The sequence below is a fragment of the Streptomyces zaehneri genome (assembly GCF_032248645.1).
Classification (GTDB): Bacteria; Actinomycetota; Actinomycetes; order Streptomycetales; family Streptomycetaceae; genus Streptomyces; species Streptomyces coriariae.
The window spans coordinates 56,691-110,755 of record NZ_JASTTJ010000028.1 but is presented as its reverse complement, the minus strand read 5'-3'; the positions used below and the strand labels follow the sequence as shown (position 1 = coordinate 110,755).

Annotated in this window: 48 protein-coding genes, 3 tRNA genes and 1 pseudogene (1 of these 52 only partly in view); 23 read left to right on the top strand and 29 right to left on the bottom strand. The window is 69.7% G+C overall.

From position 1 onward, the window contains the following. Window positions 1-293 precede the first annotated feature (293 nt). Genes QQM72_RS35025 through QQM72_RS35015 form a run of 3 tightly spaced genes read right to left on the bottom strand, consistent with a single transcriptional unit; the run spans window position 294 to window position 3,345 of the window. On the bottom strand, window positions 294-1,070 hold the full coding sequence (locus tag QQM72_RS35025) for a TrmH family RNA methyltransferase (RefSeq protein WP_314224822.1): 777 nt from the start codon (window positions 1,068-1,070) through the stop codon (window positions 294-296). Further along, the gene (locus QQM72_RS35020; protein WP_314224821.1) at window positions 1,067-2,287 is read right to left on the bottom strand and encodes an HTTM domain-containing protein; all 1,221 of its coding nucleotides are present in this window, start codon (window positions 2,285-2,287) and stop codon (window positions 1,067-1,069) included. Before QQM72_RS35020 ends, QQM72_RS35025 begins: the two co-directional genes overlap by 4 nt. After that, window positions 2,284-3,345 carry a DUF5819 family protein gene (locus QQM72_RS35015; protein ID WP_314224820.1) on the bottom strand — a complete coding sequence of 354 codons (1,062 nt, stop codon included), beginning with the start codon at window positions 3,343-3,345 and terminating at the stop codon, window positions 2,284-2,286. Before QQM72_RS35015 ends, QQM72_RS35020 begins: the two co-directional genes overlap by 4 nt. 283 nt (window positions 3,346-3,628) lie before the next feature. On the opposite strand from QQM72_RS35015, the gene paaA reads away from it, so the two are divergent. The 6 genes from paaA to QQM72_RS34985 all read left to right on the top strand — a co-directional run bounded on the left by paaA (window position 3,629) and on the right by QQM72_RS34985 (window position 8,613). Beyond that, on the top strand, window positions 3,629-4,642 hold the full coding sequence (paaA, locus tag QQM72_RS35010; protein WP_314224819.1) for a 1,2-phenylacetyl-CoA epoxidase subunit PaaA: 1,014 nt from the start codon (window positions 3,629-3,631) through the stop codon (window positions 4,640-4,642). Further along, window positions 4,639-4,926 carry a 1,2-phenylacetyl-CoA epoxidase subunit PaaB gene (gene paaB / locus QQM72_RS35005; protein ID WP_314224818.1) on the top strand — a complete coding sequence of 96 codons (288 nt, stop codon included), beginning with the start codon at window positions 4,639-4,641 and terminating at the stop codon, window positions 4,924-4,926. Before paaA ends, paaB begins: the two co-directional genes overlap by 4 nt. Continuing rightward, a complete protein-coding gene (gene paaC, locus QQM72_RS35000; protein WP_314224817.1) occupies window positions 4,923-5,645 on the top strand; it encodes a 1,2-phenylacetyl-CoA epoxidase subunit PaaC in 723 nt (240 codons plus the stop codon). The genes paaB and paaC overlap by 4 nt, the downstream gene beginning before the upstream one ends. Next, a complete protein-coding gene (paaD, locus tag QQM72_RS34995) occupies window positions 5,639-6,187 on the top strand; it encodes a 1,2-phenylacetyl-CoA epoxidase subunit PaaD (RefSeq protein ID WP_314224816.1) in 549 nt (182 codons plus the stop codon). Before paaC ends, paaD begins: the two co-directional genes overlap by 7 nt. Continuing rightward, complete coding sequence (locus QQM72_RS34990; RefSeq protein WP_314224815.1) at window positions 6,187-7,248, top strand: 2Fe-2S iron-sulfur cluster-binding protein; 1,062 nt, start codon at window positions 6,187-6,189, stop codon at window positions 7,246-7,248. The genes paaD and QQM72_RS34990 overlap by 1 nt, the downstream gene beginning before the upstream one ends. A 141-nt stretch (window positions 7,249-7,389) precedes the next feature. Then, entirely contained in the window at window positions 7,390-8,613 is a 1,224-nt protein-coding gene (locus QQM72_RS34985) for an acyl-CoA dehydrogenase family protein (RefSeq protein WP_314224814.1), read from the top strand. Window positions 8,614-8,861: 248 nt separating this feature from the next. On the opposite strand, the gene QQM72_RS34980 is transcribed toward QQM72_RS34985, so the two are convergent. The 5 genes from QQM72_RS34980 to QQM72_RS34960 all read right to left on the bottom strand — a co-directional run bounded on the left by QQM72_RS34980 (window position 8,862) and on the right by QQM72_RS34960 (window position 14,089). Continuing rightward, window positions 8,862-9,191 (bottom strand): rhodanese-like domain-containing protein, encoded by a 330-nt coding sequence (locus QQM72_RS34980; protein WP_314224826.1) that lies wholly within the window; start codon window positions 9,189-9,191, stop codon window positions 8,862-8,864. Between the two features lie 361 nt (window positions 9,192-9,552). Further along, window positions 9,553-10,350 carry a J domain-containing protein gene (locus QQM72_RS34975; RefSeq protein WP_314224813.1) on the bottom strand — a complete coding sequence of 266 codons (798 nt, stop codon included), beginning with the start codon at window positions 10,348-10,350 and terminating at the stop codon, window positions 9,553-9,555. Window positions 10,351-10,537: 187 nt separating this feature from the next. Further along, window positions 10,538-12,016 (bottom strand): DUF2252 domain-containing protein, encoded by a 1,479-nt coding sequence (locus tag QQM72_RS34970; RefSeq protein ID WP_314224812.1) that lies wholly within the window; start codon window positions 12,014-12,016, stop codon window positions 10,538-10,540. Between the two features lie 445 nt (window positions 12,017-12,461). After that, window positions 12,462-13,757, bottom strand: coding sequence for a sensor histidine kinase (locus tag QQM72_RS34965; protein ID WP_314224825.1), 1,296 nt, complete (start codon window positions 13,755-13,757; stop codon window positions 12,462-12,464). 248 nt (window positions 13,758-14,005) lie between these two features. Next, a tRNA-Leu gene (locus tag QQM72_RS34960) sits at window positions 14,006-14,089 on the bottom strand. Between the two features lie 411 nt (window positions 14,090-14,500). On the opposite strand from QQM72_RS34960, the gene QQM72_RS34955 reads away from it, so the two are divergent. The 7 genes from QQM72_RS34955 to QQM72_RS34925 all read left to right on the top strand — a co-directional run bounded on the left by QQM72_RS34955 (window position 14,501) and on the right by QQM72_RS34925 (window position 23,924). Then, window positions 14,501-15,373, top strand: a complete 873-nt coding sequence (locus QQM72_RS34955; protein WP_314224811.1) for a DUF3662 and FHA domain-containing protein — start codon at window positions 14,501-14,503, stop codon at window positions 15,371-15,373. Between the two features lie 10 nt (window positions 15,374-15,383). After that, complete coding sequence (locus tag QQM72_RS34950) at window positions 15,384-15,899, top strand: FHA domain-containing protein FhaB/FipA (RefSeq protein WP_020130618.1); 516 nt, start codon at window positions 15,384-15,386, stop codon at window positions 15,897-15,899. 140 nt (window positions 15,900-16,039) lie between these two features. Then, the gene (locus QQM72_RS34945) at window positions 16,040-17,563 is read left to right on the top strand and encodes a Stp1/IreP family PP2C-type Ser/Thr phosphatase (protein WP_314224810.1); all 1,524 of its coding nucleotides are present in this window, start codon (window positions 16,040-16,042) and stop codon (window positions 17,561-17,563) included. 27 nt (window positions 17,564-17,590) lie between these two features. After that, window positions 17,591-19,030 (top strand): FtsW/RodA/SpoVE family cell cycle protein, encoded by a 1,440-nt coding sequence (locus QQM72_RS34940; protein ID WP_020130620.1) that lies wholly within the window; start codon window positions 17,591-17,593, stop codon window positions 19,028-19,030. After that, window positions 19,027-20,496: a peptidoglycan D,D-transpeptidase FtsI family protein gene (locus QQM72_RS34935; protein WP_314224809.1), complete on the top strand. Its 1,470-nt coding sequence runs from the start codon at window positions 19,027-19,029 to the stop codon at window positions 20,494-20,496. Before QQM72_RS34940 ends, QQM72_RS34935 begins: the two co-directional genes overlap by 4 nt. A gap of 169 nt (window positions 20,497-20,665) precedes the next feature. Continuing rightward, a complete protein-coding gene (gene pknB / locus QQM72_RS34930) occupies window positions 20,666-22,648 on the top strand; it encodes a Stk1 family PASTA domain-containing Ser/Thr kinase (RefSeq protein WP_314224808.1) in 1,983 nt (660 codons plus the stop codon). A gap of 226 nt (window positions 22,649-22,874) precedes the next feature. Next, a complete protein-coding gene (locus QQM72_RS34925; RefSeq protein WP_314224807.1) occupies window positions 22,875-23,924 on the top strand; it encodes a restriction endonuclease in 1,050 nt (349 codons plus the stop codon). 101 nt (window positions 23,925-24,025) lie between these two features. Here QQM72_RS34925 and QQM72_RS34920 read toward each other — a convergent pair whose 3' ends face one another. The 6 genes from QQM72_RS34920 to QQM72_RS34895 are packed head-to-tail and all read right to left on the bottom strand — an operon-like array spanning window position 24,026 to window position 28,237. Then, complete coding sequence (locus tag QQM72_RS34920; protein ID WP_314224806.1) at window positions 24,026-24,787, bottom strand: class E sortase; 762 nt, start codon at window positions 24,785-24,787, stop codon at window positions 24,026-24,028. Between the two features lie 22 nt (window positions 24,788-24,809). Then, window positions 24,810-25,865, bottom strand: coding sequence for a class E sortase (locus QQM72_RS34915; RefSeq protein WP_314224805.1), 1,056 nt, complete (start codon window positions 25,863-25,865; stop codon window positions 24,810-24,812). Beyond that, window positions 25,862-26,500, bottom strand: coding sequence for an aminodeoxychorismate/anthranilate synthase component II (locus QQM72_RS34910; RefSeq protein WP_020130625.1), 639 nt, complete (start codon window positions 26,498-26,500; stop codon window positions 25,862-25,864). The genes QQM72_RS34915 and QQM72_RS34910 overlap by 4 nt, the downstream gene beginning before the upstream one ends. Then, a complete protein-coding gene (locus QQM72_RS34905; protein ID WP_020130626.1) occupies window positions 26,497-26,658 on the bottom strand; it encodes a hypothetical protein in 162 nt (53 codons plus the stop codon). The genes QQM72_RS34910 and QQM72_RS34905 overlap by 4 nt, the downstream gene beginning before the upstream one ends. 52 nt (window positions 26,659-26,710) lie before the next feature. Then, window positions 26,711-27,388: a class E sortase gene (locus tag QQM72_RS34900; RefSeq protein ID WP_314224824.1), complete on the bottom strand. Its 678-nt coding sequence runs from the start codon at window positions 27,386-27,388 to the stop codon at window positions 26,711-26,713. A 33-nt stretch (window positions 27,389-27,421) separates the two neighbouring features. Beyond that, window positions 27,422-28,237, bottom strand: coding sequence for a DUF881 domain-containing protein (locus QQM72_RS34895; RefSeq protein ID WP_314224804.1), 816 nt, complete (start codon window positions 28,235-28,237; stop codon window positions 27,422-27,424). Window positions 28,238-28,377: 140 nt separating this feature from the next. On the opposite strand from QQM72_RS34895, the gene crgA reads away from it, so the two are divergent. Continuing rightward, window positions 28,378-28,632, top strand: coding sequence for a cell division protein CrgA (crgA, locus tag QQM72_RS34890; RefSeq protein ID WP_314224803.1), 255 nt, complete (start codon window positions 28,378-28,380; stop codon window positions 28,630-28,632). A gap of 280 nt (window positions 28,633-28,912) precedes the next feature. Here the strand turns inward: crgA and QQM72_RS34885 are convergent, their stop codons facing one another. Further along, complete coding sequence (locus QQM72_RS34885) at window positions 28,913-29,803, bottom strand: rhomboid family intramembrane serine protease (RefSeq protein ID WP_314224802.1); 891 nt, start codon at window positions 29,801-29,803, stop codon at window positions 28,913-28,915. A gap of 204 nt (window positions 29,804-30,007) precedes the next feature. Next, a complete protein-coding gene (locus QQM72_RS34880) occupies window positions 30,008-30,541 on the bottom strand; it encodes a peptidylprolyl isomerase (protein ID WP_314224801.1) in 534 nt (177 codons plus the stop codon). 332 nt (window positions 30,542-30,873) lie between these two features. On the opposite strand from QQM72_RS34880, the gene QQM72_RS34875 reads away from it, so the two are divergent. Further along, window positions 30,874-31,578, top strand: coding sequence for a DUF5324 family protein (locus QQM72_RS34875; RefSeq protein ID WP_314224800.1), 705 nt, complete (start codon window positions 30,874-30,876; stop codon window positions 31,576-31,578). Window positions 31,579-31,660: 82 nt separating this feature from the next. On the opposite strand, the gene QQM72_RS34870 is transcribed toward QQM72_RS34875, so the two are convergent. Then, window positions 31,661-31,733: transfer RNA gene (locus tag QQM72_RS34870), tRNA-Ala, on the bottom strand. A 180-nt stretch (window positions 31,734-31,913) separates the two neighbouring features. Between QQM72_RS34870 and QQM72_RS34865 the strand changes: the two genes are divergently transcribed. Together QQM72_RS34865 and QQM72_RS34860 are read left to right on the top strand one after the other, a co-directional pair. Then, a complete protein-coding gene (locus QQM72_RS34865) occupies window positions 31,914-32,462 on the top strand; it encodes a helix-turn-helix domain-containing protein (protein WP_020130633.1) in 549 nt (182 codons plus the stop codon). A gap of 166 nt (window positions 32,463-32,628) precedes the next feature. Continuing rightward, window positions 32,629-33,513: pseudogene (locus tag QQM72_RS34860) on the top strand (serine/threonine-protein kinase); the annotation flags it as partial. Window positions 33,514-34,994: 1,481 nt separating this feature from the next. Here QQM72_RS34860 and QQM72_RS34855 read toward each other — a convergent pair. Continuing rightward, window positions 34,995-36,365, bottom strand: coding sequence for a hypothetical protein (locus QQM72_RS34855; protein ID WP_314224799.1), 1,371 nt, complete (start codon window positions 36,363-36,365; stop codon window positions 34,995-34,997). A 212-nt stretch (window positions 36,366-36,577) separates the two neighbouring features. Then, complete coding sequence (locus QQM72_RS34850) at window positions 36,578-36,706, bottom strand: DLW-39 family protein (protein WP_003999697.1); 129 nt, start codon at window positions 36,704-36,706, stop codon at window positions 36,578-36,580. Window positions 36,707-37,055: 349 nt separating this feature from the next. Between QQM72_RS34850 and QQM72_RS34845 the strand changes: the two genes are divergently transcribed. Further along, window positions 37,056-37,421, top strand: a complete 366-nt coding sequence (locus QQM72_RS34845; protein ID WP_314224798.1) for a DUF6344 domain-containing protein — start codon at window positions 37,056-37,058, stop codon at window positions 37,419-37,421. A 133-nt stretch (window positions 37,422-37,554) separates the two neighbouring features. Here the strand turns inward: QQM72_RS34845 and QQM72_RS34840 are convergent, their stop codons facing one another. The 10 genes from QQM72_RS34840 to dnaA form a co-directional block, all read right to left on the bottom strand. Continuing rightward, window positions 37,555-37,917 (bottom strand): VOC family protein, encoded by a 363-nt coding sequence (locus QQM72_RS34840; RefSeq protein ID WP_314224797.1) that lies wholly within the window; start codon window positions 37,915-37,917, stop codon window positions 37,555-37,557. Between the two features lie 129 nt (window positions 37,918-38,046). Next, window positions 38,047-38,123, bottom strand: a tRNA-Ile gene (locus QQM72_RS34835). 123 nt (window positions 38,124-38,246) lie between these two features. Then, window positions 38,247-39,038: a DUF3566 domain-containing protein gene (locus QQM72_RS34830; protein WP_314224796.1), complete on the bottom strand. Its 792-nt coding sequence runs from the start codon at window positions 39,036-39,038 to the stop codon at window positions 38,247-38,249. An 18-nt stretch (window positions 39,039-39,056) separates the two neighbouring features. Then, window positions 39,057-41,651 (bottom strand): DNA gyrase subunit A, encoded by a 2,595-nt coding sequence (gene gyrA, locus QQM72_RS34825; protein WP_314224795.1) that lies wholly within the window; start codon window positions 41,649-41,651, stop codon window positions 39,057-39,059. 42 nt (window positions 41,652-41,693) lie between these two features. Beyond that, window positions 41,694-43,778 (bottom strand): DNA topoisomerase (ATP-hydrolyzing) subunit B, encoded by a 2,085-nt coding sequence (gene gyrB, locus QQM72_RS34820; RefSeq protein ID WP_314224794.1) that lies wholly within the window; start codon window positions 43,776-43,778, stop codon window positions 41,694-41,696. Between the two features lie 375 nt (window positions 43,779-44,153). Further along, the gene (locus tag QQM72_RS34815) at window positions 44,154-44,687 is read right to left on the bottom strand and encodes a DUF721 domain-containing protein (RefSeq protein WP_314224793.1); all 534 of its coding nucleotides are present in this window, start codon (window positions 44,685-44,687) and stop codon (window positions 44,154-44,156) included. Further along, window positions 44,684-45,805 carry a DNA replication/repair protein RecF gene (gene recF, locus QQM72_RS34810; RefSeq protein ID WP_314224792.1) on the bottom strand — a complete coding sequence of 374 codons (1,122 nt, stop codon included), beginning with the start codon at window positions 45,803-45,805 and terminating at the stop codon, window positions 44,684-44,686. Before recF ends, QQM72_RS34815 begins: the two co-directional genes overlap by 4 nt. A 52-nt stretch (window positions 45,806-45,857) precedes the next feature. Then, window positions 45,858-46,733, bottom strand: a complete 876-nt coding sequence (gene gnd / locus QQM72_RS34805; protein WP_054242112.1) for a phosphogluconate dehydrogenase (NAD(+)-dependent, decarboxylating) — start codon at window positions 46,731-46,733, stop codon at window positions 45,858-45,860. Between the two features lie 200 nt (window positions 46,734-46,933). Beyond that, window positions 46,934-48,064 (bottom strand): DNA polymerase III subunit beta, encoded by a 1,131-nt coding sequence (dnaN, locus tag QQM72_RS34800; RefSeq protein WP_314224791.1) that lies wholly within the window; start codon window positions 48,062-48,064, stop codon window positions 46,934-46,936. A gap of 1,257 nt (window positions 48,065-49,321) precedes the next feature. Then, window positions 49,322-51,343, bottom strand: coding sequence for a chromosomal replication initiator protein DnaA (gene dnaA / locus QQM72_RS34795; protein WP_314224790.1), 2,022 nt, complete (start codon window positions 51,341-51,343; stop codon window positions 49,322-49,324). 377 nt (window positions 51,344-51,720) lie between these two features. Between dnaA and rpmH the strand changes: the two genes are divergently transcribed. The 5 genes in view from rpmH to QQM72_RS34770 are tightly spaced (at most 21 nt apart) and all read left to right on the top strand, a layout consistent with a single transcriptional unit that may run on beyond the window. Further along, entirely contained in the window at window positions 51,721-51,858 is a 138-nt protein-coding gene (gene rpmH / locus QQM72_RS34790; protein WP_020130646.1) for a 50S ribosomal protein L34, read from the top strand. A 21-nt stretch (window positions 51,859-51,879) separates the two neighbouring features. Next, window positions 51,880-52,251 (top strand): ribonuclease P protein component, encoded by a 372-nt coding sequence (gene rnpA / locus QQM72_RS34785; protein WP_078615780.1) that lies wholly within the window; start codon window positions 51,880-51,882, stop codon window positions 52,249-52,251. Continuing rightward, entirely contained in the window at window positions 52,248-52,607 is a 360-nt protein-coding gene (yidD, locus tag QQM72_RS34780) for a membrane protein insertion efficiency factor YidD (RefSeq protein WP_078615782.1), read from the top strand. The genes rnpA and yidD overlap by 4 nt, the downstream gene beginning before the upstream one ends. A gap of 3 nt (window positions 52,608-52,610) precedes the next feature. Continuing rightward, window positions 52,611-53,897: a membrane protein insertase YidC gene (gene yidC / locus QQM72_RS34775; protein WP_314224789.1), complete on the top strand. Its 1,287-nt coding sequence runs from the start codon at window positions 52,611-52,613 to the stop codon at window positions 53,895-53,897. 15 nt (window positions 53,898-53,912) lie between these two features. Continuing rightward, window positions 53,913-54,065: the beginning of a Jag family protein gene (locus tag QQM72_RS34770; RefSeq protein WP_314224788.1), read on the top strand. It continues 360 nt past the right edge of the window; only the first 153 of its 513 coding nucleotides appear in the window; the start codon lies at window positions 53,913-53,915; its stop codon lies beyond the right edge, outside the window.

The following is a 54,065-nucleotide window of genomic DNA, read 5'->3' as shown; positions in this document are numbered from 1 at the left end:
GCCACCTGGAGGCGGCAGATGCGGCTCCAGCAGTAACCACTCGCGATTCGTCAGATCCCCCCGACCCATGACCCAACCAACGAGCGACCAGTCAAAAAGTCACATGATCCGCCGGACAGAACCTAGGCGCTCAGGGCGTGTCCGGCCATGCCCGTCGGATCGGCGCGCGGCGTCCGGTGCGGTGCGTCGCGAGGCGGCGGACGCCCGCGTACCGGATGTACTCGGGTGATCCGCCACCGCGGCGAGGGGCCGTGCCAGGCGTCGCGCGCCCGGCGGGAAGGGTCGGACGCGTGTCAGGGGACGTGCGGTGCGCCCCCGGTGGCGCTCCAGTGGTACAGCGTCATGGCCACACTGGTCGCGAGGTTGTAGCTGGAGACCTGGGGGCGCATCGGCAGGGCGAGAAGGTGGTCGGCACGCGCACGCAGTTCGGCGGAGAGCCCGCTGCGCTCCGAGCCGAAGGCCAGGAGGGCGTCGTCCGGCAGCTTGACGCCTCGCAGGTCGTCACCCTCCGGGTCGAGGGCGAACACCGGGCCGGCCGGCAGCTCGGCGACGGTCAGCCGCTCCACGGCGGTCGCGAAGTGCAGCCCCGCCCCGCCGCGCACCACGGTCGGGTGCCAGGGGTCGAGGGTTCCGGTGGTGACCACCCCGGTGGCCCCGAAACCGGCGGCCAGCCGGATCACCGCGCCCGCGTTGCCGAGGTTGCGCGGGTTGTCCAGGACCACGATGGGAGTGGCGCGCGGCGCGCGCCCCAGCCGCTCCAGGCCGGTCTCGCGGGAGGGCCGTACGGCCAGGGCGGCGACGGCGGTGGGATGCGGGCGCTGCACCAGGGAGGTGTACGTCGCCTCGGGGACCTCCGTCAGCAGCGTGTCCAGCGCGTCGCGCACGTCCGGGGCGAGCTCCTCGGCAAGAGCGAGCGTCGCCCGCCGGTCCGCGGTGACCGCCACCGGGACCTCGGCTCCGAAGCGCACGGCGTGCTTGAGGGCGTGGAAGCCGTCGAGCAGCACGGAGGCGTCGGCGAGCCGCCGCCACCGGCCGAGCGGATCGGAGCCGGCGGTCACGGGGTCGGTCATGCCGTGAACCCTACGCGCGCGTGCTCGGGGTTCTCCCGTTCCTGCGGCCCCGGTGACTCCGGCGCAGGCGTACCACCGAAGTCGGGGAACAGCCGTCCACGCGCGCGTGACGCCCATCCGCCCACCCGGTGCAGGAAGGTCGTCGGCAGGAAGACGGCGTCCGTCGCGATCATCGCCAGCGAGAAGAACGGCAGCCCGAGCACCACGGCGATCACCGCGTGCTCCGTCATCATCAGGACCAGCAGGACGTTCTTCAGCCGACGGTTGGCGAGCGTGAACGGGAAGGCGACCTGCACGATGACGGTCCCGTAGGTGGCCAGCAGGACCATCGTGCCGCTGCCGGCCAGCAGGTCGGCGAGCGCGGGCCAGGGCGAGAAGTAGTCCAGGTGAAGGGGGTAGTAAGCGGCGGTGCCGTCCTGCCAGCGCGAGCCCTGGATCTTGTACCAGCCGGCGGTCGCGTAGATCAGACAGGCCTCGGCCATGATCACGACCAGGGCGCCGTTGTGCAGGATGTTGCCGATCACGTCGAGCAGGATCCGGGGCTCCGGCGACTTCGTGCGGCGGCCGACGGCCCACCACAGGCCCTGTACGGCCCACACCGCCCACAGCAGCGCCGGAATGGTCCAGGCGCTGTGGAAACGCCCCGCCACGGTCACCGTGACCAGGACCAACCCGGCCACGGCCCACAGGACGGGACCCACCCGGTCCGTGACCCGCTCCCCACGCGCGCGTGCCTCCTGCGCGCGCCCCTCCCGCCGCGCGTCCAGAGACCACACCCGGCCGCACCGTATGAACACGAGATAGATCGACATCAGGTGCAGGACGTTGTCCCCGCCGTCGCCCACGAAGACGCTGCGGTTCTGGAGCGACAGCACGCCGACCATGAACAGCACCGACATCGCGCGGGTGCGCCAGCCGAGGAGCAGCAGCGCGGCGGAGAGCAGTGCGAGCAGGTACACCGCCTCGAACCAGCCCCGCCCGTCCGACCACATCAGCGCCGTGAACGCGCCGTTGGTGTCGATCAGCTGCCGGGCCAGCTCCCAGTCCCAGGGACCGTCGGGGCCGTAGAGCTCATGCCGGTGGGGAAACTCGCGCAGCAGGAACAGCAGCCAGGTGGCGCTGAAGCCGATCCGGACCACGGCGCTCTGGTACGGCGCGAGCGCCGACTCGGTGACGCGCGCGATGGCGGCGGACACCTTCAGGGAGAACCGGTTCACCTCGCGCCTCCCTCGGTCTCGCCGTCCGGCACCGACCACCAGGACAACTCGCGGTACACCGGACTCGTCGACACCTTCTCGGTGCTCCACTTCGGCGGGGTCACGTTGGTGGTCTGCGAACGGACCTGGATCCGCTCGACGACACCACCGTCACCGGCCGCGTCGCCACGCTCCAGACGCAGCAGCACGATGTGGCGCAGGTACGTCTCGGAGAGGGCACCGCGCAGGCCGACGGGGCGGTTGTCGTTGTCGTGCGTGGCGGTGAAGAAGTCCCAGGCGCGGCGCAGCTCGTTCTGCTGGGTGTGGCTCGGCATCGGATTGCCGTCGATGGCCCTGCCGTCCTGCGCCGACAGGTCGTACCAGCCGGTGGTGCGCGAGCCGCCGTCCAGGGTCCGGATCTGGGCCCGGACCTGAACGGCGATGTTCTGCTGGAGCGGGTTCGGCGCGAAGAGCTTCCAGTTCTGCTCGAACTCCGGGTATATCCAGTCGTCGATCGCCTTGCCGTGTGTCTTGGTGACGGTGTTCGACGGGGCGACGTGCAGGAACACCATGCCGACATGCACGCAGACGGTCACCGCGACGACGGCCAGCGCCAGCGCGGCGCCGACCTGATAGCGGGGAGAGAGGGCGGCCACACCGGAACGGGACTCCGGCCGCCGGGGCCCGCTCACGAGCCCGGCGGCGGGGTCACTCGCCCGGTCACCGACCGGCTCGCTGACCGGGCCACCGACGGCCTCGCTGACCGGGCCGCCGGCAGGGTCACTGACGGAGTCACCGGCAGGACTGCCGACGGGACCACCGACGGGGTTGGCGGGCTCGGCCTGGAAAGCACCGTGCGAGTCAGCGCGCTCGGCCCGAGGAGCAGGCTCGCGGTCAGCGTCCGCCGCCCGGCAGGCAGGCTCCGAGTCCGTGTCTTCGGCCCGGGAGGCTGGTTCGGGGCTCGGGAGTTCGGCTCGGGGGCGGGGAACGGTGTCCCGGGCGGGTGGCGTCCCCGCCTCCGCCTCCCTCGACGTGTTCGGCCCCTGTGGAGAGCCGGCCCCTCCGTCGTGCACGTCCATTCCGCCCCGTTCCCCGATGCCGGTCGTCTTCGCTCTGCGTCGCGCAATCGCGAACGGTACTCAGCCTCACCCGTTCGGCGCAGCCCCCTCCCCGCGACACCCGGGCCGGGAAGGGCCGGGGCAGGTTGTCCACAGGGGATGCCCGCAGGTTATCCACAGCGGTTGACACCTTACGACGGCCGTCCCACCATGGAATCGCACGGACCGAACGATCGGTCGGGAGAAGGCTCGGCAGAGCCGAGGCCAAGGCACCGCGCCGAGGCCCGAGGTCAAGGGGGACCGCATGGCGACAGCAGCCGCGCACCAGACGGCCCGCACACAGCCGCACACCGGGCAGGACGGCGGAGCCGACGCCGACGAGGCGTACGCGCGCGTCTTCGACGCCACCGTGGCCGCCGACGAACGCATCGAGCCACGCGACTGGATGCCCGACGCCTACCGCGCGACGCTGGTACGCCAGATCGCCCAGCATGCCCACTCCGAGATCATCGGCATGCAGCCGGAAGCCAACTGGATCACCCGCGCGCCCTCCCTGCGCCGCAAGGCCATCCTCATGGCGAAGGTCCAGGACGAGGCGGGCCACGGGCTCTATCTGTACAGCGCCGCCGAAACCCTCGGCGCCAGCCGTGAGGAACTGCTCGACAAGCTCCACTCCGGCCGCCAGAAGTACTCCTCGATCTTCAACTACCCCACGCTGACCTGGGCCGACGTCGGCGCGATCGGCTGGCTGGTGGACGGCGCCGCGATCACCAACCAGGTGCCCCTGTGCCGCTGCTCCTACGGCCCGTACGCCCGCGCGATGGTCCGCGTCTGCAAGGAGGAGTCCTTCCACCAGCGCCAGGGGTACGAGCTGCTGCTGGCCCTCAGCCGAGGCACCCCGGAGCAGCACGCGATGGCGCAGGACGCGGTGGACCGCTGGTGGTGGCCGTCACTGATGATGTTCGGCCCGCCCGACGACGAGTCCGCGCACTCCGCGCAGTCGATGGCCTGGAAGATCAAGCGCCACTCGAACGACGAACTGCGCCGGCGCTTCGTCGACATCTGCGTCCCCCAGGCGGCCTCGCTCGGCCTCACGCTCCCCGACCCGGACCTCAAGTGGAACGAGGAGCGGGGCCACCACGACTTCGGAGCCATCGACTGGACCGAGTTCAAGGAGGTCCTCAAGGGCAACGGCCCCTGCAACGAACAGCGGATGACACAACGCAGGCGCGCACACGAAGAGGGCGCGTGGGTACGAGAGGCGGCCGCCGCCTACGCGGCCAAACACAGCTCTGGGACGGAAGTGGAGCAGGCATGACGAACACCGACTGGCCCCTGTGGGAGGTCTTCGTGCGCTCCCGGCGCGGCCTCTCCCACACCCACGCCGGCAGCCTGCACGCGCCGGACGCCGAGTTCGCCCTGCGCAACGCGCGCGACCTGTACACCCGGCGCGGCGAGGGCGTCTCGATCTGGGTCGTGCCGTCCTCCGTGATCACGGCCTCCTCTCCGGACGAGAAGGACCCGTTCTTCGAACCGGCCGCCGACAAGCCGTACCGGCACCCGACGTTCTACGAGATCCCGGAAGGGGTGAAGCACCTGTGACCACGACGACGCACACCCACACCGCCGCCCTCGCCCTCGGCGACGACGCCCTGGTGCTCTCCCACCGCCTGGGGGAGTGGATGGGCCACGCGCCCGTGCTCGAGGAGGAGGTCGCCCTCGGCAACATCGCCCTCGACCTGCTGGGCCAGGCCCGGATCCTGCTGTCGATGGTCGGCGACGAGGACGAGTTGGCGTACCTGCGTGAGGAACGCGCCTTCCGCAACCTGCAGTTGGTCGAGCAGCCAGGCGGCGACTTCGCCCACACCATCGCCCGCCAGCTGTACTTCTCCACCTACCAGCACCTGCTGTACGCGCGGCTGGCGGCCGTGGAGGGCCCGTTCGCGGGACTGGCGGCGAAGGCCGTCAAGGAGGTCGCCTACCACCGCGACCACGCCGAACAGTGGACGCTGCGGCTCGGCGACGGCACCGAGGAGAGCCACGCGCGGATGCAGCGGGCCTGCACGGCGCTGTGGCGGTTCACCGGGGAGATGTTCGCCCCCCTGGACGGCCTCGACCTCGACCTGTCGGCCCTGGACTCGGCCTGGCTGGAGTCGGTGCGGAGCGTGCTGGAGCGGGCCGGCCTGGCCGTGCCCGAGGGATCGCGCACCGGAGCCTGGCGCGCCGGCGCGGGCCGCGAGGGCCTGCACACCGAGTCCTTCGGCCGGATGCTCGCCGAGATGCAGCACCTGCACCGCAGCCACCCGGGTGCGTCATGGTGACGCTCACCCCGCTGGAGGCGGAACTCCTCGAGGTCGCCGGCTCGGTGCTCGACCCCGAACTGCCCGTGGTCACCCTCCGGGAACTCGGCGTGCTGCGCGCGGTGCACGTACGCGACGCGGACACCGTCGACGTCGAGCTGACCCCCACCTACACCGGATGTCCGGCGGTGGAGGCGATGTCCCTGGACATCGAACGGGCGCTGCACGCACACGGGGTCCGCGAGGTCACCGTGCGCACGGTGCTGTCCCCCGCCTGGTCGACCGACGACATCTCCGCCGAAGGACGGCGCAAACTCAGGGAGTTCGGCATCGCACCGCCACGCGTGCGCACGGCGGCCGAACCGGTCGGCATCACCCTGGGCCCCACCCGGACCCGGGACGCGGGCGACACGGACACGGACGCGGCCCTGGAGCCGATCCTCTGCCCGCACTGCGGCTCCGCCGACACCGAGCTGCTCAGCCGCTTCTCCTCCACCGCCTGCAAGGCGCTGCGGCGCTGCCTCGCCTGTCGTGAACCCTTCGACCACTTCAAGGAGTTGTGATGGCCCGCTTCCACCCGCTCCAGGTGGCCGCGGTGGACCACCTGACCGACGACTCCGTCACCCTCACCCTCACGGTCCCCGACGCGCTGCGCGAGGAGTACCGGCACGCGCCCGGCCAGCATCTCGCCCTGCGCCGCGTGGTCGACGGGACCGAGGTCAGGCGGACGTACTCGATCTGCTCGCCCGCACCCGGGCCCGACAGTGCGGGGCCCGGCACGCTGCAGGTGGGCGTGCGGCTGGTCGAGGGCGGGGCCTTCTCGACGTACGCGTTGAAGGAGATCGCCGTCGGCGACGAGCTGGACGTGATGACGCCGGCCGGCCGCTTCACCCTCACCCCCGCGCCCGGCCGGTACGCGGCGATCGTCGGCGGCAGCGGGATCACGCCGGTGCTGTCGATCGTCTCGACGCTGCTGGCCCGCGAGCCCGCGGCCCGGTTCTGCCTCATCCGCAGCGACCGGACGGCCGCCTCGACGATGTTCCTTGAGGAGGTCGCCGACCTCAAGGACAGGTACCCCGAGCGGTTCCAGCTGGTCACCGTGCTCTCCCGGGAGGAGCAGCAGGCCGGGCTGCCGTCCGGGCGGCTGGACCGGGAGCGGCTGACCGGGCTGCTGCCGTCGCTGCTGCCGGTGGCGGAGGTGGCGGGGTGGTTCCTGTGCGGGCCGTTCGGCCTCGTCCAGGGCGCGGAGCAGGCGCTGCGGGAGATCGGGGTCGCGCGTTCCCGGATCCACGAGGAGATCTTCCACGTGGAGGTCACAGCGCCCCCGGTGCGCGTGGCGGCTCCCACCCACAGCACCGTGACCGCCCGGCTCGACGGCCGGGGCGGCAGCTGGCCCGTGCGGGACGGGGAGTCGGTCCTGGAGACGGTGCTGCGCAACCGGCCGGACGCACCCTACGCCTGCAAGGGCGGGGTGTGCGGGACCTGCCGGGCCTTCCTGGTCTCCGGCGAGGTGCGCATGGACCGCAACTTCGCGCTGGAACCGGAGGAGACGGACTCCGGATATGTGCTGGCCTGCCAGTCGCATCCGCTGACGGAGGCGGTGGAGGTGGACTTCGACCGGTGAGGGACAAGCGATGAGGAGGCGGACGAGAGGGGCGACGAGGGGGCGACCGACCGTTCTCCTCGGACCGGCCGTTCCCTTCTTCTAGAACCTGTTCTATCTTGACGCTCCGTCAGATCAGCTGACCCGTCGGGAGGACAGGCCGTGGACTTCACCTTCACCGAGGAGCAGCAGGCAGCGGCGGAGGCGGCGCGGGGGGTGTTCGCCGGGGTCGCCCCCGACGCGGTGCCGAGCCCCGCGCTCACCCGGGGCGCCGTGGCCGACGACTTCGACCGCTCGCTGTGGGCCAGGCTCGCCTCGGCGGACCTGCTGAGCCTGCTGCTGGACGAGGAGTTCGGCGGGGCCGGCCTAGACGCGATCGCGCTCTGTCTGGTGCTGCGCGAGGCGTCGAAGGTGCTGGCACGGGTACCGCTGCTGGAGAGCAGCGCGGCCGCGGCCGCCCTACAGGCCTACGGCGGAACGGAGTTGAAGTCGTCCCTGCTCGCACAGGCCGGCCGGGGCGAGATCGTCCTGAGCGTCGCCGCGAACGGCCGCACCGGCCACGATCCGGCCGAACTCGCGGTGACCGCACGACAGAACGACACGGCAGGCGCGACCGACACGGCGGGCGCGACCGGCGCGACCGGCGCGGGTGACGGACACACGGCGGGCGGCCCGGGGGAGCCGGGCGTCGGCGAGTGGGTGCTGGACGGGGTGCAGACGATGGTGCCGTGGGCGTACGACGCCGACTTCGTCGTCGTACCGGCGCGCACCGGGGACGACCGGAGCGTCCTCGCCGTCGTCGCCCGTGGGCACGAAGGAGTCGTGCTCTCCGAGCAGATCTCCACCACCGGCGAGCGGCTCGGCGAACTACGCCTCGAATCGGCGAGGATCGCCGACCGGGACGTCATCACCGCCGACGGCGCCTGGGAGTGGCTGCGCTCCCTGCTGACCACGGGGACCTGCGCGCAGGCGCTCGGCCTGGGCGAGCGCGTCCTGGCGATGACCGGCGAGTACGCGGGCAAACGTGAGCAGTTCGGACACCCCATAGCGACGTTCCAGGCCGTCGCCGTGCAGGCCGCCGACCGCTACATCGACCTGCGCGCGATGGAGGTCACGCTGTGGCAGGCCGCATGGCGGATCGCCTCCGGGGCGCCCGGCGCGCTGCCGGCCTCCGGGGACGTCGCCGTGGCCAAGATCTGGGCCTCGGAGGGCGTACGGCGGGTCGTGCAGACCGCACAGCATCTGCACGGGGGCTTCGGCGCAGACGTCGACTACCCGCTGCACCGCTACCACGCCTGGGCCAAGCACCTGGAACTGTCGCTCGGACCGGCCGCGGCTCACGAGGAGGCCCTGGGCGACCTACTGGCCGCCCACCCCCTCGGCTGACGCCCCCCGACACGACACAACGGCCGACCCGGCACCACGCACCGGCCGACCCGGCGAGACGTGACGGCTGACCGGCAAGACGAACCCGCCGATCCGACGAGGCGACGCCGGTCCAAGAATCCGCAGCTCCCCGGGTCCGCAGCTCCCCCGACCTACCGGTCGCACGACCTACCGTCCCGACGACCGGCCGTTCCGACGACCGGCCGTTCCGACGACCGGCCGTTCCGACGACCGGCCGTTCCGGGCGCTTACAGGACGGAGCCCGGGTTGCCCTCGTCCGTGACGACCGGGCGGCCCGCGGCGGCCCAGATCTGCATGCCGCCGTCGACGTTCACGGCGTCGATGCCCTGCTGGACGAGGTACATGGTGACCTGGGCCGAGCGACCACCGGAGCGGCAGATCACATGGACCCGACCGTCCTGCGGGGCCGCCTCGGTCAGCTCGCCGTAGCGGGCGACGAACTCGCTGATGGGGATGTGCAGTGCCCCTTGGGCGTGACCCGCCTGCCACTCGTCGTCCTCGCGGACGTCCAGCAGGAAGTCGTCGTCCTTGAGGTCGCCGACCTCGACCGTGGGCACACCAGCTCCGAAACTCATGCGCCCGACGCTACCCGACCGGGCATACGACACGACCGGTCCGCCGGCTCCTGTCGTTTGGATCAGGCCGCAGGATGCCGGCGATGCCCTGTCGACGCGGTGAGCGGGGTTGGGTGCATGCGCCCGCAAGGCGGAGGAGGCAGTCGACGCGATGGGGGTCCCTCGCGCGAGCGCAGTCGGGCGTTGGGGGGAAGCGTGGGGGGAGTCGGCGAGTGACGACAACGTCGCAGACGGGTGTGCGGAACCGCGTCTGCGACGTGATCCGAACGGCAGGCCCTCACCTGTTCAAGATCTCTCAGCCGAGACCTGGCTCACCCGTCCACAACCTCCCGGGACAGAACACCTAGCCCACCAGCTCGGCCAGCTCCTCCTCGCGGGCGGCGACGTCCGCGAGGAGCTTGTCGGCGATCTCGTCCAGGAGCCGGTCGGGGTCCTCCGGAGCCATGCGGAGCATCGAGCCGATCGCGCTGTCCTCCAGTTCCCGGGCGACCAGCGCGAGCATCTCCTTGCGCTGGGCGAGCCACTCGAGTCGGGCGTAGAGCTCCTCGCTGGGGCTCGGGCTCCGCTCCGCGGGTGCCGGACCGGCCGCCCACTCCTCGGCCAGCTCGCGCAGCAGGGCTTCCTCGCCACGGGCGTAGGCCGCGTTGACGCGGGTGATGAACTCCTCGCGCCGGGCCCGCTCGGCGTCCTCCTGGGCCAGGTCCGGGTGCGCCTTGCGGGCCAGCTCGCGGTACAGCTTGCGGGCCTCCTCGCTTGGCCTTACCCGCTGCGGGGGCCGGACCGACTGGTCCGTGAGCATCGCCTCGGCCTCGGGGAAGAGACCTTCGCCGTCCATCCAGCCGTGGAACAGTTCCTCGACCCCGGGCATGGGCATCACCCTGGCCCGCGCCTCGGCGGCCTTGCGCTTGTCCTCGGGATCACCGGTGCGGGCGGCCCTGGCCTCGGCGATCTGGGCGTCCAGTTCGTCGAGGCGGGCGTACATCGGGCCGAGTTTCTGATGGTGGAGCCGCGAGAAGTTCTCGACCTCGACGCGGAAGGTCTCCACCGCGATCTCGAACTCGATCAACGCCTGCTCGGCAGCCCGCACGGCCTGCTCCAGCCGTGCCTCGGGCCGGGGCTGCTCAGCTTCGGGGGTCGTCACCCGACCAGCCTAGGCCAACGCTCCGCCGAACCCACCCGGCCGACGATCCCGCAGGGGTCGCCCTGCCCGGTCTCGCGTTGCCCGGTCTCGCCTTGCCCGGTCTGCCCCTGCCCCTGCCCCTGCCCCTGCCCCTGCACGGTCTGCCCCTGCCGGGTCTCCCCCAGCTCCGACTCTGTCCGGCCGCGCCTCACACGCCCGTCTCCGCCGGGATCCGCCCCGCCCGTACCGCCGCCATCAGGTCCGAGTGGTCCGCCTCGGTGCGGTCGGCGTAGGCGACGGCGAAGGTGGCGATCGCCTCGTCGAGTTCCTCGTTCTTGCCGCAGTAGCCGGCGATGAGGCGGGGGTCTGCGCTGTGGGAGTGGGCGCGGGCGAGGAGCGCGCCGGTCATCCGTCCGTAGTCGTCGACCTGGTCGGCGGCGAGCGCGGCGGGGTCCACGCTGCCCTTGCGGTTGCGGAACTGCCTTACCTGGAAGGGGAGTCCGTCGACCGTCGTCCAGCCCAGCAGAATGTCGCTGACCACCTGCATGCGCTTCTGGCCGATGACCACCCGGCGTCCCTCGTGCTCCACCTCCGGCACCTCGAAGCCGGCGCTCAGCAGATGCGGGACCAGGGCCGAGGCGCGGGCCTCCTTCACCTGGAGGATCAGCGGCTCGCCCCGGTGATCGAGCAGCAGCACCACATACGACCTCGTCCCCACGCTGCCCGTGCCGACGATCCGGAAGGCGACGTCGTGGACCGCGTGACGGGCCAGCAGCGGGTGGCGGTCCTCGGACAGGGTGGTCAGGTAGTGCTCCAGGGATGCGGCCACCGCGTGGGCCTCCGCGTCCGGGACGCGGCGCAGCACCGGCGCCGCGTCGACGAAGCGGCGGCCGCCGTCCTCCGTCGGCTCGGTCGACTTCGCCGCGAACCGCCCACTGGTGTTGGCCCGCGCCTTCTCCGAGACCCGCTCCAGGGTGCCCAGCAGGTCGTGCGCGTCGGTGTGGGAGACCAGTTCCTCGTCGGCGATGGCGTTCCACGCGTCCAGCACGGGAAGCTTCGCCAGAAGCCGCATGGTGCGGCGGTAGGAGCCGGCCGCGCCGTGCGCCGCCCGGCGGCAGGTGTCCTCGTCCGCGCCGGCCTCGCGGCCCGCGAGCACCAGAGAGGCGGCGAGACGCTTGAGGTCCCATTCCCAGGGACCGTCGACGGTCTCGTCGAAGTCGTTCAGGTCGATGACCAGGCCGCCCCGCGCGTCGCCGTACAGACCGAAGTTCGCGGCGTGGGCGTCACCGCAGATCTGGGCGCGGATCCCGGTCATGGCGGTCCGGGCCAGGTCGTACGCCATGAGTCCGGCCGAGCCCCGCAGGAACGCGAACGGCGTCGCCGCCATCCGGCCGACCCGGATCGGGGCCAGCTCCGGAATGCGGCCCCGGCTGGACTCCTCGACCGCCGCCACCGCGTCCGGCCGGGAGGGGTCCAGGTCGAACACGGCGTGTGCCGACCGGGACACCCGGCCACGCAGAGCCTTGCCCGCCTCCTTGGGAGAACCCGGCCGGGACGCCCCCGAGGCCGCACCCGCTTCCGGTCCCGCGGCGGGGCGCCCGGTGGGCCACTCGGCGAAGCCCCGCACGCGGGGAAGCCTGTGTGCCCCGCCCATCTCTGTCCCCGCACCACCGGCCTCGGTCACCATGACCGCCTCCCCCGCACACGTACGTCCGTCGGCTCGACGAGCCGAACATCAACTCGTGCCGACCGTACAGCCCGACGACGGGACGGCGGCAGCCCCTGTGGACAACCTCCCGCCTGTGGAAAACCCCTCGTCCACCCCTGCGAGACAGCCCGCCCGGCGCAAGCCCTCGCCGAAGACAACAGCTTCACGACAGCGGCTCCATGAGACCGACTCCATGAGACCGGCTCCACAAGGCCGGCTCCACTAAAGCGGGAATGTTTCACGTGAAACACGACCCGCCGGCCCAAAACGCCCAGGCCCCACACCCCACACCCCACACCCCACACCCACACCCCACACCCACGCCCCACGCCCCAGGTCCCAGGCCCCAGGCCCCAGGCTTCAGGCTTCAGGCCCCAGGCACCGCTCCCCGTGCACCGATCTCATCCGACACGTCACGCAGGTCTCACCACACACAGGGCAGCTCCACAGCGATCGTGGTCGGTCCCCCGGCCGGGCTGTCCACGTTCATCACGCCGTCCAGCGCGGCGACCCGGCGCCGGATCCCCAGCAAGCCGGACCCCGCACTCTCGTCCGCGCCGCCGAGACCCTCGTCCCGCACGACCGCCCGCAGCCCGTTCCGCAGCCGCACCAGTTCGACGGCCACCCGCGGCGACCCGCTGTGCTTGACGGCGTTCGTGAGCGCCTCCGCCACCGCGAAGTAGGCAGCCGCCTCCACGGCGGCGGGCGCCCGGTATCCGCGGGAACCGGCAGCGCCACCCGGCCCCCCGCTCGGCCCCGCCGTCTCACCAACACCGATGTCGCCATCGCCACCACCGTTGCCACCACCACCGTTGCCGCCACCGCCACCGCCACCGCCTCCTCTGCCTCCTCTGCCTCCTCTGTCAAGGAGTCCCTCCACCCGCACCGTCACCTCCAGCCCGCTGCCGGCGGCCAGCGCCCGTACGGCTCCCGTGAGGCCGCGGTCGGTGAGGATCGGCGGATGGATGCCGCGGACGACGTGCCGCAGTTCCGTGAGCGCCTGTTCGGCCTGGTCCTGCGCGTCTTCCATGAGCTTGCGCGCGGAGTCCGGATCACGGTCGAAGGCCCGCTGGGCGAGCCCGATCCGCATGGACAGGGCGACCAGCCGGGCCTGGGCGCCGTCGTGCAGGTCACGTTCGATGCGACGCAGTTCGGCGCCGTGCGCGGCGATCGCGTCGGCGCGGGTCTCGGTCAGCGCCCGGACGCGGGCGGCGAGACGCGCCTTGGGTGACGGCGCGAGCAGGGCCGCCGACCAGCGCGCCTCGACGTCGGCGAGGCGGACGACCCACGGCAGGACGACCGCGTCCCGGCGCAGCAGTCCGCACCACACCCCGTCGACGACCAGACCCACCGGCCACAGCGGCAGCGCGAGCAGCACCAGCCAGCCATAGACATAGTGGGCGGCCATCCAGCGCAGGTCGGCGAGGGTACCCGGATCGCGGACGGCCGTGCGCAGCCGCTCGCGCAGGGTGCCGGTGAGCGGCTCGTACGCCTCGGGGATCTCGCGGCCCGTCCAGCCGGCGACCTGACGGCGTTCGGCCCCGGCGATCCGGCGGATCAGCAGCACCGCCTCGGGCAGCAGCCACGCGCCGACGACCAAGAGCGTGCCGATGGCGGCGATGAGCAGCACGGTGACGAAGAGATACGTGCCGAAGGCCATCAGCGCGGAGGCGAACAGCCGGCCCGTGGCTTGTCCCGCCCGCCGGACCGTCGTCGCCATCGGGCTCGTTTGCGCCATACATCCAACGCTAGGCCGCACCCGGGATGAACGCGGTGTAGCCCGCTACACCCTCATGACGCCCCCGCCGGCGACCGGCTGCCCGCCCGGGTCGCCACTGCCCACAGGCCTGAGATGTTCCTCACACACGGTGAGCGGTCATGGCCTGGCCGCGCACGCCTGGGCCGGAGAGCACACCTTCGGGATACGCGAAAGCCCCGCAGGTCTGAGACCTGCGGGGCTTTCAGCTGTGCGCGAGGGGGGAGTTGAACCCCCACGCCCTTGCGGGCACTGGAACCTGAATCCAGCGCGTCTGCCTATTCCGCCACCCGCGCATTGGGTGTGTCTTCGGGCTTGTGGGCCTTTCGGCCTGGCGCCTTCCGACACGCAGAACATTAGCACGCGGTCCAGGGTGCGTTCACATCCCTTCTGCGGGGGCAGGGAGCAGGTGGGAGGCCGTCGGCGGCCCCCGTACGTCTCGGCGGTGACTGGTTCGCGTATCAACCTCGTACCTAAGGCGGCCGTCTCCCCAGGAGCCGGACGAGGACCACAGTCAGGTGCGGGACACTGGTCCTCGGCCACCTCTACGATCCTGGGCAGAAGCGGGTGCGCAAGAGGGCGTCGACACCCGTCGACGGGGCCGACAGGGGGAACCAGCCGATTCACCGGCGCGTGGATACGATCAGTAAGCAGTACCAGGTAAGCAGCACGGCACGGGACAGCAGCCACTACGGAGGAGGTGCCCCATGGGAGTCCTGAAGAAGTTCGAGCAGCGTCTCGAGGGTCTGGTCAACGGCACCTTCGCGAAAGTGTTCAAGTCCGAGGTCCAGCCCGTGGAGATCGCCGGCGCGCTCCAGCGCGAGTGCGACAACAACGCGACCATCTGGAACCGGGACCGGACCGTCGTCCCCAACGACTTCATCGTGGAACTGAGCACGCCGGACTACGAGCGGCTCAGCCCCTACTCCGGCCAGCTCGGCGACGAGCTCGCCGGAATGGTGCGCGACTACGCCAAGCAGCAGCGCTACACCTTCATGGGCCCGATCAAGGTCAACCTGGAGAAGGCGGACGACCTCGACACGGGCCTGTACCGGGTGCGCAGCCGTACGCTCGCCTCCTCCAGCAGCCAGACGCCGGAGCAGCCGCCCGCGGGCGGCCGACAGCGTCCCGGCGGGCCCGGTTATCCCGGAGCCGGAGCCGGCGCCGCCGCTCCGCCCATGCCTTCCGCTCCGCCGCCCGGCGCCCGTGCCGGCGGCTACGGCTATCCGCCCGCCGCGAGCGCCCAGCGCCCCGGTGCGGCGGCCGGCGGCCTGGCCGGGGCCCCGCAGCCCGGGTCACGTGCCCGACACTGGATCGAGATCAACGGCACCCGCCACCAGATCTCCCGCGGGACGCTGGTGATGGGCCGCAGCACCGAGGCCGACGTACGGATCGACGACCCCGGCGTATCGCGCCGGCACTGTGAGATCCGGACCGGCTCGCCCTCGACGATCCAGGATCTCGGCTCCACCAACGGCATCGTGGTGGACGGGCAGCACACCACCCGCGCTACGCTCCGCGACGGCTCGCGGATCGTCGTGGGCAGCACCACCATCATTTACCGGCAAGCCGAAGGGTGAAGCGGGGGCAATGTCAGAGCTGACCCTCACGGTCATGCGGCTGGGTTTTCTGGCCGTACTGTGGCTGTTCGTCATCGTGGCCGTGCAGGTCATCCGCAGCGACCTCTTCGGTACGCGTGTCACCCAGCGCGGGTCGCGCCGGGAGGCAGGCCGCGCGCAGCAGGCACAGCGCCAGCAGGCGCCCCCGCAGCAGCGCCAGCAGCCCGCCGCAGCCGGCCGCACGCGTCGTAACGCACCTACCAAGCTGGTCGTGTCCGAGGGCACCCTCACCGGCACGACCGTCGCGCTCCAGGGCCAGACCATCACTCTGGGCCGGGCGCACGACAGCACGATCGTGCTGGACGACGACTACGCCTCCAGCCGTCATGCCAGGATCTACCCGGACCGCGACGGCCAGTGGATCGTCGAGGACCTGGGCTCCACCAACGGCACCTACCTCGACCGATCGCGGCTGACGACTCCCACACCGATCCCGCTGGGCGCGCCGATCCGTATCGGCAAGACCGTCATCGAGCTGCGGAAGTAGTGCTACATCATGAGTGAGTGCGAGCGGAGCGAGCACGCGGCGGCGGCCGGCACCCATGGCCCCGGCGTGCTCCCGACCGGAGGGTGGGCAGTGTGGCTCGACACGACCGGCTGTACCCGGGGCCGACGGGCGAGGTGCGCATGAGTCTGTCTCTGCGTTTCGCCGCCGGATCGCACAAGGGCATGATCCGGGAGGGCAACGAGGACTCCGGTTACGCCGGACCCCGACTGCTCGCCATCGCCGACGGCATGGGCGGCGCCGCCGCCGGTGAGGTCGCCTCCTCCGAGGCCATCTCCACCATCGTCGCCCTGGACGACGACGTCCCCGGCTCCGACGTCCTCACCTCGCTCGGCACCGCCGTCCAGCGTGCCAACGACCAGCTGCGCTCGCTGGTCGAGGAGGACCCCCAGCTCGAGGGCATGGGGACCACCCTGACCGCCCTGCTGTGGACCGGCCAGCGCCTCGGGCTCGTGCACGTCGGCGACTCGCGCGCGTACCTGCTGCGGGACGGCGTGCTGACCCAGATCACGCAGGACCACACCTGGGTACAGCGCCTCGTCGACGAGGGCCGCATCACCGAGGAAGAGGCCACCACCCACCCCCAGCGGTCGCTGCTGATGCGGGCGTTGGGCAGCGGTGAACATGTCGAGCCGGACCTGTCGATCCGCGAGGTCCGGGCCGGCGACCGCTACCTGATCTGCTCCGACGGCCTGTCCGGCGTCGTCTCGCACCAGACGCTCGAGGACACCCTCGCCAGCTACCAGGGCCCCCAGGAGACCGTGCAGGAGCTGATCCAGCTCGCGCTGCGCGGCGGCGGCCCCGACAACATCACGGTCATCGTCGCCGACGTCCTCGACCTGGACACCGGCGACACCCTCGCCGGGCAGCTCTCCGACGTCCCGGTCGTGGTCGGCGCGGTTGCCGAGAACCAGCTCCAACTGCACGACAACGGCATCATGCAGACCCCGGCAGGGCGCGCCTCCGGCCTCGGCCGCAGGCAGCAAGGGCGCGGCGGAGGCGGCGAGTTCGGCCCGCCCGGCTCCGGCGGCGACATCACCGGTTTCATCCCCACCGACGGCTTCGGCGACTACACCGACGAGGACTTCGTCAAGCCCCGCAAGGGCCGCAGGTGGCTGAAGAGATCCTTCTACAGCGTGCTCGCGCTCGCCGTGATCGGCGGCGGCCTGTACGGCGGCTGGCGCTGGACGCAGACGCAGTACTACGTCGGCACCAAAGACGAGCACGTCGCGCTGTACCGGGGCATCAGCCAGGACCTGGCATGGGTGTCGCTGTCGAAGGTGGAGAAGGACCACCCCGAGATCGAACTCAAGTACCTCCCGGACTACCAGCAGAAGCTGGTCGAGGCGACGATCGCCGAGGGCAACCTGTCCACCGCCCAGAAGAAGATCGACGAGCTGGCCGTCCAGGCCTCCGCATGCAAGAAGCACGCCGAGACCCCCACGGCGAGCAAGACCGGTTCGAAGACCGGCGAGGGCCAGACCGGCGGCACCACGGGAACCACGCCCGCCTCCGTCACGTCCAAGGCATCGCCGAGCCCCTCGGCAACCGCGTCCCCGTCCGCACCCGCGACCACTACTCCCACCCCCGGCCCCAGCCTTTCGGAGGAAGAGCAGAAGGTCGTCTCGCGGTGCGGTGAGCAGTAGGCAAGCCGTGAGAGGCCCCGTCACACGATGAGCAGTACTACCAACTCGCCGACGCACCACACGTCCACGATCGGCTCGATCGGTACACCGAGCCGGCGCAACACCGAGCTCGCGCTGCTGGTGTTCGCCGTCGCCATCCCGGTCTTCGCCTACGCCAACGTGGGCCTCGCCATCAACGAGGAGGTGCCGTCCGGCCTCCTGAGCTACGGCCTCGGCCTCGGCCTGCTGGCCGGCGTCGCACACCTCGTCGTGCGCAAGTTCGCGCCGTACGCGGACCCGCTGCTGCTGCCGGTGGCCACACTGCTGAACGGGCTCGGGCTCGTCGCCATCTGGCGGCTCGACCAGTCCAAGCTGTTGCAACGGATCGAACAGGCCGGTACCGCCGCGCCACGGCAACTGCTGTACACGGCGATGGGCATCGCACTGTTCGTCGTCGTGCTGGTCTTCCTCAAGGACCACCGCGTCCTGCAGCGCTACACCTACATCTCCATGGTCGGCGCGATCTTCCTGCTGCTGCTCCCGCTCGTGCCGGGCCTCGGGCAGAACATCTACGGCGCCAAGATCTGGATCTCGGTGGCCGGTTTCTCCATCCAGCCCGGTGAGTTCGCCAAGATCGTGCTGGCGATCTTCTTCGCCGGCTACCTGATGGTGAAGCGCGACGCGCTCGCCCTGGCCAGCCGCCGCGTCCTCGGCCTGTACCTGCCGCGCGGCCGCGACCTCGGCCCGATCATCGTCGTCTGGATCATCTCGATCCTGATCCTGGTCTTCGAGACGGACCTCGGCACCTCGCTGCTGTTCTTCGGAATGTTCGTCATCATGCTGTACGTCGCCACCGAGCGGACCAGCTGGATCGTCTTCGGCATGCTGATGTCCGCGGCCGGCGCGGTCGGCGTGGCCCAGTTCGAGAGCCACGTCCAGCAGCGCGTCCAGGCCTGGCTCGACCCGATGAAGGAGTACACGCTCTCCCAGGACGGCGTCGCCGGCCACTCCGAGCAGGCCATGCAGGCCCTGTGGGCGTTCGGCTCCGGCGGCACCCTCGGCACCGGCTGGGGCCAGGGCCACTCCGAGCTGATCAAGTTCGCCGCCAACTCCGACTTCATCCTCGCCACCTTCGGCGAGGAACTCGGCCTGGCCGGCATCATGGCGCTGCTGCTGCTGTACGGCCTGATCGTCGAGCGCGGCGTGCGCACCGCGCTGGCCGCCCGCGACCCGTTCGGCAAGCTGCTGGCCATCGGCCTCTCCGGCGCCTTCGCCCTCCAGGTGTTCGTCGTCGCCGGCGGTGTGATGGGCCTCATCCCGCTCACCGGTATGACGATGCCCTTCCTCGCCTACGGCGGTTCCTCCGTCATCGCCAACTGGGCACTGATCGGCATCCTGATCCGCATCAGCGACACCGCGCGCCGCCCCGCGCCCGCCCCCGCCTCGAACCCCGACGCCGAGATGACCCAGGTGGTCCGCCCGTCATGAACAAGCCCCTGCGCCGGATCGCGATCTTCTGCGGCCTCCTGGTCCTCACCCTGCTGCTGCGCGACAACTACCTGCAGTACGTCAAGGCGGACACCCTCGCCAGCGACACCAAGAACCGCCGCGTCAACATCACGCGCTACTCCACCCCGCGCGGCGACATCATCGTCGAAGGCAAAGCCATCACCGGCTCGGTCGAGACCACCGGCGACTACAAGTACAAGCGCACCTGGTCCAACGGCGCGATGTGGGCGCCGGTCACCGGCTACTCCTCGCAGGCCTTCGGCGCCAACCAGCTGGAGAAGCTCGAGGACGGCATCCTCAGCGGCAACGACGACCGGCTCTTCTTCCGCAACACCCTGGACATGATCACGGGCAAGGAGAAGGAGGGCGGCAGCGTCGTCACCACCCTCAACGCCGCCGCGCAGAAGGCCGCCTACAAGGGCCTGGGCGACAAGAAGGGCGCGGTCGCCGCGATCGAACCGTCCACCGGCAAGATCCTCGCGCTGGTCTCCACCCCGTCGTACGACCCGTCGAAGTTCGCCGGGTCCTCCGACACGGACCAGGAGGCGTGGAACGCCGTCCAGAAGAAGAACGACGCCGACGACCCGATGCTCAACCGCGCGCTGCGCGAGACCTACCCGCCCGGCTCCACGTTCAAGGTGGTCACGGCCGCCGCCGCGCTGGAGAACGGCGAGGTCTCCGGCGTCGACGACAAGACCGACACCCCGGACCCGTTCCCGCTGCCGCAGTCCACGAACAAGCTCACCAACGAGCACGGAGACTGCAAGAACGCCACGCTGCGCTACGCGCTCATGGTGTCCTGCAACACCGTCTTCGCGAAGATGGCCGACAACGTCGGCAACGAGAAGATGATCGAGCAGGCGGAGAAGTTCGGCTTCAACGAAACCGAGCTGGACACCCCGGTACGGGCCGCCAAGTCCACCTACCCCGAGGACAACCCGCCGCAGAACGCCCTCGACGGCATCGGCCAGGGTTCCAACGCGGCCACCCCGCTCCAGATGGCCATGGTCGCCTCGGCGGTCGCCAACGACGGCAAGCTGATGAAGCCGTACATGGTCGACCAGCTCAAGGCCCCCAACCTGGACACCCTGGAGACGACCGAGCCCCAGCAGCTGTCCCAGGCCGTCTCGTCCAAGACGGCGCAGGCCCTCCAGGAAATGATGGAGACGGTCGTCAACGACCCGCAGGGCACCGGCGGCAAGGCCAAGATCGACGGCGTCACCGTCGGCGGCAAGACCGGTACCGCCCAGCACGGCCTCAACAACAGCGAGAAGCCGTACGCCTGGTTCATCTCCTACGCGAAGCTGTCCGACGGCAGCGCGCCGGTGGCCGTCGCCGTCGTCGTCGAGGACGGCGCCGCCGACCGCGGCGACATCACCGGCGGCGGTCTCGCCGGCCCGATCGCAAGGGACGTGATGAAGGCAGTCATCGACAGCAAGAAGTGACCCCCATCACGTCGCCTACACATCGGTGCACGTTGCGATACCGGTCCTGTATCGGGTGACGGGCTTGGCCAGGTCACACAGCGCCGTCCGGGTACGGTATGCCCGGACGGTAGCCTCCGGCCGCACACGTGTGCCGGTCGGGACCGACGGAGAGGGCTGGTAGGTAGCTATGGAAGAGCCGCGTCGCCTCGGCGGCCGGTACGAGCTGGGCCATGTGCTCGGCCGTGGTGGCATGGCCGAGGTCTATCTCGCGCATGACACCCGCCTCGGCCGCACCGTGGCGGTGAAGACGCTGCGCGCGGACCTCGCGCGCGACCCTTCCTTCCAGGCCCGGTTCCGCCGGGAAGCCCAGTCTGCCGCCTCGCTCAACCACCCCGCGATCGTCGCGGTCTACGACACGGGCGAGGACTACATCGACGGGGTCTCGATCCCGTACATCGTCATGGAGTACGTCGACGGCTCCACACTCCGAGAGCTGCTCCACTCCGGCCGCAAGCTGCTGCCGGAGCGGACGCTGGAGATGACCATCGGCATCCTCCAGGCCCTGGAGTACTCGCACAGAGCCGGCATCGTCCACCGCGACATCAAGCCCGCGAACGTCATGCTGACGCGCAACGGCCAGGTCAAGGTCATGGACTTCGGCATCGCCCGCGCCATGGGCGACTCCGGGATGACGATGACCCAGACGTCCGCGGTCATCGGCACCGCCCAGTACCTCTCGCCGGAGCAGGCCAAGGGCGAGCAGGTCGACGCGCGCTCCGACCTGTACTCGTCGGGCTGTCTGCTCTACGAGCTGCTGACGGTCCGCCCGCCGTTCGTCGGGGACTCCCCGGTGGCCGTGGCCTACCAGCACGTCCGCGAGGAGCCGCAGCCCCCGAGCGTCTTCGACCCCGAGATCACCCCCGAGATGGACGCCATCGTCCTGAAGGCGCTGGTCAAGGACCCCAACTACCGCTACCAGTCCGCCGACGAGATGCGCCTGGACATCGAGGCCTGTCTCGACGGCCAGCCGGTCGGCGCGACGGCGGCCATGGGCTCGGTCGGCTACGGCGGCTACGGCGACGACCAGGCGACCACCGCCATGCGCTCCGCGGACGCCGGCGCCACGTCGATGCTGCCGCCCATGAACCCGGACGACGGCGGCTACGGCTACGACGACCGCCCCGACCGGCGCCGCCAGAAGAAGTCCAACGCCTCGACGATCCTGCTGGTCGTCGCCGCGGTGCTGGTGCTCGTCGGCGCGGTACTGATCGGCAAGTGGGTGTTCAGCGGCGGCGTGAACAACGAGTCGGTGGCGGTGCCCAACCTGCTCGGCCAGGCCCAGGCAGACGCGCAGAAACAGCTGACCAACAGCGACCTCAAGCTGGGCACCGTCACCCAGAAGGCCTGCGAGGACCAGCCCAAGGGCAAGATCTGCGACCAGGACCCCGACGCCGGGACCAAGGTCGACAAGGACTCCACCGTCAACCTCGTCGTGTCGACCGGGGCGCCGAAGGTGGCCGTGCCGAGCGTTCTCGGCAAGAGCCTGGAAGACGCCAAGGCGCTTCTGGAGGGTGACCAGTACGGGCTCGTCGTCGAGACCAAGGAGCAGGTGTCCACCGAGCAGGAGGGCACCGTCCTGGAGCAGAGCCTGAAGCTCGGCAAGGAGGTGGAGAAGGGCACCACCATCACCCTCACCATCGCCAAGGCCGAGGAGAAGTCCACGGTCCCGGACGTCTCCAACAAGAGCTGTGACGACGCCAAGGCCCAGATGGAGCAGAACGACCTCAAGGGCAACTGCGTCGAGGTCGACACCCAGGACCAGAACCAGGTCGGCAAGGTCATCCAGACCGTCCCGGCGATCGGCTCCCAGGCCGACAAGGGTTCCACGGTCCAGATCCAGATCGGCAAGAGCACCCAGACCCAGGTCCCGTCCAACCTCCAGGGCATGAGCGTCAAGGACGCCAAGAAAGCGCTCCAGGACGCGGGTCTGAACGTCGGCAACATCACCGGCAACTCGGACGACGACGCCCAGGTCATCAGCTCGGACCCGGCCCCCGGCAGCACCGTCAACAAGGGGCAGACGGTCAACCTGGTCGCCTTCAAGAACGGCGACAACAACAACGGCGGCAACAACGGCGGCGTCAACTTCTTCGGCGGCACCAGCGGTTGACCGCACTGCGGCCGACTGCACGCGGTCGACCCTGACCGCACAGGACAAGAGCGTGGGCCCCACCGGATGCGTCCGGTGGGGCCCACGCCTTTGCTGCGCTCGACCGAACCCACGCTCGCAGAACGATCGTGTCTTCATATCGGCTGACTTGTTGATCGATTGGGGTGGGGTGTCATGTCACAGCTCTGCCCCGGCCACACGGCCCGACCAGAACAGAGGGGCAGACGTGATCAACGAATCGGCACTGCTGGAATCCAAAAGCCTGCGCGACGGCGTGCTCGAACGCACCGACGTACTCGACAGGGTGAAGGCACTGTCCCTGCTGCCGGACGGGATGCATGTGACCACGGCGATGGTGGCGGCGTACTTCGGCGTCACCGCCGAGGCCATCCGCCAGCTCAAAGCACGACACCACGACGAGCTGTCGGACAACGGGATGCTGACCCTGCGAGGCCCTGACCTCGCAGAATTTAAGCGTGACGTCCTGTCACGCTATCCGGGAGGTCATCCACAGCCTCGGTCCAGCCTCACTCTCTACTCCCGTCGCTCGGTCCTCAACGTCGCGATGCTCCTGCGTGACAGTGAAGTCGCCCGTCAGGTGCGCACCTACCTCCTCGACATGGAGTACCGGGCACGGACGCAACCCGGGGACAACCCGGTCCCCTCGCACTCCGGGTCCCTCGACGACCGCATCGACCACCGCATCACCCACATCCTCGGCCAGACCGTCGTACCCATGTTCAACACCCTGATCGAAACAGCCGGCGAGCATCAGCGGGAGCTGATCGCCCTCCGAGCAGGCGTCCAGCGGGTCGAGAAGCGGCTCCGGCAGCACCACGCCCGGCTGCAGAGGCTGGAAGGCCCCCGTGCGGATCGGCCCCTCGCCGGAGTCATGGCTGCCATGGACGCCATGAACGGACGCGAGTTCGAGGAGCACATCGCCACCCTGCTGCGCCGCGACGGCTGCACAAACGTCGTCGTGCAGGGCGGCGGAAGGGACCGCAGGATCGACATCACCGCCCTCACGGCTCACGGGCGACGCCTCGTCGTCCAGTGCAAGAGGTTCGCGCCGCACCTCTCCATCACCAGCCCCGAGCTCCAGAAGTTCCTCGGGGCAGCGAGGGTCCTGCACGACTGCGAGGTCGCCCTGTTCGTGGCGACCTGCCCCTTCACCCGTGATGCCCTCAACATCGCCGCCGAGACCGGCATCACCGCCGTCCACCGTGGTCTTCTGGAGGAGTGGAGCGCCGGGGCGGCCCTGACGGTTCTCGAATAGCCAGGAGCGGGCAGAAGACCCGAAGCCGCAAAGACAAGTTGCGGCTTCGGGCCATCGTCATGCTAGGTGACAGAGCCCTTGAAGAAGGGCTCTGTGTCACTTCAGCCCAGTTCCCTCGGCGGCGTCCGGTCCGCGTCCACCTTCTCCACGCGCACCAACTCCCCCCACACCACGTACCGGTACCGGCTCGTGTACACCGGCGTACAGGTCGTCAGGGTGATGTAGTGGCCGGCCTTCTTCTTGCCGGACTCCTTGGGGATCCGGCCGAGGACCTCCACGTTGTACTTCGAGGTCTCGGGGAGGACCGCGTACACCTTGTAGACGTACCAGTCGTCCTTCGTCTCGAAGACGATCGGGTCGCCCTCCTCCAGCTTGTCGATGTTGTGGAACTTCGCGCCGTGGCCGTCACGATGGGCGGCGAGCGTGAAGTTGCCCTCCTTGCCGCTCGTCGGAAGAGCGGCCTTGAAGGGATCGGTGTAGTAGCCGGCGACGCCGTCGTTGAGGATCTTCGACGAGGTGCCCTTCTCGACCAGCACCTCGCCGTTCCTCATCGCGGGCACGTGCAGGAAGCCGATGCCGTCCTTGGTGTCGAGCGCCCCGGGACCGGTGTCCTGCCGGGCCCAGTTGTCGCGCACCTTGTCGCCCTGCCGGTCCGCGTGCCGGTCGGCCACCACGTTCGTCCACCACAGGGAGTAGACGACGAAGAGGCCGAGCACCAGGCCGGCCGTGATGAGGAGTTCGCCGAAGACGCTGACCGCGAACGCGATCCGGCCGCCACCGCGGCGCCGCGGCGCGGGATCGGACGCGTCCACGCGCGCGTGCTCTTCGTGCTCGGTGTCGCCGGTGGTCGCTGCCACGTTCATCTGCCCCTACTCGACTGCACGCCTACTCGACGAGCGCATCCGGCTTTCCCTTGCTGCGCGGCCGTTCCTCGACCATCTTGCCCCAGACGATCAGGCGGTACTTGCTGGTGAACTCCGGGGTGCAGGTGGTGAGGGTGATGTACCGGCCAGGCCCGGTGAATCCGGACTCCGCCGGCACGGGGTCGAGGACGCCCGTGTTGCTGGGCGCGGTCACCGGCAGCGAGGACGCCATCTTGTAGACGAAGTACTCGTCCTGCGTCTCGACGACGATGTCGTCGCCCGCCTGCAGCCTGTTGATGTAGCGGAACGGCTCGCCGTGCGTGTTGCGGTGACCCGCGAGCCCGAAGTTGCCGGTCTTCGCGTCGGGCATCGCCGTCTCCAGCGGGCTCTCGCCGTAGTGCCCGACCATGCCCTTGTCGAGCACCTTCTTGTTGCTGACGCCCTCCGCGATCGGCACCACCACGTCCAGCTTCGGGATGTGCAGGATGGCGAAGCCCTGACCCGGCGAGAACACCCCGGGGGCACCCTTGCCGTTCGCCCAGTCGTCCTGAAGGCTGCTGGCCTCCTTGTCCGCCTGCGCGTGCGCCCGCACGTTCGTCCACCACAGCTGGTAGGTGACGAAGAGCAGCATCAGCACGCCCGTGGTGATGAACACCTCGCCGACCGCCCGGCTGGCGACCACGGCGGCACTCGGCTTACGGGCCCGCTGCCGCCGACGCGCCTCGACGCGTGACAGCGACCGCTCGTCCTGCGCGGGCGCGTCCGCCCCGTTGTACGACTCGGAGACCTCACCCGAGCCCCCATGACGGCCGTGACGGCCCTTGGCGGCCTTTCTGCGGGCCGCACGACCGCCCGCCGGGGTTCCAGGGGCGGGAGAGGCCGCCGAGGCGCCAGAAGCGGATACGGGGTCGCCGCCGAACAGGGACGCCGGCGGGATCCGCAGCGCCACCGTCTCCTCGTCGATCGGCGGCTGGTACGGCTCCCCGGCGTAGGAACCGGCTCCGTAGGCATCACCGCCGAACGACTCGTACGGCGCGGTGCCGTAGGAGTCCTCGCGCTCGGGGCGCAGCGCGGTCACGCCGAGGCCCTGCCCACCACCGGGGCGAGCCCCGCCGACCTCGCCACCGCGCCCTGGTCGCCGCACTCCACCAGCCAGTTGGCCAGCATCCGGTGCCCGTGCTCGGTCAGCACCGACTCGGGGTGGAACTGGACGCCCTCGACAGGCAGTTCACGGTGGCGCAGGCCCATGATGATTCCGTCGTGCGTACGGGCCGTGACCTCGAGTGCGGCCGGAACCGTGGCCGGCTCGGCGGCCAGCGAGTGGTAGCGGGTCGCCGTGAAGGGGGTCGGCAGGCCGGCGAACACGCCCCGGCCCTCGTGCTCCACCAGCGAGGTCTTGCCGTGCAGCAGCTCCGGCGCCCGGTCCACGACACCGCCGTACGCCACCTGCATCGACTGCATGCCCAGGCAGACCCCGAAGACGGGGACACCGGTGGCCGCGCAGTGCCGGACCATCTCGATGCAGACGCCGGCCTCCTCGGGCGTACCCGGCCCGGGGGAGAGCAGCACACCGTCGAAGCCGTCCTGGGCATGGGCCGTGGAGACCTCGTCGTTGCGCAGGACCTCGCACTCGGCGCCCAGCTGGTACAGGTACTGGACCAGGTTGAAGACGAAGCTGTCGTAGTTGTCGACGACGAGAATGCGCGCGCTCACTGGTTGTCCACCGTCACATCGTTGAAGGGAAGCAGCGGTTCGGCCCACGGGAAGACGTACTGGAACAGCGCGTACACCACGGCCACGACCAGCATGATCGAGATCAGCGCCTTGACCCACGCGTTTCCCGGCAGATGCCGCCAGATCCAGCCGTACATGCCGTCCCTTCCGTCGCATCACGGCACCTGACTCACGCCGTACGCCACCAGACTAACGGCGCAGGGCCTTCGGTTCGCCTGCCTCCACGGGCTGTGTGGAGTCAAGGTGCGCCCAGACGATCAGCCGGTGACTGTGCCCCCATTCCGGATCACACGTGGTCAACGTCAGGTACCGGCCCGGACGCGTATACCCCGACTTACGTGGCACAGCGTCGATCACCTCGACGTCCGAGGGCACGGTTTTGTAAGGCCCTTTGTCGATCCGATAGGTGAACCAGGTCGTCCCGTCCGTCAGGACCACCGCGTCCCCACGCCTGAGCTCGGGAAAATCCTTGAAAGGGTCGCCATAAGTACGGCGGTGACCCGCGACGGAGAAATTACCGGTCTGCCCGAGCCGCGCGCCGCCCGCGTAGTGCCCCAGCCCCTTCTTCAGGGTGCCGGTCGCCGTGCCTTCCAGCACCGGCTTGTTCCACGTGAAACCAAGACGCGGGATGTACATCACCGCGAAGGGCCTGCCGACGCGGTACGGCGCCGGCCGCGCGGTGGCGCTCGCGCCTGGGGTGGGGGCCACGGTCCCCTGTGCCCACTGGTCGTGGAGCTCGTCGATCTGGTCGCCCATGACACGGTCGGCCTGTACGCCGGTCCAGAACAGTACGTAGACGACGAAGAGGACGATGACGGTGCCGGCGGTGATGCACAGCTCGCTGAACGTCCTGACGATCACCCGCACCGACACAGGCGCCCCCCGGCGGCCGCTGCTCCACTACTCCACAGGCTTGGCGTAGTGCAGATCCACTGTGCCGGAGTAGCCGGGCAGAGTCACCGCCCCGTCCTCGGTGACTTTCCAGCCGAGGCCGTAGACGTTCACGTAGACCATGTAGTTCTGGATCGCCGGGGCCTCGGCGAGCGCCTGCTGAAGCTTCTCCGGGTCGCCGACCGCCTGGATCTTGTACGGCGGTGAGTAGACGCGGCCCTGGAGGATCAGGGTGTTGCCGACACAGCGCACGGCGCTGGTGGAGATCAGCCGCTGGTCCATGACCTTGATGCCCTGGGCGCCGCCCTGCCAGAGCGCGTTCACGACGGCCTGCAGGTCCTGCTGGTGGATGACCAGGTAGTCGGGCTGCGGCTCCGGGTAGCCGGGGAGCTTGGCGGTGGCGTTCGGCGGGGCGTCGTTGAGGGTGACCGTGATGGCCTCGCCCTTGACCTTCTGGGTCCCGGCGTCCTTCTCCAGGCCCGCGAGCTTGTCGTCCTGGGCCTGGGTGCTGCCGTCGTCGGCTTCGGCCAGCGACTCCACGTCGTCGCGCAGGACGCCGTTCGTCTCGTCCAGCTCGCCGTTCTTCTGGCTGCGCTCCTGGATGAGGTCGGACAGCTTCAGCAGGGAGGCGTCCGTGCGGATGTTGGTGCCCTTGGCCGTGTTGAAACTGGTGAAGAAGAGGAGGCCGGCGAGGGCGAAGACCCCCACGGTGAGCACCCGTACGGGCCGGAAGCCGCCCCGCCGGTCGGAGGCGGAGGAGTCGCCGGCGGACTCGGGGTCGGAACCCGTTGTACCCGTCCCGGGGGAGTCGGCAGAATTGCTCAACGTACCCTTATCTCCTTCGGCGCCGTAGAAGCACTACGCTAACGGACGCCCGGGGGAGCCCTTCAGTCCCCTGGCACGCAGCCCCCGAGCCCGATCCAGCACCTGCGCGGCCACGCAGCGCATCGACAGGAGAGACCCTCGTGCCGAAGTCACGTATCCGCAAGAAGGCCGACTACACGCCGCCCCCGGCGAAGCAGGCGACCGCCATCAAGCTGAACAGCCGTGCCTGGGTCGCGCCGGTGATGCTGGCCATGTTCCTCGTCGGACTCGCCTGGATCGTCGTCTTCTACGTCACGGACGGCTCGCTGCCCATCGACAAGCTGGACAACTGGAACATCGTCGTCGGCTTCGGGTTCATCGCGGCCGGATTCGGCGTCTCCACGCAGTGGAAGTAGCGGTCGCGGCAGCGGGGCCGGGGCGGGGCGAGTAGCTCTGCCCAGGGCAATCCCCTGAGTTATCCACAGCGGTTTTCCACATGATGGGGAAAAGAAAGACGATCTGTGGATAACTCATCGGAGGTTGACGCCGGTGTGACGTAATTACCGGCCGCCACCCTCACTCGAATGAGTGTTCGCCCCCTGTCTGACCTGTGCAAACGCAGGTCGAAGGCAGGGGGCACAGCTGTTCCCGCACGTTGTGCACAAGATTCGACACAGACTGTGGACAACAGCACGCTCAGGTGAGCTGGGCGGTCCTCAGAAGCGTTACCACCACGACGACGGCCAGCATCAACGCGCAGGTCCCGAACTGGACGAGGGCCCGGCGCTCGCGGGGGGCGTGGACCATGCCGATCCCCATCACGACACCGGCGACCAGACCGCCGATGTGCGCCTGCCAGGAGATACCGCTCCACCCGAAGGTGATGACCAGGTTGATCACCAGCAGGGCGATGATCGGCCGCATGTCCTGCCGCAGCCGGCGCATGAGGACGGCCGTCGCACCGAACAGACCGAAGATCGCGCCGGAGGCGCCCAGCATCGCGGTACCCGGCGAGGCGAGCAGATAGCTCAGAGCGCTGCCCGCGAGACCGGACACCAGGTAGAGCGACAGATAGCGGGCCCGGCCGAGCGCCTGTTCCAACGGGCCGCCGAGCCACCACAGGCTCAGCATGTTGAAGGCGAGGTGCCAGGGAGCCTCGTGCGTGAACATCGAGGTGACCATGCGGTACCACTCGCCCTCGGCCACGCCCTCCGTCGGGTTGAAGGGGGCAGGCGGCCACTGGCCGATCAGCATCAGGCTGTCCAGCAGCGAGGACCGCACCTGTACGGCGAGGAAGACCGCCACGTTGATCCCGATGAGGATCTTGGTGAGCAGACGGGGATCGGCGGTGACGACGCCTCCCGCGAGCGTGCGGGGCCGCGAGGCACTGGGCGCGTGGCCCGTACCGGAACCCTCACGGACGCAGCTGGGGCACTGGAAACCGACGGAGGCGCTGACCATGCACTCCGGGCAGATCGGGCGCTCGCAGCGGGTGCAGCGAATGCCGGTCTCCCGGTCGGGGTGCCGGTAGCAGACGGGCAGGCCGCTCTGCGCGTCGTCCTGCCGGCTGCCAGGCGCCTGGTCCATGGGCTCCCCCAGGTAAGTCGTCCGAGTTGTCGTGGGCGAGGGTCAATCAGTTGAGTAATCGAGTAATCGAGTAAACGAGTAAACGAGTATCGGAGCAGTCGGCGGAGTCGGAAAGGAACCGCCCTGCTCATCCTTACGGACGAGCAGGGCGTTTGGTTCCCGACGGGGCGCCGGTGGTTCCCGAGGGTGCGCCGGGGCGTCGCCTCAGCTCTTGCGGCTCTCGACGACGACCGACTCGATGACGACGTCCTTCAGCGGGCGGTCGGTGCGCGGGTTGGTCTGGGCGGCCGCGATGACGTCCACCACCTTCTGGCCGGCCGGGTCGACGACCTCGCCGAAGATGGTGTGCTTGCGGGTCAGCCAGGCCGTCGGGGAGACGGTGATGAAGAACTGCGAGCCGTTGGTCGCCGGGCCGGCGTTGGCCATGGCCAGCAGGTAGGGCCTGTCGAAGCGCAGGTCCGGGTGGAACTCGTCCTCGAACTGGTAGCCGGGGCCGCCGGTCCCGTTGCCCAGCGGGTCGCCGCCCTGGATCATGAACCCGCTGATCACGCGGTGGAAGACCGTGCCGTCGTACAGCTTGTCCTTGGACCGCACGCCGGTCTCCGGGTTGACCCACTCACGCTCGCCGGTCGCGAGGTCGACGAAGTTCTTGACCGTCTTCGGGGCGTGGTCCGGGTAGAGCCGGATCTCGATGTCGCCGTGGTTGGTCTTCAGGGTGGCGTACAGGTGCTCGGCCACGGTCTGCCTTCCGTTGTCTCTCTGTGACCCACAGATCCTCGCACGGTCCGGGTCAGGCATCGTCCGACAGTCCGCCCCGGCATCAGAACCGCCGGTTCGGGTACACAAAAGCATCCGACCCTTCCGGGACGGGAGCGGGCGGCGCCGATCCGTGGCATCGTCGGCTTTGTCGCCCTGTCGACCCTCTATTGCCCTTGTCCCCGATCCGTCCCCTATCGCATGTGATCAGCACCCGTATGCCCGTCCGCGCGTGCCGGGACGGCCATTGACAGGCATGATCCGTAAAAGGGTGGAAAGTCGAAATACCGTACGCCACCGAGGAGGAGGAACCCGTGACCCGCATCGACAGCGTGCGCGCCGCGACCGGCTCGGCGAAGGACAGCGTGCTGCACGCCGCGGAAGTGGTGGCGCCCTACGCCGACACGGCCAAGGAACGGGCCGCGCTCTACGCGCATGAGGCCCGTGTACGGCTCGCGCCCAAGGTGTCGCTCGCCGCAGAACAGGCCCGCGTGCAGTACGACGCCCACGTCGCCCCGCGTCTGGAGCAGGCGAAGACCCATGTCCCGCCGAAGGTGGACCTGGCCGCGCAGGAAGCGGCCGCCCGCACTCGGCTGGTCGCACGACAGGCCGCCGACTACTCCCGGCCGAGGATCGAACAGGCGGTGGCCGCGGCCGGGCCCGTGAAGGACGAGGCCGCCGCCCGAGGTGTCGCGGCGCTGGCCGCTCTGCGCGGCCAGGTGACGCCGAAGGAGATCGAGAAGCTGACGCGCAGGCACCGGCGTCGGGCCAAGGCGGGCAAGCTGGCCAAGGCGCTGATCGTCCTCGGTGCCGTGGCCGGCGGTGCCTACGCGGCCTGGAAGTGGTGGGACAAGCAGGCCAACCCGGACTGGCTGGTCGAGCCGCCGGCGGCCACGGAGGTACCCGCCTCGGGCGGCCTGACCTCTGTGGACGGCAGCGGTGACCCGTCGGTCCTCGACGCCGAGGTGCAGGCCAAGGAAGCCGAGGAGGAGGCCGCGAACCGCGACGACCGCAGCTGAGCGGCCGACGGCCCACCTGCGCCCCCTTATGGAAAAAGACCCCACCCACCTGCGTTTCCGCAGGTGGGCGGGGTCTTTCACGTGGAGCCTAGGGGAGTCGAACCCCTGACATCTGCCATGCAAAGACAGCGCTCTACCAACTGAGCTAAGGCCCCGCAAGAGACGTCCGGCCGGAAAACCTCGTACCGGCGGGCGCCGCAGACCAGAGTACCGGGTCACCCGGGGTATCTCGCAAAAAGATTGGGGGTCCCCGCGGATGACCACTCTCCGTAAGATGCTCGGACGCGGTTCGCTACAGCGAACCGCGGTTTCTGGGGAAGCGATGGGGAGACGCAATGGACGCCGCACAGCAGGAAGCGACCGCGAGAGCGCGGGAACTTCAGCGGAACTGGTACGGGGAGCCGCTGGGGGCGCTCTTCCGTAAGCTCATCGACGATCTCGGCCTCAACCAGGCTCGTCTCGCTGGGGTACTGGGACTCTCGGCGCCGATGCTGTCGCAGCTGATGAGCGGTCAGCGGGCGAAGATCGGCAACCCGGCCGTGGTGCAGCGGGTGCAGCTGCTACAGGAGTTGGCGGCACAGGTCGCGGACGGCAGCGTCAGCGCCGCCGAGGCGACCGAGCGCATGGACGAGATCAAGCGGTCCCAGGGGGGCTCGGTGCTCAGCAACACCACACAGACGACGAGTGGTTCGGGTGCGCCCACGGTCAAGCGGGTCGTCCGCGAGATCCAGTCCCTGCTGCGCTCGGTGGCCGCCGCCGGAGACATCATCGACGCCGCCGACACTCTCGCCCCGACCCACCCGGAACTGGCAGAGTTCCTCCGGGTGTACGGCGCGGGCCGTACGTCCGACGCGGTCACGCACTACCAGTCCCACCAGAACTGAGCCCTCGGCCCGGTCGCCGAAGGGGGTTCGGCAGCCGGGCAGTCGGCAGCTCGGGGGGCGTCAGGACACAGCGGGGCACACGGGGGTCGTATCGCTCATCGCGGGGGAAGCAGAGGGGCAGAGGGGGAGACCCGAGCGGGACCAGGGGGAGGAGCGACGCACAGCCATGGGTGAGGTCTTCGCCGGACGGTACGAACTGGCCGACCCGATCGGTCGCGGAGGGGTGGGTGCGGTCTGGCGTGCCTGGGACCACCGCCGCCGCCGCTATGTGGCGGCCAAGGTGCTCCAGCAGAGCGACGCGCACGCGCTGCTGCGCTTCGTCCGCGAGCAGGCGCTGCGGATCGACCATCCCCATGTGCTCGCGCCCGCCAGCTGGGCCGCCGACGACGACAAGGTCCTGTTCACCATGGATCTGGTGGCCGGCGGTTCGCTGGTCCATCTCGTCGGCGACTACGGCCCGCTGCCCCCGGTCTTCGTGTGCACGCTGCTCGACCAGTTGCTCTCCGGGCTCACCGCGGTCCACGCGGAAGGTGTCGTGCACCGCGACATCAAACCGGCCAACATCCTGCTGGAGGCCACCGGTACGGCCCGGCCGCGCCTCAGGCTCTCCGACTTCGGCATCGCGATGCGGCTCGGCGAGCCCCGGCTGACCGAGACCAACCTCGTGGTGGGAACGCCCGGTTACCTCGCGCCCGAGCAGATGATGGGCGCCGAACCGGACTTCCCCGCCGACCTGTTCGCCGTCGGCCTGGTCGCGCTGTATCTGCTGGAAGGCGCCAAGCCGGACGCCAAGGCGCTCGTCCAGTACTTCGCGGAGCACGGGACTCCGGGCGCCCCCAAGAGTGTGCCGGAGCCGCTGTGGCAGGTGGTCGCCACCCTGCTCCAGCCGGACCCGCAGGCCCGCTTCCGCACGGCCACGGGGGCGCGCAAGGCACTCGCCGCGGCCGTCGAGCTGCTGCCCGAGCCCGGCCCGGACGACGAGCTGATCGAGATCTTCGACCAGCTCGGACCGCTGCCACCGGGTTTCGGCCCCGACGGCCCGCCAAGACGACCAAGGCCCCCCAACTCCCGGGCTCCCCACCCGAACACCACCCCAGAACAGAGCAGCCCGCACACCACCCCAGAACAGATCCGGCCACACACCGCACCCGACCCCGGCCGCCCACACAGCACAACCGACCCAGGCCGCCGGCACACCACCTCCGATACGGGCCATCTGAGCACCGCGCCTGAGCGGGGCGACCTGGGCGCCGCTCCCGATCGGGCAGGCCTGGGAGACGCTCCCGGTGCGGGCAGATTGGGCGCCGCTCCCGACCGGGCAGGCCTGGGAGACGCTCCCGGTGCGGGCAGATTGGGCGCCGCTCCCGACCGGGCAGGCCTGGGAGACGCTCTCGGTGCGGGCGGCCTGGGCCACCACGCTCCCGACCTGGGAGGCCTGGGCCACGCTCCCGATCCAGGCGGCCCGGGCGCCGCTCTCGGCCCCGGTGGCTCGGGCGCCGCTCCCGGTCCGAGCCGCCCGCACACCGCACCCGGTCCCGGTGGCTCGGGCGCCGCAGCTGACCCAGGACGCCCGCACACCCCACCCGAGTCCGGCGGTCTCGGCGCCGCACCCGGTTCGGTTCTGCCGGACGGCGCGCCCCAGTCGGCCGGCCGGGACATCGGGTCGCTGCCCGCCCGTCCGGGAGTGGCCCCCGTTGGAGCCCCTCCGGGCACCGGTTCACTCCCCTCCGATCCAGCGTCGCCCGCCGCTCCTGCCCATCCGGGCACAGGCAGGCTGCCCTCCCGGCCGGACGGAGCGCCTGATCCGGCCCGCCCAGGCACGGGTACTGGTACTGGTACTGGTACGAACTCGGGTACCGGCACAGGCTCGGGGTCGGGTACCGGCACAGGCTCGGGGTCGGGTACCGGAACGGGCTCGGGGTCGGGTGCCGGAACGGGCTCGGGCGTCGGTGGTGGCCCGGGACCCAGCGTCGGTGGTGGGTCGGTGTGGCCGGGCGGGGGATCCGTACCGTCCGCGCCAGGCCATGCGCCGGGCTCCGTGCCGAACGACCCACGGCAGCAACCGGATTCGACGCCTACCGATCCACGTCGGCCCACACGACCGACCCCGCGACCGACCCCGCGGTCGGCCACCTCCGCCCCCGCCTCGGCGCCCGCGCCCGCTCCCTCCATGTCGGACACCGGCAGCTTCCACCTGCCTCCCCCGCAACCGGCGGCCGGCTCCTTCACCGAACCCGGAGCCCCGGAGCCCTCCACTCCGTATCCCCCCGCCTACGCGCCGACGCCCGGCCCCATGGCCGCGCCCCCGTACGAGCCCACATTCGTGTTGCCCACCCGTGGGCAACACGGTGAGGTGTCCACCGCCTCCTACACCGCCCACGACCCTCAGGCCACACGAGCCCCGCAGGCCCCGTCTTCGCCGCAGGTCGTCTCGCCGCACGGCCGGCGCCGAGGGCATCGTGCCGCCCGCCGTGAGCGTCCCGGTCCGCCCGCCAGGGTCGCGCTGCCGCTGCTGTTCCTCGCGCTGGTCTGCTACGCCGTGGGGTTCTGGGCGTTGACGCGCATCTGAACCGCCGCCCGGCGCCGGGCGGTCAGCGTCCAGACCCCGAGCACCATCAGCAGCACGCTTCCGGTGCCGATGCCGCCCACGGCGATCGCCTTCATCGCGGGATCGCCGCCCGACGCTCCGTCACCCGACGCGTCGGCACCCACCGGGCTCCCGCTCCCCGAGAGCACGGGGTCAGGAGCGCCGACGTCGAAGAACCCGCGCGGCACCGACTGCCGCGCGTAGCCCGGACCGGCCTGGGTGCTGCCGCCGAGCCGGACGCGCAGGGTCAGCCCGTACGGCCCCTCACCGAAACGATCGGCGACCTGCGCGGCGAGGTGCACCACGAGGTAGTACGAGCCGGCGAACCGCAGGGACTTCGTCGGGTCGGTGGGGGCGTACCGGTTGGCGTATCCGACCGGCGGGACCGGGGGCAGCGAGGCCGACTTCTGGCTGCCTCCGTAACCGATGCCCGTGTCCTTGACCGAGGCGCGCACCGGGTTGTAGAGCGTCATCTCCAGAGCGTCGACCACATACCCGGAGTTCTTCTCCGCACTGCCCAGGTCGACGGTGGCGGACAACTGCTGCCCCCAGTCGACGGGCACCTTGTAGAAGAGGGTCTGCCCGGGGACGATCTCGTCGCTCCGGACGCCCTGTTTCACGGCGGCCGCCTCGGCGAAGCCTGCCCCGCCCCGGACGGAGGCCGGCTCGTCCACGGGCGGCGTGGGCGTGGACGAGTCCCACACCTCGGGCACGCGCGTGTCGGCCGCCTTCGCCAGGGGCGCTTCGGATACGGGCGCGAGCTCCAGGTCCCAGGACCGGCCGTCGGAAAGGTCCGTGTCCTGCTCACCGCTGCCGGTTCCACTGTCCGTGCCGGTGCGCTCGACGACGACGTAGTACGTACCGGTCTTCTGGCACACCCCCTTGCCCGGCAGGAGTTCGCGCGCTCCCCAGGCGGTGAGCGGCTGGGGGCTCACGGCGGTCCCGACGGTCACGGAGTCGGAGGAGCACGTGACGCTGTCGGCGTCCTGCACGGAGACGCTGATCCCGTCCCCGGCGGAGAGTGCGGTTCCCGCGCGCGGGATGGCCGTGACGGAGACGTACACGTCCGACACGCCGTCGAGTTCGAGGCGGTAGTAGGCCTTGTCCTCGCCCGGGAGGGAACTCCGGTACGTCGCGCCGGGTTCCAGGCGGGCGGCGCCGGTGGTGCCGGTCGTCGCGGGGGCGCTGCGGACGTCGTCGGCGAAGGCGTACGACGGGACGTCCGGCGCGGCAACGGCTGCCGGTACGGGCAGCACCGCCGGCGCCGCACAGAGCACCGCTCCTACGACCGTGCTCCGCGCGACGGCCCGCCACACGGCCGCTCCATGCCCCGTACGCCGGCCCATCGACCCCGCCCCCTCGCCTTCGACCGAACGTGGGCCATCCTCTCCCGCACGCGCGCGTGCCACCCCCGCATTCCGTACGAGCGTCCGAAAAGGCCGCCTCTAACCGCGGGCCGGGGGATCCGCAACACAAAACCCCGACCGCGAGCGGCGGCCGGGGTCTGTTCAGTCTTCGGTATCGATACTCACGAACCCGTGGGCACGGAGTCAGTCGCCTCCGTCCACAGATCCTGCTCGGCGCGATCCGCCTGGATCTGGCGGTACACGAGGAGCCCGCCGATGGCGGCCAGTGCGACCAGGAGAAGCTTCTTCACCGCGCGACCTCGTCTTTCCTTGACGTAGGGGACCTCTGGCGCCCGACTATACACACCGACCGATACCGATCGGTGACCTGCGTCCGCCCCTCAACTGCCGCCCTCGGCAGCGCAGTAGGAGCGGATCACACCACTCCGATCGGAGGGTGATCACATCCGCACGGACGGTGATTTTCGTCCGTGCTCATACCGTCTGATCCTTACTTCTCCGCTTTTGGAGCTGTTTGCGGCCATCCGGGTGGTGTTCATCAGAACAACGCCACGCCGCGAGCGTCGGTCCACCACTTCGCGCCCTCCCTACACATCATGAGGAAAGTACGCAAATCGCCCAACCCGAAAGTGAGGGGCCATGCCCGAGAACCGGGTCATGAAGCTGTGGACCGCCATCGTCACCGCCTTCCTCGCGCTGTGCACGGCGCTCGGACTCATCACGACGACCGCCACCACGGCGGCGGCGCAGACCGCTTCGACGCGCGGCGGCGAGAGCATGCCCCCCACGGACACGACGGTGTGGCCGACGGTCGCGGCTCCCTGGGTCTTGGCCCAAGCCCGCTCCCTGCCCCCCACGATGAAGCAGCGCATCCGCGCAGAGGCACACGGCAAGTCACCGAGCTGCCGCCACCGCGGCCTCCCGGACACGGAAGCGGCCGAGGACACCGCCGCTTCCTGCGACTCCGCGGACCCGGCCGAGCCGGCCACCCCGCTGCAGCGCTGAGCCCCTGGCACGCCCGGTGCCGCCTCCCCCGACGTAACGGCGAACTTGCGTACAGCCCGCACGAGCAGGCCCGGCAGCTCCCCTGGAGCCACCGGGCCTTCGCCGTGCCCCCACCGCACTCACTCGTCCCTGGTCAGGGGTTCTCACCCCGCCGTGGGCCAAGGACACAGAACTCGTTGCCTTCGGGGTCTGCCATGACGACCCACGACTGGTCACCCTGGCCGATGTCGACACGCTTCGCGCCATGAGCCTCGAGGCGGGCCACCTCGGCGTCCTGGTCATCAGGCCTGAAGTCGAGATGCAGCCGGCTCTTGCCCTGCTTGCTCTCCTCGAGCCGGACGAATTCCAAGCCCGGCAGGCGGTCCGGCTCCCGGCGGATCTCGAACTCATCGCGGGAGGAGTGGACCACGACCCACCCAAGAGCCTCGGCCCACCACCGTCCCAGGGCCCCCGGATCCGCCGAGTGAACGATTACCTGTTCCCATTCCAAGGTCATCCGGCGAGCCTAGGGGTTCCCGGAGCCTGGAGGACCGGCTCATCGACCGACAGCGGCCGTACACGGCCGTTGATGCCGGCCGCCGATGCAGAAGGCCCCCAACCATGATCGGTTGGGGGCCTTCGTGTCTGGTGGGGCTAACAGGATTTGAACCTGTGGCCTCATCCTTATCAGGGATGCGCTCTAACCAACTGAGCTATAGCCCCGCCGCGCTCTGCGGTGTGTGTCCCGCGCGCTGACTCCTGAAGATTAGCGCACGACGTGGGCAGTCCCAAAATCGATAGTCGCGGGACGCCCAACAGGGTTTGGAACCGCTGCGACGGCAGAGGTCACTCGTCCTCGGCCAGCGTCAGCTCGACGCCGCCGACGAAGCCCGCGGACAGGTTGTAGATGAACGCGCCGAGCGTCGCGAGCGCGGTCGCGAGAACGACGTCGATGACCGCGATGATCGACGTGAACATCAGGACGTGGGACAACGACAGGAACGACTGGAGGTCGAAGCCGTTCGACTCGTTCGAGCCGGTCGCCTCCGAGACCGTGCTGCCGACCGTCGAGAAGACGCCCATCGCGTCCATGACCATCCACAGGACGGCTGCCGCGACGATCGTGCAGATGCCCAGGGCGATGGAGAGCAGGAAGCTGACCTTCATCACCGACCAGGGGTCGGCCTTCGACACCCGCAGCCGGGCCTTGCGCACCCGGGGCGTGGTGCGGGCGCCGGTCCGCGGACGCCGTACGGCGCCGGCCGCGGCAGGCGCCGCGGGCGCCTGGGCCGGGTAGGCCCGCGGCGGGTGGTAGGGCCCGGCGGGCTGCTGCGGCGGCTGGCGGTCACCGGGAAGCGGCGATGCCTCCTGCTTGGCCTGTGTGCCTCTGGTGTCCGTCACGGTTCCCCCCTGGGATCCCTTCGATCCTTGCCTGTCGGTCGAGGGTGAGGGCGAGTCGGCCGCAGAGGGCTTGATGGCCTTCAACTGGGTCGTGTGGGTGTCCGCCGCACGCCCCTCGGCACCCCCCGCGCCCCGCGCGTCGGTCGTACGCGCGTCCCCCGCCGGCGCGGCGGAGCCACGGCCGCCGCCGTTCTTTCCCGTACCGGCAGACGTACCGGCGCCCGTGGCTCCGCTCACGATGACTCTCTCCTCGTGCTACTCGGCCGAGGGCGACTCACCCTCGTCCGTGCCGGTGGTCGTGGCTGCCTCGACGGTCTCGTCCACGGCGACCTCGCCGTCGACCTCCTCCGCCTCGCGCCCCGCCTCGGCGTTACGTGCGATACCGACGACGGCATCGCGCTTGCCCAGGTTGATCAGTTGGACGCCCATGGTGTCACGGCCCGTCTCCCTGACCTCGTTGACTCGCGTACGAATCACACCGCCGGACAGCGTGATGGCGAGGATCTCGTCGGTCTCCTCGACCACCAGCGCGCCGACGAGCGAACCGCGATCCTCGACGATCTTGGCAGCCTTGATACCCAGGCCGCCGCGACCCTGGACGCGGTACTCGTCGACGGCGGTCCGCTTCGCGTACCCACCGTCTGTGGCAGTGAACACGAACGTACCGGGTCGAACAACATTCATCGAGAGCAGCTGGTCTCCCTCACGGAAGCTCATGCCCTTGACACCCGAGGTGGCACGGCCCATGGGCCGCAGGGATTCGTCCGTGGCGGTGAACCGGATCGACTGGGCCTTCTTGCTGATCAGAAGCAGATCATCGTCGGCCGAGACGAGTTCGGCTCCGATCAGTTCGTCGTCGGAACCGTCCTCCGTTTCACGGAGGTTGATCGCGATGACACCACCGGCACGCGGCGAATCGTAATCCTTCAGAGGCGTCTTCTTGACCAGGCCGCCCTTGGTGGCCAGGACCAGGTAGGGCGCCGCCTCGTAGTCGCGGATCGCGAGGATCTCGGCGATCGCCTCGTCCGGCTGGAAGGCGAGCAGGTTCGCGACGTGCTGTCCCCGCGCGTCGCGACCGGCGTCGGGCAGCTCGTACGCCTTCGCCCGGTACACCCGGCCCTTGTTGGTGAAGAACAGCAGCCAGTGGTGCGTGGTGGAGACGAAGAAGTGGTCGACGATGTCGTCTTCCTTGAGCTTCGCCCCGCGCACGCCCTTGCCGCCACGCTTCTGGGAGCGGTAGTCGTCCGTCTTCGTGCGCTTGACGTAGCCACCGCGCGAGATGGTGACGACGATGTCCTCCTCGGCGATCAGGTCCTCGATGGACATGTCACCGTCGTAGGGCACCAGCATCGTCTTGCGGTCGTCGCCGTACTTCTCGACGATCGCGGCCAGTTCCTCGCTCACGATGCCGCGCTGGCGTACCGGCGAGGCCAGGATCGCGTTGTACTCGGTGATCTTCGCCTGGAGCTCGTCGTGCTCCTGGATGATCTTCTGTCGCTCCAGGGCGGCCAGTCGGCGCAGCTGCATCTCGAGGATGGCGTTGGCCTGGATCTCGTCGATCTCCAGGAGCTCCATCAGGCCCGTGCGCGCGATGTCGACGGTGTCGCTGCGCCGGATCAGCGCGATGACCTCGTCGATGGCGTCCAGGGCCTTCAGCAGGCCGCGCAGGATGTGCGCCCGCTCCTCCGCCTTGCGCAGCCGGAAGCGCGTACGGCGGACGATGACCTCGATCTGGTGCGCCACCCAGTGGCGGATGAACGCGTCCAGCGAGAGCGTGCGCGGGACACCGTCGACCAGGGCCAGCATGTTGGCGCCGAAGTTCGACTGGAGGTCCGTGTGCTTGTACAGGTTGTTGAGGACGACCTTGGCGACCGCGTCCCGCTTCAGGACGATGACCAGGCGCTGGCCCGTACGGGACGACGTCTCGTCACGGACGTCCGCGATGCCGCCGACCTTGCCGTCCTTCACCAGGTCGGCGATCTTCTGCGCGAGGTTGTCGGGGTTCGTCTGGTACGGCAGCTCCGTGACCACCAGGCACTGGCGGTTCTGGATCTCCTCGACCTCGACGACCGCGCGCATCGTGATGGAGCCACGGCCCGTGCGGTACGCCTCCTCGATGCCCTTGCGGCCGACGACGAGCGCGCCGGTCGGGAAGTCGGGGCCCTTGATGCGCTCGATGAGGGCGTCGAGGAGCTCCTCGTGCGAGGCCTCCGGGTTCTCCAGGTACCACTGGGCGCCGGACGCGACCTCGCGCAGGTTGTGCGGCGGGATGTTGGTCGCCATGCCGACCGCGATGCCGGCCGAACCGTTGATCAGCAGGTTCGGGAACCGGGCCGGCAGGACGGTCGGCTCCTGGGAGCGGCCGTCGTAGTTGTCCGTGAAGTCGACGGTCTCCTCGTCGATGTCGCGGACCATCTCCATGGACAGCGGCATCATCTTGCACTCGGTGTACCGCATGGCGGCCGCCGGGTCGTTGCCGGGAGAGCCGAAGTTGCCGTTGGAGTCCACCAGCGGCATCCGCATCGACCACGGCTGCGCGAGGCGGACCAGCGCGTCGTAGATCGAGGAGTCGCCGTGCGGGTGGTAGTTGCCCATGACGTCGCCGACGACGCGGGCGCACTTGTAGAAGCCCTTCTCGGGCCGGTAGCCGCCGTCGTACATGGCGTACAGGACGCGGCGGTGGACGGGCTTGAGGCCGTCCCGGACGTCCGGCAGCGCGCGGGAGACGATGACGGACATCGCGTAGTCGAGGTACGAGCGCTGCATTTCCGTCTCGAGCCCGACGGGCTCGATGCGCATCACGACGTCGCCGCCCTCTTCAGGGGTGACGGGAGTGTTCTCGTCGGTCATTGCTGGTGAGAATCCTTTCTGGTGCGGTCAGCTGAGACCGACTCAGATGTCGAGGAACCGGACGTCCTTGGCGTTGCGCTGGATGAACGCGCGACGCGCTTCGACGTCCTCGCCCATCAGGACCGAGAACAGGTCGTCGGCCTGGGCGGCGTCGTCGAGGGTGACCTGGCCGAGGACGCGGTGCTCCTGGTCCATGGTCGTGATGCGCAGTTCCTCGGCGTTCATCTCACCGAGGCCCTTGAAGCGCTGGATCGAGTCCTCGCGCACGCGCTTGCCGCGCTGGCGGCCCATCTCGAGCAGCGCGTCGCGCTCCCGGTCGGAGTACGCGTACTCGATGTCCTCCCGGCCCCACTTGATCTTGTACAGCGGGGGGCGCGAGAGGAACACGTGCCCGGCCTCGACCAGCGGCCGCATGAAGCGGAACAGGAAGGTCAGCAGCAGGGTGTTGATGTGCTGGCCGTCGACGTCGGCGTCCGCCATCAGAATGATCTTGTGATAGCGGAGCTTGGAGATGTCGAAGTCCTCGTGCACACCGGTGCCGAAGGCCGAGATGAGCGCCTGGATCTCCTGGTTCTGGAGGATCTTGTCGATCCGCGCCTTCTCGACGTTGAGGATCTTGCCCCGGATCGGAAGGATCGCCTGGTACTGCGGGTTGCGGCCGGACTTGGCCGAACCGCCGGCGGAGTCACCCTCGACGATGAAGATCTCGCACTTGATGGGGTCGTTCGACTGGCAGTCGGAGAGTTTGCCCGGCAGGGACGCCGACTCCAGCAGACCCTTGCGCCGGGTCAGGTCGCGGGCCTTGCGGGCCGCCACGCGCGCGGTGGCCGCCTGGATGCCCTTGCGGACGATGTCCGCTGCCTCCACCGGGTTGCGGTCCAGCCAGTCGTTGAGGTGCTCGTAGACCGCCTTCTGGACGAAGGTCTTCGCCTCCGTGTTGCCCAGCTTGGTCTTCGTCTGACCCTCGAACTGGGGCTCGCTCAGCTTGACGGAGATGATCGCCGTCAGACCCTCGCGGATGTCGTCACCCGTGAGGTTGTCGTCCTTCTCGCGCAGCAGCTTCTTGTCGCGCGCGTACTTGTTGACGAGGTTCGTCAACGCCGCGCGGAAGCCCTCCTCGTGCGTACCGCCCTCATGCGTGTGGATGATGTTGGCGAAGGAGTACACGCCCTCGGTGTAACCGCTGTTCCACTGCATGGCGACTTCGAGGGAGAGGCTCTTCTCCTTGTCCTCCGCCTCGAGGTCGATCACCGTCGGGTGCACCACGTCGCCCTTGCGGGAGTTGAGGTACTTCACGAAGTCGACGATGCCGCCCTCGTAGTGGTACGTGACGGTCTTGACCTCGTCCTTCTCGTCCGCACCCGCCTCGTCCGCACCGGCGGTGGCCTTCGCCGACTCCCGCTCGTCGGTGAGCTTGATGGTCAGACCCTTGTTGAGGAACGCCATCTCCTGGAAGCGCCGCGAGAGCGTCTCGAAGGAGTACTCGGTGGTCTCGAAGATGTCGGCGTCGGCCCAGAAGGTGACCGAGGTGCCCGTCTCGTCGGTGGCCTCGTGCTTGACGAGCGGGGCCGTCGGGACGCCCATCTTGTAGTCCTGCGTGTGGCGGTGGCCGTCGGTCCTGACCTCGACCGCGACCTTGCTCGACAGGGCGTTCACGACCGATACGCCGACGCCGTGCAGACCGCCGGAGACCGCGTAGCCGCCGCCGCCGAACTTGCCGCCCGCGTGCAGCACGGTCAGCACGACCTCGAGGGCCGGCTTGCCCTCGGAAGCGACGATGCCCACCGGGATACCGCGGCCGTTGTCGATGACGCGGACACCGCCGTCGGCCAGGATCGTCACGTCGATGGTGTCCGCGTGGCCGGCCAGCGCCTCGTCGACCGAGTTGTCGACGACCTCGTACACGAGGTGGTGCAGGCCGCGCTCGCCGGTCGAGCCGATGTACATACCGGGTCGCTTACGGACCGCGTCCAGACCCTCGAGGACGGTAATGGCGCTGGCGTCGTACGAGGTGGTGACCTCGCTGGTCGAGGCGGCTGCCCCGCCGCTCGCGCCGGCGTCGGTGGACGGGATGTTCTCGTTGGGGTTGCCGGAATCGGCCACGAAGCGCCCTTTCTGGCACAGCACCAGCCAGGCTCGTCGGCAGGTTGCCGGAGCGGCTGCGGCATGTTGCGTTGGTAAGCCTTGATCAGCGTTGCTCAGCTTCTCCCGGGCGGTCCCCACGTTCGGGGCGGGATTGGCTTCCAGTCTACCGGTAGCACTGACACTGATGGGGGTTTGCCGGTACCTGAGTCCGCATGTGCCGCCCTCAACCGGTCTCTTCCGGGTCCCGATATACGGAAGGGGGCTCCAAGAGGCTCACGGAGGCACTCAGCGCTTCCGGGTGTCAACCCTTGGCTACTTGGGAGTCACGTCCGAATTCGCACCCGCACGCAGGCACACGCGACAAAGGCCGGGCGGTCCCCGCAGGACTCTCCCGGCCTTTGAAAAGCGTGACGCACGTCACCCGTAGGTATCGCCGGGACCGGTGCTCCCAGGGGCCCTGAGGGGGCCGTAGCGGCGTGCGGGGCCATGGGGACCGAGCACCTTGATCTGCCGCACCGTCCCGTGGCCCAGATCCTCGTTGAGGCGTGCGACCAGAGTCGGCGCGAGCAGTCGCAGGTTCGTCGCCCAGGCCGTGGAGTCACAGCGCACGATCAGCGCCCGCTCGTCCTCGTCGTACTTCTCCGGCACACAGTGCTTGGCCACGTCCTCGCCGACGATCTGCGGCCACCGGCCCATCACACCGCCCACCGCCGCCGGCGCCTCCCACCCGCGCTCGTTGAGCAGCCGGTTGATCGCCGCGCCCAGCGCCATGGGGTCGCGGCCGTCCGCGCGCGCGCCGGAGCGCAGGCCGCCACCGCGCCGTGCCTGCTTCTTCTGCTGAGCCGCGTCCCCACGCGCGCGTGCCTGCTCGCGGGCCGCCCTGAGCGCCACCCGCGCGAGGTCGACGCCGGACGGCTCGGGGGCCCGCTTCGGGGGCTCGTCGGCGGTCATACGCGCTCCACCGCCCCCTCGGCCACGGCGTACCTGGCCCCCGCGAGCACATGCGGCACGTCGTCGTCGACCGCCGCCGTCACCAGCACCTGCTCACCGGGAGCCACCAGCTCGGCCAGCCGTTCCCGCCGCCGGGCGTCCAGCTCGGCGAAGACGTCGTCCAGAACCAGCACCGGCTCGTTGCCCTCGGCCCGCAGCAGGTCGTACGAGGCCAGCCGCAGCGCCAGCGCGTACGACCAGGACTCGCCGTGCGAGGCGTACCCCTTGGCGGGCAGCTGGCCGAGCTTGAGAATCACGTCGTCCCGATGCGGGCCCACCAGGGTCACGCCCCGCTCGATCTCCTGCTTGCGGACGTCCGCGAGCGCGGCCATCAGCTGCCCGTAGAGGTCCTCACGTGTGTGTGCCTCACCGGGCGCGGACGGCTTGTACTCCAGGGCCACCGGACCGCCGCCGGGCGCCAGCTGCTCGTACGCCTTGTCGGCGAGCGGCTGGATCACGGCGACCAGGTCGAGGCGCTGGGCGAGCAGCTCGGCACCCACGCGCGCGAGGTGCTGATCCCACACGTCGAGGGTCGACAGGTCCATGGAGCGGCCGCCGTGCCGTCGGGCGAGCGCGGCCGACTTGAGGAGTGTGTTGCGCTGTTTGAGCACCCGCTCGTAGTCCGAGCGCACGCCCGCCATCCGCGGGGAGCGAGCGGTGATCAGCTCGTCCAGGAAACGGCGCCGCTCACCTGGATCGCCCTTGATCAGCGCGAGATCCTCGGGCGCGAACAGCACGGTCCGTACGATGCCCAGCACATCACGGGGTCTGACCTGCGAGGACCTGTTGATGCGGGCACGGTTGGCCTTGCCCGGATTCAGCTCCAGCTCGATCAGCTGCTGCCGCTCGCCCTGCCTGACCTGCGCCCGGACGATCGCGCGCTCGGCGCCCATGCGCACCAGGGGCGCGTCCGAGGCGACCCGGTGGCTGCCGAGGGTGGCGAGGTAGCCGACGGCCTCGACGAGATTCGTCTTGCCCTGCCCGTTGGGGCCCACGAACGAGGTGACGCCCGGGTCGAGCGGAACCTCGACCCGGGCGTACGAGCGGAAGTCGGCCAGCGACAGATGCGTGACGTGCATGGTCGTTCGCCGACCTCCCCCAGGGTTGTGGATCGCGGGGCGACCCTGTGGACTACTTCTTCTCGACCGCGTGGCCGCCGAACTGGTTGCGCAGCGCCGCGATCATCTTCATCTGCGGCGAGTCCTCCTGACGGGAGGCGAACCGCGCGAACAGCGACGCCGTGATGGCGGGCAGCGGCACGGCGTTGTCGATCGCGGCTTCCACCGTCCAGCGGCCCTCGCCGGAGTCCTGCGCGAAGCCGCGCAGCCTGTCGAGGTGCTCGTCCTCGTCGAGGGCGTTGACGGCCAGGTCCAGCAGCCAGGACCGGATGACCGTGCCCTCCTGCCAGGAGCGGAAGACCTCGCGCACGTCCGTGACGGAGTCGACCTTCTCCAGCAGCTCCCAGCCCTCGGCGTAGGCCTGCATCATGGCGTACTCGATGCCGTTGTGGACCATCTTCGCGAAGTGGCCGGCGCCGACCTTGCCGGCGTGCACCGCGCCGAAGTCGCCCTCCGGCTTGAGCGCGTCGAAGACGGGCTGCACCTTGGCCACGTGCTCCGCGTCGCCGCCGTACATCAGCGCGTAGCCGTTCTCCAGGCCCCAGACGCCGCCGGAGACGCCGCAGTCCACGAAGCCGATGCCCTTGGCGGCCAGTTCCCCGGCGTGCTTCTCGTCGTCCGTCCAGCGGGAGTTGCCGCCGTCCACGACGACGTCGCCCGGCTCCAGCAGCTCGGCGAGCTCGTCGACGGTCGACTGGGTGGCGGCGCCTGCCGGAACCATCACCCAGACCACGCGCGGGCCCTCGAGCTTGCCCACAAGCTCTTCGAGGCTGTGGACATCGGCGAGGTCCGGGTTGCGGTCGTATCCGACGACGGTGTGGCCGGCGCGGCGGATCCGCTCGCGCATGTTGCCGCCCATCTTGCCGAGGCCGACGAGACCGAGCTCCATCAGTTGTTCCTTAGGTCGCTGTGTGGCGTGGGGGCACATTCGTACCCATGTCCGAGCCTAAACCCGGACGGTCACGCACACCTGTGGGCATACGCGCTCAGACGTACGACCCCACCTGGGGGTTCACCGGTGACTTCTCCCCAGGGACCGCCCCGGTCGTCCACCGCCTGTGGACGACCGGTCGGATCACGGCAGCGACGTCAGCCGCTGAGACGCACCGGCATGATCAGGTACTTGTAGGCGTCGTCCGCCTCCGCGTCCAGCGCCGGCTTGCCGCTGAGCAGCGCGGGCTTCGTGGACGTCGTGAAGGACAGCTGGGCGACGGGTGAGTCGATGGCGCTCAGGCCGTCCAGCAGGAAGGTCGGGTTGAAGGCGATCGAGATGTCGTCGCCCTCGAGCTGGGCGTCGACCCGCTCCACAGCCTGTGCGTCGTCACTGGAGCCGGCCTCCAGGATGAGCACGCCCTGCTCGAAGCTGAGCCGCACCGGGGTGTTGCGCTCGGCGACCAGGGCCACACGCTTGACGGCCTCCACGAAGGGGGCGGTCTCGATCACGGCGACGGAGTTGAACTCGGTCGGGAACAGCGTGCGGTACTTCGGGAGGTCGCCCTCCAGGAGGCGGGTCGTCGTACGTCGTCCCGCGCCCTCGAAACCGATCAGGCCCTCGCCCGCGCCGGACCCGGAGAGCGCCAGGATGACGCTGTCGCCGCTCGTGAGCGCCTTGGCGGTGTCCAGGAGCGTCTTGGCGGGCACCAGGGCGACCGCGGAGGCCTCGGGGTTCTCCGGCTTCCACAGGAACTCGCGGACCGCGAAGCGGTAGCGGTCGGTGGAGGCCAGGGTGACCGTGTCGCCCTCGATCTCGATGCGCACACCGGTGAGGACCGGCAGCGTGTCGTCACGGCCTGCGGCGATGGCGACCTGGGCGGCCGCGGAGGCGAAGACCTCGCCGGGGACCGTGCCCGTCGCGTTCGGCATCTGCGGCAGGGACGGGTACTCCTCCACAGGCAGTGTGTGGAGGGTGAAGCGGGAGGAACCGCAGACCACCGTCGCCCGTACACCGTCTGTGGAGATCTCCACCGGGCGGTTGGGCAGGGCACGGCAGATGTCCGCGAGCAGACGGCCGGAGACGAGGACCGTGCCCTCCTCCTCGACCTCGGTGTCCACGGAGACCCGCGCCGAGACCTCGTAGTCGAAGCTGGACAGGCTCAGCTGGCCGTCCTCCGCCTTCAGCAGCAGGCCGGCGAGGACAGGCGCCGGCGGACGGGCCGGGAGGCTGCGTGCCGCCCAGGCCACGGCCTCCGCGAGTACGTCGCGTTCCACCCGGATCTTCACTCTTGCCGCCTCCTGCTGTTGCCGGCGCTTCTCGCCCTGCCTGGCCTTCGTCGTCTGTCTCGGTGTGGTCGGCCCCGGTGAGGGGCAGGACCAACGGGGACCAGTCTGACGCACCGCACTGACAGTCGGTGCCTCTCGGGGTCAAGTCGTGACGAGGGGCAGCCGGGGACCGAGGAGCGAGTTGTGCACAGGACCCCCTTCTAAACGGATTTCTCGCTCTCTCTAGTCGGGAGTAGTAGTAGGGGCTGTGGATACGGTGGATAACCGTGTTTTCGCAGCTCAGAGGCCAAATTTTATCCACCGGGCCTGTGGGCGGAGGCGGTGGACAACCGGGGCCTTCTGTGGAGAACAGAAAGTTCTGCACACGCCGTGCACAGGCAGAGGCGAGTTCTCCCCAGCGGCGTCCCCAGGTTTACCCACCTTTCCCACAGGGCAACCCGGCACCTTCGTGTGACGCCTTTCACTCGACCCGGTGAGGAGGCGCGTCGTGTTGCCGAACAGTGGACAGACATGTGGAGAAGCCCTAGATGGCTGGGGACAACGGGCCGCAGCCTGTGGGTTGTCGGTGGACAACTCCGTGCACAGCCTGTGGATCATTTTTTTGTCCACAGCCTGTGGAGATCCTTCGTCCACGAATCCACAGCCAGGTGACCTGGTCCGATGATCCCGCACCGGCTACGCCTGTGGACACAGTCTGGACAACTTCCCAGTCCCCAGGGTGTGGACGGGAAAAAGTCACCGAATCTGTGGAGAGTGGCCGTAACCCGGCCGTTAATCGAACAACGGGTGAGCGGTGGACGACCGTTGGCGGGCGAGGTCCGGCCCGGCTTCGGTGCCGGTTCGGCCCGGGAGCGGCCTCGGTTCGGCCTGGGAGCGGCCTCGGGATCGGCCTCGGGATCGGCTCGGGATCGGCCTCGGGATCGGCTCGGGATCGGCCTCGGATCAGTTCCGGGATCAGCTTCGGATCAGTTCCGGGATCAGCTTCGGATCAGTTCCGGGATCAGCTTCGGATCGACCCCGGGACCGCCCCGCGCCGGGCCCCGCGGCAAGCCCGGGAGCGGGCGCCGGGTCAAACCTGACAGCGGGCTCCGGGTCAAGCCCGGGTTCGGCCGCTGTCGCCTCGCGTCCGCCCGGCGTGTGCCTCGCGCCCCGCGTCCGCCTCGCGCCGGACGGGGCCGCGGAACACGACGGAGGGCGCCTCCGGATCTCCCTCCGGGGGCGCCCTCAGCGACGTCTGTGAGGCGTTGTGCGGTGCCGTCAGCCGTTCTTGATGCGGTTGGTCAGCTCGGTCACCTGGTTGTAGATGGAGCGCCGCTCGGCCATCAGATTGCGGATCTTGCGGTCCGCGTGCATGACCGTCGTGTGGTCACGACCGCCGAACAGCGCGCCGATCTTCGGCAGCGAAAGGTCCGTCAGCTCGCGGCACAGGTACATGGCGATCTGCCGGGCCGTCACCAGCGCGCGCCCGCGTGAGGTGCCGCACAGGTCCTCGACCGTCAGCCCGAAGTAGTCGGCGGTGGCGCCCATGATGGCCGTCGAGGTGATCTCGGGGGCGGAGTCCTCGCCACCGGGGATCAGGTCCTTCAGGACGATCTCCGTCAGGCCCAGGTCCACCGGCTGCCGGTTGAGCGACGCGAACGCCGTCACCCGGATCAGCGCGCCCTCCAGCTCGCGGATGTTGCGCGAGATCCGGGACGCGATGAACTCGAGCACCTCCGGTGGCGCGTTCAGCTGCTCCTGGACCGCCTTCTTGCGCAGGATCGCGATCCGCGTCTCCAGCTCGGGCGGCTGCACATCGGTGATCAGGCCCCACTCGAAACGGTTCCGCAGCCGGTCCTCCAGGGTCACCAACTGCTTCGGCGGCCGGTCGCTGGACAGCACGATCTGCTTGTTGGCGTTGTGGAGCGTGTTGAAGGTGTGGAAGAACTCCTCCTGCGTCGACTCCTTGTCCGCGAGGAACTGGATGTCGTCGACGAGCAGGATGTCCATCTCGCGGTACCGCTTGCGGAAGCTGTCGCCCTTCCCGTCGCGGATGGAGTTGATGAACTCGTTGGTGAACTCCTCGGAGCTCACGTAGCGCACGCGCGTGCCCGGGTAGAGGCTCCGCGCGTAGTGCCCGATGGCATGCAGCAGGTGCGTCTTGCCGAGGCCCGATTCCCCGTAGATGAACAGGGGGTTGTAGGCCTTCGCGGGCGCCTCGGCGACGGCGACGGCGGCCGCGTGCGCGAACCGGTTGGAGGCGCCGATGACGAAGGTGTCGAAGAGGTACTTCGGGTTCAGGCGCGCGGTCGGCTCACCGGGGCCGGGCGTCGGCGAGGACTGTTTGGCCGACTGGCCGGGCCCGCCGGCGCCGGGCTGGCCGGGACCGGCCGGGCCGCCGCGGTGCGGATGACCGGGACCGGCCGACGGGTCGGACAGCTCACGCCGGCCGGTGTCGCGCTGGTCGTAGTCGGAGCGCGACTGCTCGTACTCCGAGCGCTTCTGCCGGTACGGCGAGGGGTCGTACGGCGGCCGCTCCATCGACTGGGGACGGTAGTCCTGCGACGGCGGGCCGTAGGAGTCCTGCTGAGGCGGGGCGCCGTACGGGGCCTGGGACGCGGGCCCGCCGTACGTGTCCTGCGACGAGGGCGACGCGTAGGGGTCGCGCTCCGGGAAGCCGAGCCGCTGCTGCTGCCAGCTGTGCTCGTCCTGCTGGGGCCGCGGCCAGCCGCCGGGCTCCGGGCGCTGGTACTCCGACGGGTACGCGGGCCGCGCGGTCGGCATCTGGTCCGGGCGCGAGCCCGGCAACTGGTCGCCGGGCGTCGGGGGCAGCTGCTCGGCGCGGTGCCGGCCGTAGCCCTCGTACTGGCTCTCGTGCGACTTGTCGTAGCCAGTGTCGTACCGGCCGTCCCCCTGACCTTCGTAGCGGCCGTCCTGACCGTCGTAGGGGCCGGCGGGGAGCTCGGTCTCCTCGTAGCGCGACTGCTGCTGCGCGGGAGGTGCCGGCGGGGCCGGGGGTTCGCCGACGGAGTCGTCGACGGTGATCGCGATACGGATCGGCCGCCCGCACTCGCGGCTGAGCGTCTCGCTGACGATCGGGGCGAGGCGGCCTTCGAGGACGCCCTTCGCGAACTCGTTCGGGACGGCGAGCAGGGCGGTGTCGGCGACCAGGGCCAGTGGCTGGCAGCGCCGGATCCAGTGTTCGTCCTTCACCTCGACGCCCTGGCCGCGGCCCTCCCCGAGGAGCTGCTCCAGTACTCGTGGCCACACTGCGGCAAGATCGGCAGGCACGTCAGCCACAGGGCACGCTCTCTCGTGGGTCCCACGAACGTGTGGTTGTGGGACGGTCGGGATTCATATCGGGTGGGGGCAGGGACAAAGGAACGAATCGGAGTTCAGCCACGGTAGTCAGGGCGACGGCTACGGTTCAAGTTGTTGTCCCCAGCCTGTGGACAGTGTCTCCCGTGACCGCCGGTTTGACCGAATGGCGCAGCCGCGCGTACCGTAACCAGGTCGAGTTGTCGATGGCTGCTGCCGCCTGCCTCCGATGGGCACAGATCACGTCAGGTGATCGGGAAGCGGTGCACTCGGGCGTTTAACCGCGAGCTACCTCGTGGGCGCACGGTGACAGCCAGGACGGCACCCCGCCACCACCGATTGATTTCTGGAGCCCCCGAGTGAGCAAGCGCACCTTCCAGCCGAACAACCGTCGTCGCGCCAAGACCCACGGCTTCCGCCTGCGGATGCGCACCCGTGCCGGTCGCGCGATTCTCGCGAACCGCCGCAGCAAGGGTCGCACCAACCTGTCCGCCTGAGCCTGATCAGGTCATGACGTCGTGCTGCCTACCGAGCATCGGCTGAGGCGGCGCGAGGACTTCGCGACCGCTGTACGACGAGGTCGTCGGGCAGGCCGCCCGACCCTCGTGGTCCATCTTCGAAGCGGTGCCACGGACCCGCACGCGCCTGGGGAGAGCGCTCCCCCGACGCGTGCGGGTTTCGTCGTGAGCAAGGCCGTGGGCGGCGCGGTCGTGCGCAACAAGGTGAAGCGCAGACTGCGTCATCTGATGCGCGACCGAGTCACCCTGTTCCCCCCCGGTAGCCTGGTAGTCGTACGGGCGTTGCCCGGGGCGGGCGACGCCGACCACGCACAGCTGGCCCAAGACCTGGATGCCGCCCTTCAACGGCTACTGGGAGGGGGCGCGCGATGAAGTACCCGCTGCTGGCTCTGATCAAGCTCTACCAGTGGACGATCAGTCCGCTGCTCGGGCCGGTGTGCAAGTACTACCCGTCGTGCTCCCACTACGGCTTCACGGCCATCGACCGGCACGGCGCGATCAAGGGAACGGCACTTACCGCCTGGCGGATCCTGCGGTGCAATCCGTGGTCGCTCGGTGGCGTGGACCATGTTCCGCCGCGCAAGCGCCCGCGGTGGCACGAAATGTTGCGTGACGCCTGGCGTGCACGCAGGGGCGGGACCTCCGCCGCCGAAACGGCCACCGAAGAGGGACTTCCTTCTCCTTCGAGCCCGGCCGCAGAGACACCGTCCCATGCCCAAGGAGCATGATTAGTGGACACGATTGCCAGCCTCTTCAGCTTCATCACGACACCTGTCTCCTGGGTCATCGTCCAGTTCCACAAGGTGTACGGGGCCATCTTCGGCCCTGACACCGGGTGGGCCTGGGGCCTGTCGATCGTGTCCCTGGTGATTCTGATCCGTATCTGCCTGATCCCGCTCTTCGTGAAGCAGATCAAGGCGACGCGGGCGATGCAGACGCTGCAGCCCGAGATGAAGAAGATCCAGGAGCGCTACAAGAACGACAAACAGCGTCAGTCCGAAGAGATGATGAAGCTGTACAAGGAGACGGGCACCAACCCGCTCTCCTCGTGCCTTCCCATCCTGGCGCAGTCCCCGTTCTTCTTCGCCCTGTACCACGTGCTCAACGGCATCGCCAACGGTGACACCATTGGCGTGATCAACGACAGCCTTCTGGAGAGCGCGCAGAAGGCGCACATCTTCGGCGCCCCGTTGGCCGCGAAGTTCACGGACAGCGCGTCGGACCTGGTGTCGTTCGACGCCTCGCTGACCAACGTCCGCATCGTGACCGCGATCATGATCATCATGATGTCGGCGTCGCAGTTCTTCACGCAGCGCCAGCTGATGACGAAGAACGTCGACACCTCGGTGAAGACCCCGTTCATGCAGCAGCAGAAGATGCTCATGTACGTCTTCCCCGTCATGTTCGCCGTCTTCGGCATCAACTTCCCCGTCGGTGTGCTCGTCTACTGGCTGACCACCAACGTGTGGACCATGGGCCAGCAGATGTACGTGATCCGCAACAACCCGACCCCGGGTTCCAAGGCTCAGGCCGCGTACCTGGAGCGCCTGTACAAGCACGTCACGCACCACGGCAAGACCCGCAGCCGCGGCGAGCGGGCCATCGTCAAGGCCATCGTGGCCAAGGGCCGCGAGCGCAACGACGCCGAGCGCAAGTTCATCAACGGTCTGACCAAGGTGGGCTTCGCCGCCCAGGCCGACGGCACCGTGATCAAGAGCGAGTCCCAGGCCGCGGCCCAGGCCGAGGACGGCACACCGACGAGCGCGGCCGCCGCCAAGCGACAGCAGCCCAAGCGGCAGTCCAAGTCGCAGCGCCAGTCCACGGCCGCGGCGAAGGGTGCCGACGAGACCATCTCCTTGACCAAGTCCGACGAGCCGGAGGACGCCAAGCCCTCCGGAGCCGCCGGTACGGCCAAGCAGGCCGCTCCCAAGCCCGCCGGCAGCGGAGGCCGAAGCAAGGCCCAGTCCGGGCAGCGCAAGGGCGGCCCGCAGCGCCCCAAGTCCCCGTCCAAGAAGTAAGAAGGAGCCCATCCCGTGACGGAAGGCACCACCTCCGCCGCCGCCGAGGGTGCAGACACCCTGACCCGCCTGGAGCAAGAGGGCGAGATCGCGGCGGACTACCTCGAGGGTCTGCTGGACATCGCCGATCTCGACGGCGACATCGACATGGACGTCGAAGCCGACCGC

What these genes read in the sequence shown, in the direction of transcription:
- QQM72_RS34990 (WP_314224815.1), top strand. Translation starts at nt 6,187, where the DNA reads ATGGCCCGCTTCCACCCGCTCCAGGTGGCCGCGGTGGACCACCTGACC.
- QQM72_RS34935 (WP_314224809.1), top strand. Translation starts at nt 19,027, where the DNA reads ATGAACAAGCCCCTGCGCCGGATCGCGATCTTCTGCGGCCTCCTGGTC.
- QQM72_RS34950 (WP_020130618.1), top strand. Translation starts at nt 15,384, where the DNA reads ATGTCAGAGCTGACCCTCACGGTCATGCGGCTGGGTTTTCTGGCCGTA.
- QQM72_RS34905 (WP_020130626.1), bottom strand. Translation starts at nt 26,658, where the DNA reads ATGTACGGCTGGATCTGGCGGCATCTGCCGGGAAACGCGTGGGTCAAG.
- gnd (WP_054242112.1), bottom strand. Translation starts at nt 46,733, where the DNA reads ATGGAGCTCGGTCTCGTCGGCCTCGGCAAGATGGGCGGCAACATGCGC.
- QQM72_RS35025 (WP_314224822.1), bottom strand. Translation starts at nt 1,070, where the DNA reads ATGACCGACCCCGTGACCGCCGGCTCCGATCCGCTCGGCCGGTGGCGG.
- yidD (WP_078615782.1), top strand. Translation starts at nt 52,248, where the DNA reads ATGAAGTACCCGCTGCTGGCTCTGATCAAGCTCTACCAGTGGACGATC.
- QQM72_RS34885 (WP_314224802.1), bottom strand. Translation starts at nt 29,803, where the DNA reads ATGGACCAGGCGCCTGGCAGCCGGCAGGACGACGCGCAGAGCGGCCTG.
- QQM72_RS34945 (WP_314224810.1), top strand. Translation starts at nt 16,040, where the DNA reads ATGAGTCTGTCTCTGCGTTTCGCCGCCGGATCGCACAAGGGCATGATC.
- QQM72_RS34840 (WP_314224797.1), bottom strand. Translation starts at nt 37,917, where the DNA reads ATGACCTTGGAATGGGAACAGGTAATCGTTCACTCGGCGGATCCGGGG.
- QQM72_RS34845 (WP_314224798.1), top strand. Translation starts at nt 37,056, where the DNA reads ATGCCCGAGAACCGGGTCATGAAGCTGTGGACCGCCATCGTCACCGCC.
- pknB (WP_314224808.1), top strand. Translation starts at nt 20,666, where the DNA reads ATGGAAGAGCCGCGTCGCCTCGGCGGCCGGTACGAGCTGGGCCATGTG.
- QQM72_RS34970 (WP_314224812.1), bottom strand. Translation starts at nt 12,016, where the DNA reads ATGGTGACCGAGGCCGGTGGTGCGGGGACAGAGATGGGCGGGGCACAC.
- gyrA (WP_314224795.1), bottom strand. Translation starts at nt 41,651, where the DNA reads ATGACCGACGAGAACACTCCCGTCACCCCTGAAGAGGGCGGCGACGTC.
- QQM72_RS34865 (WP_020130633.1), top strand. Translation starts at nt 31,914, where the DNA reads ATGGACGCCGCACAGCAGGAAGCGACCGCGAGAGCGCGGGAACTTCAG.
- paaB (WP_314224818.1), top strand. Translation starts at nt 4,639, where the DNA reads ATGACGAACACCGACTGGCCCCTGTGGGAGGTCTTCGTGCGCTCCCGG.
- recF (WP_314224792.1), bottom strand. Translation starts at nt 45,805, where the DNA reads ATGCACGTCACGCATCTGTCGCTGGCCGACTTCCGCTCGTACGCCCGG.
- QQM72_RS34965 (WP_314224825.1), bottom strand. Translation starts at nt 13,757, where the DNA reads ATGGCGACGACGGTCCGGCGGGCGGGACAAGCCACGGGCCGGCTGTTC.
- paaD (WP_314224816.1), top strand. Translation starts at nt 5,639, where the DNA reads ATGGTGACGCTCACCCCGCTGGAGGCGGAACTCCTCGAGGTCGCCGGC.
- QQM72_RS34940 (WP_020130620.1), top strand. Translation starts at nt 17,591, where the DNA reads ATGAGCAGTACTACCAACTCGCCGACGCACCACACGTCCACGATCGGC.
- QQM72_RS34955 (WP_314224811.1), top strand. Translation starts at nt 14,501, where the DNA reads ATGGGAGTCCTGAAGAAGTTCGAGCAGCGTCTCGAGGGTCTGGTCAAC.
- QQM72_RS35015 (WP_314224820.1), bottom strand. Translation starts at nt 3,345, where the DNA reads ATGGACGTGCACGACGGAGGGGCCGGCTCTCCACAGGGGCCGAACACG.
- paaA (WP_314224819.1), top strand. Translation starts at nt 3,629, where the DNA reads ATGGCGACAGCAGCCGCGCACCAGACGGCCCGCACACAGCCGCACACC.
- QQM72_RS34815 (WP_314224793.1), bottom strand. Translation starts at nt 44,687, where the DNA reads ATGACCGCCGACGAGCCCCCGAAGCGGGCCCCCGAGCCGTCCGGCGTC.
- QQM72_RS34920 (WP_314224806.1), bottom strand. Translation starts at nt 24,787, where the DNA reads ATGAACGTGGCAGCGACCACCGGCGACACCGAGCACGAAGAGCACGCG.